The organism is Rhodovulum sp. PH10 (assembly GCF_000293785.1).
Lineage (GTDB): Bacteria > Pseudomonadota > Alphaproteobacteria > Rhizobiales > Xanthobacteraceae > Rhodoplanes.
Map to the genome: position 1 here is coordinate 1 of NZ_AKZI01000094.1, position 44,824 is coordinate 44,824.

The following is a 44,824-nucleotide window of genomic DNA, read 5'->3' on the forward strand; positions in this document are numbered from 1 at the left end:
CACCCAGCCCTGGATCACCGGCTTCGGCGGGCCACGGCCGGCCGCCTCCGAGCGGTCGAGCCGCACCAGCTCGGACGAGCCGCCGCCGATGTCGAACAGGATGGCGCCGCGTGAATCCGGATCCATCAAAGGCGTGCAGCCGGTCGCGGCGAGCTCCGCCTCGGTGCCGCGATCGACGATCTCGAGGTCCAGCCCGACCTCCTCGCGGATGCGCTGCTGGAACGCGACGCCGTTCTCGGCCGCCCGGCACGCCTCGGTGGCGATCAGCCGGGCACGCGACACGCCGCGGGCGCGCATCTTGTCCCGGCACACCGACAGCGCGCCGACCGCGCGGACGATCGCCGCCTCGCCGATCCGGCCGGTGCCGGCCACGCCCTCACCCAAGCGGATGATACGCGAGAAGGCGTCGACCACCCGGAAGCCGGTGGCGGTGGGCCGAGCCACCAGAAGGCGGCAATTGTTGGTGCCGAGATCGAGCGCGGCATAGGTCGGCCACGGCGCGCGGGTGGCGCGGCCGGCCGGGGCGTGTCTCGGCAGCACCGCCCGGACCAGGCCGGGCGGGTCCGACGCCGCTCCCCCACCCGCCCGCGCAGGATCGAGGAGGCCAGTCGTCCGGGCCTCGTAAGTCATTGATCGCCTTCGGGCCGGTTCCGTTGGGTGAACCGCCCGCCATCTCGTTCGTGTCGTATCGTCGACTCGAAGTGTAATCAGCCGGGTCCGGTGACGCAATCGACAAGCCTCGGAGAGACTTATCCACGGTTCCAGCGGGCCGCGCCGAGCTTGTTGCGAACCGAGGTTCACGCAACCGCGCGGCGTCGAGGCAGCCTCGGGGGATCAGGCATCGCCGCAAGTCGCTTCCGCTACCACCGGGATTCGTGCGAGCGTGGCCGCAGTCCCCCCGCCCGCCTGCCGCAGAGTGACGTCCGATGACCGAAGCCCCCCTCACGCTGGCCCCCGGCGCCCCGCGCGCCCCGCGCACGCACAGCGACACCACCATCATCGCGGCGGTGAGCTCGGCGCATTTCGTCGCCCACTACTGCCTGCTGGCGCTGCCGCCGCTCCTGGAGATCGTGCGCGCCGATTTCGGCGTGAGCTACACCGAGCTCGGCTTCGCGCTGGTCGCCTTCAACGTGCTGTGCGCCGCCTTCCAGACGCCGGCCGGCTTCCTGGTCGACCGGATCGGCGCGCGCAAGGTGTTGATCGCCGGCATGGTGCTCGGCGCGATGGCGCTGGCGGCGGCGGGGCTCGCGACCTCGTTCTGGCTGTTCGTCGCGCTGTTCGCGCTCGGCGGCCTCGGCAATGCGGTCTATCACCCGGCGGATTATGCGGTGCTGTCGACCCGGGTCGGCGAGGCCCGCGTCGGCCACGCCTATGCGATGCACCAGTTCGCCGGCATGCTCGGCGGCGCGGCGGCACCGGTGGCGATGCTGGCGATGCATCACGCGATCGGCTGGCGCGGCGCGTTCGTCGCCTCGGCGCTGCCGGGGCTCGCCGTGGCGGTGTGGTTCGTGCTGCTGGGCGAAAGCGCGATGGCGCGGCCCGCCGGCGCGCCGGCCGAGCGCGAGACGAAGAACGCCCGCGAGGGGACGGACGCCTCGGCCCCAGACGCCGCCGGAGGCGGCTCGATGCGCCTCCTGATGTCGCCGGTCATCCTCGCCAATTTCGTGTTCTTCATGCTGTTCGCGACGCTGCAGGCGGGCATGCAGAATTACGGCGCGGTGGCGCTGACCGGCGCCCAGGGCATGCCGCTGACCACCGCCAATGGCGGCCTCACCGGCTACCTCCTGGCGATCTCGATCGGCGTGCTGCTCGGCGGCGCGCCCGCCCGCTGGATCGGGCCGGCCCGGCTCACCACCATCACCATGCTGACGATCTCGGCGCTGAGCGTGGTGCTGGCGCTGGTCGATCTCGGCCCGGTCGGCGCGATCGCGGTGATGAGCGTGATCGGCCTCGTCGCCGGCGTCTCGATGCCCTCGCGCGACCTGATCGTGCGGGAGGTGACGCCGCCCGGCACCTTCGGCAAGGTGTTCGGCTTCGTCACCACCGGCTTCAACCTCGCCGGCATCCTCGCGCCCATCGTGTTCGGCCTCCTGCTCGACCACGGCCATGCGAGCGGCGTCTTCCTGGTGGTCGCCGGCGCGTGCCTCCTGGCGATCGCCACGGTCGCCACCGTCCGCAGCCGGAGCTGACCGGTGGAGGTTCGCGAGGCGGTGGAGCGGCGGCGGAGCTGCCGGGCCTTTCTCGACCGGCCGGTCGATCCGACGCTGGTGCGCGACATCGTGGTGCGGGCCGGCCGGGCGGCCTCGGGCGGCAATTTGCAGCCGTGGATCGTCCACGTGCTGACCGGCGAGCCGCTGGCGGCCCTGGTGAAGACCGTGCTGGAGGCGATCGGCGAGCGCGACCCGCGCGACCTCGCCGGCGACTATGCGATCTATCCCGAGCCCTTGTGGGAGCCGTTCGCCGCCCGCCGCCGCGCGGTCGGGCTGCAGCTCTATGCGGCGCTCGGCATCGGCCGGGCCGACGCGGAGGGGCGCCGCGCCCAGTTCCGGCACAATTTCGCGTTCTTCGGCGCGCCGGTCGGGATTCTCGTCGCGCTCGACCGGCGACACGGCCCGCCGCAATGGAGCGACCTTGGCGGATATGTGGCGACGCTGATGCTGCTCGCCGAGGAAGCGGGTCTCGCCACCTGCGCGCAGGAGGCGTGGACGCTCGCCCACGCAATCGTGCGAGACCATCTCGGCTTGCCGGAGAGCGAGATGCTGTTCTGCGGCATCGCGCTCGGCCACGGCGACCAAAACCACCCGGCGAATGCCTTTCGCACCGCCCGCGCGGCGCCGGACGACTGGTGCCGCTTCCACGGATTTGCCGCGGACACCTCCCGCGGCGCCTGACGGCCACGACGCTCAGGAGCGCGCCTGCTCGGCCGATTTGCGCGGGCGGAACACCACGAAGTGCGACATCGTGAAGTTCAGCACGAAGCTCACCAAAATGGCGCTCGCCTTGGCCACCCACACCGGCATCACCTGGGCGACCAGCACCAGCGTCGTGGTGTTGCCGATCGCGCCGAGCACGCCGGAGGCGACGAAGGTGCCGTAGTCGCGCAGCCGCAGCTTTCGGCCCGATTCCGCCGCGAAGGTGATGGTCGAGTTCATCAGGTACGAGCCGGTGACGCCCACCATCCAGCCCATCAGGTTGGCGACGATCAGCGCGAGATCGGCGCCCTCGCCGAAACCGAAGCGCGTCGCCATCGCCGAGAACAGGTCGAGCGCCGCCGGCGAGCCGGTCAGCATTCCGTAGGCGAGGAAGAACACGCTCGCATCGACCAGCGTGTTGACCACCCCGATCAAGGCGAAGCTCAGCGCCTTGCGCAGCATCGGCAGCCGCACGCCGAGCTTTTGGCGCAGCACGGGCGCAGCGCGGGCGAGCATCGTGTCCAAGGTGGTCTTCATTCGGGCTCGATAGCATCAGGGCGCGCCGTCGCCGAGCGCGGAATGCACCTTTCGGGCCGGCGACAGCGATTTCACGGTGCGCTATAAGCGCGCCCGCGAGCGAGGAGCAGGTCGATGGCGTCGGGTGAACCAGCAATGCGGCAGGAGGCGGGCGTCTCCCGGCCGGGCGCGGATCGCTCCGGCAAGACCGCAGCCGACCTCCCTTCCTCCGACACCGCCGCGAGCCGGGCAAAAGCCGGGCTGTCGCTCGTCGTCCCGGTCTACAACGAGGCGGAGGGGCTCGCGACCCTGCACGCCCGTCTCGCCGCGGTCGCCCGCACGCTGAAGGCGCGCTGGGGGCTCGCCTGCGAGGTCGTCTATGTCGACGACGGCAGCCGCGACGGCTCGCTGGCGATCGCCGAGAGCTTGCCGGCCGACGGGATCGACGTGCAGGTGGTCGGGCTGTCGCGCAATTTCGGCAAGGAGGCGGCGCTGCTCGCCGGGCTCGAGCACGCGCGGCGCGGCGCCGTGCTGTTCATGGACGCCGACGGCCAGCACCCGCCCTCGATGGTCGAGCGGCTGGTCGGCCACTGGCTCGACGACGGCTACGACGTGGTGTTCACGGCAAAGGCGCACCGCCGCAACGAGCCGGCGATGCGCCGCCTGAGCGGCCGGCTGTTCTACACGCTGGTGAACTGGGGTGCGCGCCACAAGATCCCGGAGGACGCCGGCGATTTCCGCCTGCTGTCGCCGCGCGCCGCGGGTGCCTTGCGGCGGATGCCGGAGCGCAACCGCTTCTTCAAGGGGCTCGCGAGCTGGATCGGCTTCCGCCAGCTGCGCATCGACTACGAGCCGGCGGAGCGCGAGCACGGGGTGACGAGCTGGAACGCGGCCGCGCTGATCGCGCTGTCGATCGAGGGGCTGACCTCCTTCTCGGTCGCGCCGCTGCGGATCGCCAGCCTGCTCGGCATCGCGCTCGCCGCCACCGCGCTCCTGTTCGGCCTGCAGATCCTGATCGAGGCGCTGTTCTTCCACATCGCGGTGCCGGGCTATCCCTCGCTGGTGGTCGGCCTGATGGTGCTGGGCGGCGTGCAGCTGATCATGATCGGGGTGATGGGCGAGTACATCGGAAAGATCCTCTCCGAGACCAAGGGGCGGCCGGTCTATTTCGTCGCCGAGCACGTGGTGCGGATCGCCGACGGCGAGCCGAAAAAAGCCGCCGGCGACGAGGCCGGGCAAAGCCGGGGGGCGGCATGACTGGAAGCGCTGCCGGGCCGGCGACGCCGGTCGCCCGCCGCATCGTGCTGTGCGCCGACGATTACGGCCTCGCACCCGGTGTCGACGCCGCGATCCGCGACCTGATCGCCCGCGGCCGGCTGAACGCCACCAGCGTGATGGTCTTGCCGCAAACGTTCTCGGCCGCCGAGGCGGCTCGGCTCGATGCGCTCAACGTGCCGAAGAAGCGCGCGGCGATCGGCCTGCACGTCACCCTCACGGCGCCGTTCCGCCCGCTCACCGGTTTTTCGCCGCTGGCGCCCGACGGCACGTTTCTGCCGATCGGAAAGATGCTGGTGCGCTCGCACCTGAAGCGGCCCGACCCGGCGGTGGTCGCGTGCGAGATCGACGCCCAGACGAAGGCGTTCGTCGCCGCCTTCGGCCGGCCGCCCGATTTCGTCGACGGCCACCAGCACGTGCACCTTCTCCCCGGCGTGCGCGAGGCGTTTCTGGACGTCGTGAAGCGTTCGGCGCCCGGCGCCTGGGTGCGCCAATGCGCCGGCCGGCGCGGCGCGCTGTTTCGCGCTGCGGGGGATCCGAAGGGCTTCGTGATCGACCGGCTCGGCCGTCGCTTTCGCCGAAAAGCCCGCCGCGCCGGCGTTGCGACCAACACCCTGTTCGCCGGCACCTACACGTTTCGCCCCGGCACCGACTACGCCGCCGTGTTTCCGCGTTTCCTGACGGGCTTTCGCGACGGTGGGCTGATCATGTGCCACCCCGGAACCGTCGACGACGAGCTGACCCGCCTCGATCCGCTGACCGGCCTGCGCGAGACCGAATACGCCTTTCTCGGCAGCGACGCCTTTTTCGAGATTCTGGCCCGCCACGGTTTTGCGCTGGCGGACGGCGGCCGGCTCGGCTGATTGTCTTCGACGGCGGCCAAGCGACCGACGTCACATTCGACGCGACGGAGCAACCGCCCGGGATGCACACATCGCCTCGGATGCATGCATCCGTCATGCGCGGGCTCCGACCCGCGCATCCATCGAGATAAAAAACGTTCTCGCATGTAGCGCGATGGATCGCCGGGTCACGGCCTTCGGCCGGCCCGGCGATGACGGCAGAGAACTCGGCGAGCTCGTGAGCAGATCGACCGGATCTCGTGTCACACCGCCGGCGTGAAAGAATCCGGCGCGGCGGGCGCCGGGTCGGGCTCGCCGAGCAGCCGGCGGCCTTCGGCGACGAGCCGCGCGGTCGCCGTCTCGATGTCGGTCTCCAGCCGCTTCATGAACACCTTCCGCGGCAGCCCCGACGGGATCGGGTCGAGCACCTCGACGACGATCGTGCCGGGCCGGCGCAGCCAGCTGCGGCGCGGCCAAAACAGCCCCGAATTGAGCGCGATCGGCAGGCACGGCACGCCGCCCTCGGTGTAGAGGAAGGCGATGCCCGGCTTGTAGTCCGGCGCGGCGCCGGGCGCCCGGCGGGTGCCTTCCGGAAAGATCACCACCTGCCGGCTCTCGGCGAATGCGTCCTTGGCGCGGCGCGCCACCGCCACCAGCGCGGCGCGGCCGGCGTCGCGGTCGACCGGGATCATCCCGGTCTTGCGCGTGTAGGGGCCGTAGAGCGGCAGCTTGGTCAGCTCCGCCTTGAGGACGAAGGTCGGGTCGTCGAACAGCGGGACGAGCGTGAAGGTCTCCCACGCCGACTGGTGCTTGGCGGCGACCAGCACCGCCCCGTGCGGGATTTTCTCGAGCCCCCGCCACTCGACCTTCAGGCCGCAGATCGCATCGAGCAGCCACACGGTGACGCGGCCGAACGTCTTGACGATGCCGAGCATCGGCCTGCGGCTCGGCAGCACCACGGTCGGCAGCGCCGCGATCAGATGGAGCACCAGGACGACATAGAAGACGACGGTGAAGAGGAGCGAGCGGAAAAGGGTCACGACGCGGGTTCGGGTTGAGGCGCGGGGTCGGCACGGCGGCGATGGGCGGCGAGCGCCAGATCGACCACCGGCTCGAGGCGCATGCGGGCGAGGACGGCGAGATATTTGACGTATTCGGTGGCGAGCAGCTTCGCGTTCTCGGCGCTCACCCACCAGGGCTCGGCGCGCTTCGGCGTCACCACCGGATACGGAACGAGCACGATGCCGGGCAGCCGGTGGCCGAGCTCGGCCATCGCGCGCGGCATGTGATAGCTCGAGGTCACGATCACCAGCGAGCGAAAGCCGCGGCTCTCGGTCCAGCGGCGGGTCTCCACCGCATTGCCGGTGGTGTCGCGGGCGGCGTGGTCGAGATCGATGCAGCACTCGAACAGCGCCTCGTATTCGGGCGCGGCGCGCTTCAGCTCGCCGAGGCTGGTCTGGCGGTTGACGCCGCTGATCAGCAGGCGCTTGCCGCGGCCGGAGGCGAGCAGCTCGATCGCGTCGAGCACCCGCGAGGCGCCGCCGGTGAGCGCGACGATGCCGTCGGCGCTGCCGGAGAGCGTCACCTCCTGGCGCGGCACCCGCCAGGCGAACCACACGAAGCCGGCCGCGAGCACCACCGCGCCGATGCCGCCGGCCACCACCGCGGCCAGCGCGATGCGCCGCCAGCCGAACATCCGCGTGCGCGCGGACAACCGGTCGCGCGGCTGATCCACCGCGAGATCGGGGCTCCTGTTTGCGTCGTCGGTCGGCTTGCGCGTCATGGTCCGGGAGGCAGCATATCGTCAATTTCGGCGGCGGGAAGGCGTCTTGCGCCATCCCGCGACCGTTCGGGCGGGGGCCGCGAGCGCGCGGGCGGACGACTGCGGACGAATCAGGCGACCGCCGCGAGGGTCGCCTTGACCACCCGGCGCGAGGTGAAGGCGGTGACCGCGGCGATCACCAGGATTTGGAGGAGCAGCAGCACGTAACCGCCGATGCCGAGCGAGAGCCCGCCGAACAGGGTGGCGAGGTCGGCCGCTCCGCCGCCGAGCAGGCGGCCGCCGGCCGCCCCCAGCACCAGGAAGACGACGATCGCCGCGCCGCCGCCGATCAGCCCGCCATGGAGGCCGAGCAGCAGGAAGTGGCGCATGAACTGGCCGGCGACATAGGCGTCCTTGGCGCCGATGAAGTGCAGCACCTCGACCGTCGTCCGGTTGGTCGCCATCGCGCCGCGGGTGGCGAAGCCGACCGACAGCACGGTCGCCGCCATCACCAGCAGGAGCACCGCGAGGCCCCCCATCATGGTGGTGTCGGCCATCGCCCGCAGCCGGCCGGTGAAGCCGCGATGGTCGTCGAGCGTCGCCCCCGGCACCTCGCTCGCCAGCGTCGCCCGGAGGCCGGCGAGGTCGGGCGGCCGGTCGGTCGCGATCTGCACCAGCACCAGCCGCGGCACCGGCAGGCTGTCGAGCGAGACGCCGCTGCCGAGCCACGGCTCCAGCAGGCGCGCCGATTCCTCGCGGGTCTGAGCCCGCACCGCGGTGACCCCCGGCGTGCCGCGGGCGATCGCCACCGCCCGCTCGACCGCCTGCTCGAGGTCCTGCCCGGCGACCGGGCGCACCTGGACGGTCACCTCGCGGCTGACGTCCGCCTGCCAGTCGGAGGCGGCCGACAGCACCAGCAGCACCGCCCCGGTGGTGAGCGAGGCGAGGAAGGTCATGATCGCCACCACCGCGGTGAGCGCGCGGCCGGAGATCGAGTTCTTCGGCACGATCGGCGCCTCGTGCGGCGGGTGGCCGAGCAGGTCGCGGACCCGGCCGGCGTGCGGCAGGCGCAGCCCATGGCGTTTCGGCGCGCGTTCGGACGGGGCGATCATGCGCTCGGCTCGGTCATGTCGGCTCAATCATAGACGTGGATCCGGCCCTCGTGCAGCACCAGGCGGCGGGCGTCGTACTGGTCCATCAGGCCGATGTCGTGGGTGGCGATCACCACCGAGGTGCCCGACTTGTTCAGCTCGATGAACAGACGCAGCAAGCGTTTGGCGAGATTGGGGTCGACATTGCCGGTCGGCTCGTCGGCCAGCAGCAGCTGCGGCCGGGCGATCACCGCGCGGGCGATCGCCGCGCGCTGCTTCTCGCCGCCCGAGAGCACCGGCGGCAGCGACGACATCCGCTCGCCGAGCCCGACCCAGTGCAGCAGCTCGCGCACCTCCTGGCGGTAGCTCCCCTCCTCCCGCCCGAGCACGCGCAGCGGCAGCGCGACGTTCTCGTAGGTGGTCATGTGGTCGAGCAGGCGAAAGTCCTGGAAGACGATGCCGATCCGCCGCCGCAGCACGGCGAGCGAATCCTTGTCGAGAGTGGCGACGTCGTGGTCGAAGATGGTGATCAGCCCGCGGGTCGGCTTGAGCGCGAGAAAAAGCAGCCGCAGGAGCGAGGTCTTGCCGGCGCCCGACGGCCCGGTGAGGAACTGGAAGGAATGCGGCTCGATCCGGAACGTGAGGTCGCGCAGCACCTCCGGTCCGAGCCCGTATCGCAATCCCACCTTCTCGAACCGAACCACGCCGCTCTCCGCCTGCGCCTTTTCGAACTGGCCTCCGCCGGTGCCCGTTCGGCCGCCCGACCCGCCGCCCAGTGGGCTCGCCGGCCGGCCGCCGCACCCGCGATCGCGGGCGATTCGGCCTTTTTTACAGGAACCAGGGCGCGCCGGCACGCCCACGGCCGAAGCACCCCACCACTGCGGTACTCACGGTGGTCCGCGCGTGGTTTCCGGATCATTAACGAAGCCCGAGGCATAATGGGCCGAACGGATCCCTTGTTCGCCGCCATGAAGATCGTATGTCCGCAATGTGACTCCTGGTACGAAGTGACCGCCGCGTCGCTGGGACGCGGGCGGACGGTGCGCTGTGCCAATTGCAAGACGGTGTGGACCGCGACGCCCGAATCGGCGGTGACCGCCGACGCGAGCGCCCCGGCCGCCGCGATGGCCGCCGCCGCACCCGGGGAGGCACGCGCCGAGGCGGCGCCGCGCCCGGTCCCGGCGGCTGCGGCGAGCCGGCTGGTGGAGGACGACGACGTTCCGTCCTGGGACGAGGCGCTGGCCGCCTCGCCCGCCTCCTCCCCCGGCAAGGCCGCGACCGACGTCGCCGATGCCCCCTCGACCGTGCCGGCCGCCGGCAGTGGCGGAAGCCGTGAGAGCGACCCCGACGACGACGAAGACGCGGACGAGAGCGAGAAGGACGACGGCGAGACAGAAACCGCCGATAACGGCGACGACGCCCCGCCCGACTGGGAGGCCGCCTTCGAGGCCGCCGAGGCGCGCCGACTCGCCCGCCAGAAGGCGGTCGCCAGGCCGCCGCGCAAGCGCGGCTTCCGGCCCGGCTGGGGAACCGCGGCGCTCGCGCTGTCGGTGGTGGTCGCGGCGATCCTCGCCTTCCGGGTCGAGCTGGTGCGGGCGATGCCGCAGACCGCCTCGCTGTTCGCCACCCTCGGCATGCCCGTCAACCTGCGCGGGATCGCCTTCGAAGACGTCAAGGTGCAGAAGGACTTGACCGAAGGGGTGCCGGTGTTGATCGTGTCCGGCACCATCGTCAACACCAGCAAGGTTCGGATCGAGATACCACGGCTTCGCTTCGCCTTCCGCAATGCCGCCGGCGCCGAGGTCTACGACTGGACGGCGCTGCCGCAGAAATCGTGGCTGGTGCCGGGGGAGGCCCAGCGATTCGTTTCCCGGCTCGCCTCGCCACCGGTCGGCGGGCACGACATCACGGTACGCTTCTTCACGCGCCAGGACCGCTGAGATCCGGCCGGCGCCAAACGGGGACGACGGTTCGGTGGCCCGCATTCTGATCGCCGAGGACGAGGACACGCTGCGCAACCTGGTGGTGCGTGCGCTCACCCAGGACGGGCACGACGTGGTGGAGGCCGCCGACGGCGCCGCCGCGCTCGACATCCTCGGCCGCCAGCGGGGGCAGTTCGACCTCCTGCTGACCGACATCCGCATGCCGCTGATGGACGGCATCGCGCTGGCGCTCTCCGCCGCGCGCGACTATCCCGACCTCGTGATCCTGCTGATGACCGCCTATGCCGACCAGCGCGAGCGCGCCCACGGGCTCGAGTCGCTGATCCACGACGTCATCACCAAGCCGTTCACGCTGGCCGAGATCAAGGTCGCGGTGCAGGAAGCGCTCGATTCCCGCAACAAGGCGTGACGCCTCGCCGGGGCCGGGGCCGGATTCCGTCGTCGCCCCCTCGCTTCCTCCACGACCCCGTTCTCCGTCCGAAACCGGAAAGACCGGCGCACCCCGGATGTCGACTCGTCGTGTGCCCGCGTTATAGAGGCGACGCGACGCGACGCGACACCACACCGGCCGGACGAGAGACGGGAGCCCCGATGGCACGCAAGCAGGTATTCGCGGCCGGCGGCATCGTCGTGTGGCCGGGCGACACGCCGCTGATCGCGATCGTCCAGCGCCGCAAGGACGGCAACTGGGTGCTGCCCAAGGGCAAGCTCGAGCCGAACGAGGACCCGATCGACGGCGCCCGGCGCGAGGTGATCGAGGAGACCGGCCACGACGTCACCGTGCACGAGTTTCTCGGCGTGGTGTCCTATCCGGTGCGCGGCGGGATCAAGCTCGCGCAGTTCTGGCGCATGCAGGCGCTCGACGGCCCGGCCCGCACGCCGATGCCCGACATCCGCGCGATGGACTGGCTGCCGCTGATCGATGCGGTGGAGCGGCTCGCCGTGCCGCACGAGCAGCTGTTTCTCGGTGGGCTGGCGCCGCATCTGGTCGGCCGGGCGTTCTTGCCGCACGGCAAGCGATCGCGAAAAGCCGGCGGCCGCAGCGCGCGCGTGGCGCCGCCGCCGCTGGTCGCCCCCGCCGCCGAGCCGCCGCCGGGCCTCCTGCGGCGGATCACCGAGCGCTGGCACGCGCGAGGGACGTGATCCACCGCTCGTGAGACGGGATGCGCGATGCCGGCCGCCCTACCGAAAGGACCGCCGAGCCGGCTCAGAACAGCGCGCCGACGGCGGAGGTCGGGCCGGACCCGTCGAGCATCTTCTGGATCGAGGCGATCAGCCGGTAATTCTCCAGCACCGTGTCGACGAAGTCGTCGCCGATGCCGAGCACCGAGCGCTCCTCCGGGCTCATCTCCGCATAGCGGTCGAGCAGCGCCGCGCTGCGGCCATAGGCGTCGGTGCCGCTGCCGGTGAGCGCGGAGAGCATCGCGCTGCGGCCGCGGCCGTTCAGCTCGGTGCGGGCGGCGCGCACCTCCTCGGCGGAGAAGAGGCCGTCCTGGTTCTGGGCGACGGCGGCGAGCTCGCGATTGTCGAACGCGCCGAGATCGACCATCCGGCCGGTCTTGCGGCCCGCGTCGAACACCAGCTCCTGGCCGGCGTCGCGTGCCGCGTTGGTCTGCGCGTCGAACCGCTTGCGCGCGTTCTCCGCGACCTTCGAGATGTCGGTATCGGCGTCGGTCGATCCGGTGTCGGCGGTGGTGGTGTGGTCGAGCAGCGCGCGCACCGGGTCGGCGGCGTCGCCGGTCGTCGGCGCCTTGCCGAAATTCGCCTTGGCGACGGCGAGCCCGGCGGCCACCGCCTTCGACTGCGCGACCCAGGTCGCGGTCGAGCGCTCCTCCGGCCCGGCCGCGTTCAGATAGTCCGCCGCCGCCTGATAGAGGCTCGCATAGTCGCCGCTGTGGCGGGCGAGCACCACGCGCGACTGCATCGCCGCGTCGAACCGCTGCTGCAGCACCGTCTCGGCCGCCTTCTGCTCGTCGGCGGTGAACAGATCGTCGGTGTTCGCCGCGACCGTGGCGAGCGCCGCCCGCTCCTGCGAGGAGAAGTCGACCGCCGGCTGGCCGTCGACCAGCGCCGAGGAGATGCCGAGCGTCTCGTACCGGCCGTCGAGCCACACCCGCATCGCGGCGGCCCGGTCGCTGGCGGAGACGGTGGAGGTGTCGGCCTTGGTCGACATCGCCGCGAGATAGGCCCGCGCCTCCGCCGACAGGGTCAGCGAGGTGGCGGCATCGCCGCCGGCCTGGCTCGACCCCGCCCCGCTCGACCCTTGGGCCGAAGCGGACGTGGTCGCACTCTGGGCAGAGGTCTTGGAACCGGCGGAACTCTGGGTGTAGGCGCCGGACCCGAAGCCCGAATACGCCGTGCTCGACCCGATCGCAGTCGACATCGCGAACCTCGAAAGAAGAGGTTAAGGATGTCGTAATTTTTAGGAGGGCATGGTTAACCGAACGTTAACGGGAATTCCGAGCCCCCGCCCTCACTCGCGGCGAGCGCGCAAAACCGCACCACCACACCGCCACGCACCACCCGATGCTACTCCCCGTCCGCCATATAGGGTCGCGGCAGCGGCGGCAAGCGCTTCTGCGGACGGCCGAAATCGGGCGTGTCGGAATCTTGGCCGATCTGCACGATGCCGCGGCGGATCGCCCGGGTGCGGGTGAACAGCTCGAACAGCGTGTCGCCGTCGCCACGGCGAATCGCCCGCGTCATCTTGGCGAGATCCTCGCCGAAGGTGCCGAGCATCTCGAGAACCGCGTCGCGGTTGCCGAGAAAGATGTCGCGCCACATGGTCGGGTCGGACGCGGCGATGCGGGTGAAGTCGCGAAACCCGCCGGCGGAGAATTTCAGCACCTCGGAGCGCGTCACCTGGGCGAGGTCGGCGGCGGTGCCGACGATCGTGTAGGCGATCAGGTGCGGCAGATGGCTGGTCACCGCCAGCACCAGATCGTGGTGCTCGGGCGACATGGTCTCGACGTTCGCGCCGATCGCGCTCCAGAAGGCGGCGAGCCGGTCGACCGCGCCGGGATCGGTGCCCTCGGGCGGCGTCAGAATCGTCCAGCGGTCGATGAACAGCTCGGAGAAGCCGGCGTCGGGACCGGAATTCTCGGTGCCGGCGACCGGGTGGCCGGGCACGAAATGCACGGTGTCCGGCAGATGCGGGGCGACGTCGCGCACCACCGCCTCCTTGACCGAGCCGACATCGGTGACGATCGCGCCGGGCGCGAGCCGCGGGGCGATCTCGGCCGCCACCTCGCCGCAACGCCCGACCGGGATGCACAGGATCACCAGATCGGCGCCGTCGACCGCGGCGGCGTTGGTGTCGACCACCTGATCGGCGAGCCCCAGCTCGGCGATCCGGGCGCGCGTCGCGCCCGAGCGTGCGGTCGCGACGATGCTGCGCACGATCCCCTGCTCGCGCGCGGCCCGCGCGATCGAGGAGCCGATCAGGCCGACGCCGATCAGCGCCATGCGGTTGAACAGAGGCTTCATCATCGTCGTTCCGGCCCTTTTTCTGTCCGGCCTCCCTCGAAGGCACCGTCGGCGGCGCAGCGCCGCTCGCACCGCATTCGTCGCGGCCTACCCTCCGCTCGTCCCCGCGAAAGCGGGGACCGAGATCGTCGTGAAGAGCCTGGATTCCCGCTTGCGCGGGAACGAGCGGAGATTGCGGGTGCGCCCGCTGCCCCCCACCCTCTCCCCGCTTCGCGGGGCGAGGGAGTCCGGGCGCCGAGCCGATGGCCCTGCCCGGACTGCGGCAGCGCGCTACGCCGCCTTCTCCATGAACGCGGCGAGCGAGGACACCACCAGCCGGTTCGCCTCCTCGGTGCCGACGCTCATGCGCAGCGCGTTCGGCAGGCCGTAGCTCGCGACCGCCCGCAGCACCAGCCCGCGCGCCGAGAGGAAGGCGTCGGCCGCCTGGGCGGTGTGACCGTCGGTGCCAGGGAAATGGATCAGGAAGAAGTTGCCGACGCTCGGCGTCACCTCGAGCCCGAGCTTGCCGATCTCGGCGGCGAGCCACGGCATCCAGCGGTCGTTGTGGGCGCGCGAGCGGGCGATGTGGTCGGCATCGGTGATCGCGGCGATGCCCGCGTCGATCGCCGGGGCGTTGACGTTGAACGGCCCGCGGATGCGGTTGACCACGTCGACGATGTGGGCCGGCCCGACCATCCAGCCGAGCCGCAGGGCGGCGAGCGCGTGGATCTTGGAAAACGTCCGGCACATCACGACGTTCTCGCTCTCGGCGACCAGCTCGAAGCCGGCCGCGTAGTCGTTGCGCGAGACGTAGTCGGCATAGGCGGCGTCGAGCACCAGGAGCACGTTGCCGGGCAGCCCGCGATGCAGCCGCTTGACCGCCTCGTAGGGCAGATAGGTGCCGGTCGGGTTGTTCGGGTTGGCGAGGAAGACCACCTTGGTGCGCGGCGTGACGCAGCCGAGAATGGCGTCGACGTCGGTGGTGAGGTCGGTCTCGGGCGCCATCACCGCCTTGGCGCCGGTCGCCATGGTGGCGATCGGGTACACCAGAAAGCCGTATTGCGAATAGATCGCCTCGTCGCCGTCGGCCAGATAGGCCTGCGCGAGCAGGTGGAGGATGTCGTCGGAGCCGGCCCCGCAGACGATACGGTCGGGGTCGAGCCCGTAGACGCCGGCGATCGCCTCGCGCAGCCGGGTGGCGGCACCGTCGGGATAATCCTCGAGATGCTTGCCGACCGAGTTGTAGGCCTCGATCGCCTTCGCGCTCGGCCCGAGCGGCGACTCGTTCGACGACAGCTTGAACACCTTGGCGACGCCCGGCGCGCCGCTCTTGCCGGGCACATAGGGCGAAATGGAGAGCACGCCGGGACGCGGCTGCGGACGGGAACCTGTCATTGTTTTCAATCTCGGACGCGTGGAGACGCCGTCCCGTGCCGGAACCGGCGCGGGCGGCCGAGGTCAGTGCCCGGTCGGAACCAGAGCGCCTTCGGCCGACACGGTATAGCGGGTCGCGTGGCCGCCGACGAGTGCCTGTGAGCGAACCGAGACCCCCGCCGACGTCAGGGCCGCCAGCACCGCCTCGATCGTGCGGCCGTTCGGAACGGAAACCAGCAGCGCCGCCCCGTCGAACGCGCCGTCCGGCACCGCCACCACCTCCGCGAGCATGCCGGCCGCGCGCGCCGCCTCGAGGCTCCAGCCCGACACCCGCACGCTGTGGACCATGACCTCGCGGACAATGGCGTCCGGGTGCGGACGGGCGAGCGCGAACACCGGCAGCCCGGCCGGATGGTCGGCCCGCTCGACGAACGGCAGCCGCGCGATGATCTTCGGCGCATCCGGCGCTTCCAGCGCCGACCACCAGGCGCCGCCGGCGATGGTCGCGGCAGGCACCAGCCCGAGATCGCTCGGCGCCGGATCGAGCGCCGCCAACACCCCCCCCGCGCCGAGATGACCGAGGAACGGCACGGTGAAGCCGAAATGGAACCGGGCGCTGTCGCGCATCGCCGCCTCACCGGTGGAGAGGTCGGCATGCACCCGGTAGGGTGCCTGGACATAGGTGAAGGTGGCGATGATCACCCGCAGGATGCTCTCCGCGGTGTCGAGCGGCAGGATGCCGTGATGCCGCTCGACCAGCCGGCGCATCATCTCGGCCTCGCGCGCGGGGCGGAAGGCGGAGCCGGTCTCGGCGGTGCGCTTCACCTCGATCAGCCGGGCGATGATCTCGCCGCGCTCCATCAGGAGGCCGTGCATCTCGGCATCGATCCGATCGATCTCGGACCGCAGATCGGCGAGAGAGGGGGTCGCAGCCATGTCGCAAACTCCGTCGAACCGCCCGGGGTGGCGGCCATCCCACGGAACCGCTTGATAATTTGTCGCTGGTCCGGAGGCAAAGAAAAGATTGACTGCGGCCGGCCCGGACCTATGTAACCTCCGCTCCCCCGGCCGTTCGACCGGACGTGCAGACCTGCCCCTCACTTCGGGTATACTCGGAAGGCACGATCCCCGCCCCCGAGTTCGCCCCGGACGCTTCGATGAGCACACCCCCTGCGGCCGAGAAGAAGCTGCCGGTCCTGGTCCGTGAGGCGGACCACCCGCGCTCGCAGCTGGCGTCCTTCGGCGCCGACCGCCCGCTCCGGCTGGAGGCGGGCCTCGACCTCTCGCCATTCCAGATCGCCTACCAGACCTATGGCGAGTTGAACGCCGCGAAGAGCAACGCCATTCTGGTGTGCCACGCGCTGACCGGTGACCAGCACGTCGCCAACACTCATCCGGTCACCGGCAAGGGCGGCTGGTGGGACATCATGGTCGGGCCGGGCCGGCCGATCGACACCGACCGCTATTTCGTCATCTGCTCGAACGTGGTCGGCGGCTGCATGGGCTCGACCGGCCCGTCCTCCACCAATCCGCTGACCGCCGCGCCCTGGGGACTCGATTTCCCGGTCATCACCGTCCGCGACATGGTGCGCGCCCAGACCATGCTGATCGACCATCTCGGCATCGACACGCTGTTCTCGGTCGCCGGCGGCTCGATGGGCGGCATGCAGGTGCTCGAATGGTGCGCGAGCTTTTCCGAGCGCGTCTTCTCGGCGCTGCCGATCGCCACCGCGCCGCGCCACTCGGCCCAGAACATCGCCTTCCACGAGGTCGGCCGCCAGGCGGTGATGGCCGATCCGGAATGGCGCGGCGGCCGCTACTTCGTCGAGGGCACCAGCCCGCGGCGCGGCCTGTCGGTCGCCCGCATGGGCGCCCACATCACCTATCTGTCGGACACCGCGCTGCACCGGAAGTTCGGCCGGAAATTCCAGGACCGCGACAACCCGACCTTCTCGTTCGACGCCGATTTCGAGGTGGAGAGCTATCTGCGTCACCAGGGCTCGACCTTCGTCGAGCGGTTCGACGCCAACAGCTATCTCTATCTCACGCGCGCGATGGACTATTTCGACCTCGCCGCCGACCACGGCGGGGTGTTGGCGAAGGCCTTCACCGGCACCCGCACGCGCTATTGCGTGATCTCCTTCACCAGCGACTGGTTGTTTCCGACCACGGAGTCGCGCGCGGTGGTGCATGCGCTCAATGCCGGCGGCGCCAGGGTGTCGTTCGCCGAGATCGAGACCGACAAGGGCCACGACGCCTTCCTGCTGGACGAGCCGGAGTTGCACGGCATCGTGCGCGGCTTTCTCGACTCGGCCGCCCGCACCCGCGGGCTGAAGCCGTGAGGCGCGCGAGGTCGGGACGCGAGGTGAGGTGATGCTGGCACGAGTTCCCCGCGATCTGACGATGGCCGAGACGGTGCGTGGCCCGGGCGGCGCGCGCGTCGACCTCTTGCTGGTCTCGCAGATGGTCGAGCCCGGCTCGCGGGTGCTCGACGTCGGCTGCGGCGACGGCGAGCTGTTGCATCTGCTCGAGGCGCGCGGCGTCGACGGGCGCGGCATCGAGCTGTCGCGCGAGGGCGTCAACGAGTGCGTCGCCAAGGGCCTCGCGGTGGTGCAGGGCGACGCCGACACCGACCTCTCCTTCTATCCGGACGACGCGTTCGACTACGTGATCCTGTCGCAGACGCTGCAGGCGACGCGATGCCCGCGCGACGTGGTCGAGCACATGCTGCGGATCGGCCGGCACGCGATCGTCTCGTTCCCGAATTTCGGCCACTGGCGCATCCGCCTGCAGCTGATGTTCTACGGCCGCATGCCGCGCACCGCGAACCTGCCGGAGACGTGGTACGAGACGCCGAACATCCATTTTTGCACGATCAAGGACTTTTCCGAGATGTGCGCGCTGGTCGGCGCCCGCATGGAAAAGGCCGTCGCGCTCGACCCGTGGGGCCGCGCGCTGAAGATCGACGCGCCGTGGTGGTTCTGGAATCTGTTCGGCGAGCAGGCGGTCTTTTTGCTCAACCGGAAGTGACGTCGACCGCAAGTGCCGAGCCGACGAGGCTCCCTCGCCTCGCCCCGCGCAGCGGGGAGAGGTCGCGAGCGAAGCGAGCGGGTGAGGGACTTCGGCGCGCCCGGTCGGGTCACACGAGGCGTTGCGTCGAAGACCTCGCCTCGTTCAGCTGCGGCTGCCGCGGGTGACCGGCGGCTTCGGCGCGACATGGGGCGGCGCGGACGAGGCGGCGGCGGGCGGCGGCTCGATCGAGCCGCAGTTCTTGTCGACCGCGGTCTGGCGCAACATTTTCATGTCGGCGCGCACCTGTGCGAGGTCGGCCGAATAGGCCGCCATGCTCACCGCGCCACCCGCCGGATCCTGGTTCGCCCGCGCCGTGAGATCGAGCAGCTGCTGCTCGCGCGCCACCTGGCCGGCCAGCCGCGGCGGCAGATCCTGGCAGCGCAGATAGTCGTACTTGCCGGGCGCGGCATAGAGAATCCCGAGATCGAGATTTTGCGCGCAGGCGCCGAGCAGCGGCAGCGCCGCGACCAGCGCGATTGTCGCGAGCCGCGCTGCGGGACGCCGCGCTCCGGCGTGCCGCGAGACGGCCGGAGCCGGGCCCCGTTCCCTCTCGACGCGTTCCGTCGTGGTGCGCTTCCTCGTCACGCCGTCACCCGCCCGATCGTTCGTTCGCCGCTCGCTCGACAGAGGCCGTCCGAACCCCCATCTGTTTCCCGGTACGGTCTAGCACAAGTTCGCGGCTCGAAAAAATCCGCGCCCTCGCGCCCCGTCGGCCGCCGGAACGGAAGAATGGCCTGCTCCCGAAGTCTCGAACCCTCTCGGCGGCGCCCCGCGGGGCCGCTGCGGCGGCCCCGCTCGCCCGTCCGGCTGCCGCTTCGGCGCCACATTGCTCTTTCGTCGCGGCCGTGTAAGGTCGCGCCACCTTCGCCTACCGGGATGCTCCATGGCTCGTGACGTGATCGACATGACGCCGCTTCAATCGCGCGACGCGCTCGTCGCCTGGTTCGAGGCGGGTGAAAAACCGCGCGAAAATTTCCGGATCGGCACCGAGCACGAGAAGTTTCCCTTCACCACCCGGCACGAGCCGCTGCCCTACGAGGGCACCCGCTCGATCCGTGCGCTGCTCGAGGGCATGCAGACCATGCTCGGCTGGGAGCCGATCATGGAGGGCGAGGCGATCATCGGGCTGGTCGACGTCACCCACGGCGGCGCGATCTCGCTCGAGCCCGGCGGCCAGTTCGAGCTGTCCGGCGCGCCGGTCGACAACATGCACCAGACCTGCGCCGAGCTGCAGGCGCATCTCGCGCAGCTGCGCGAGGTGGCGGCGCCGCTCGGCATCGGCTTTCTCGGCCTCGGCATGGCGCCGACCTGGACGCGCTCGGAAATGCCGGTGATGCCCAAGGGCCGCTACCGCATCATGACGGGTTACATGCCGAAGGTCGGCACGCTCGGCCTCGACATGATGTACCGAACCTGCACGGTGCAGACCAATCTCGACTTCTGCTCGGAGGCCGACATGGTGCGCAAGCTGCGCGCCTCGGTGGCTCTGCAGCCGGTGGCAACCGCCCTGTTCGCCAACTCGCCGTTCACCGAAGGCAAGCCGAACGGCTTCCTCTCGTTCCGCTCGGAGATCTGGCGGCACACCGACGCCGACCGCTCCGGCATGATCCCGTGGGCGTTCGAGCCCGGCATGGGCTACGAGCGCTGGGTCGACTACGCGCTCGACGTGCCGATGTATTTCGTCAAGCGCGGCGACCGCTACATCGATGTCGCCGGCCAGTCGTTCCGCGACCTGATGAACGGCACGCTGCCCGGTTTGCCGGGCGAGCGGGCGACGCTGTCGGACTGGGCGAACCACGTCTCGACGATCTTTCCCGAGGTGCGGCTCAAGCGCTACCTCGAGATGCGCGGCACCGACGCCGTGCCGTGGCGCAGCCTGCCGTCGCTGCCGGCCTTCTGGGTCGGCCTGATGTACGACGAGACCTGCCTCGACGCCGCCTGGGATCTCGTGAAGGACTGGACCGCCGAGGAGCGCCAAAGCCTGCGCGACGCGGTGCCGAAGCTCGGGCTGAAGGCGACCATCGCCGGCCGCACCGTGCTCGAGCTCGCCAAGGAGTGCCTGGCGATCGCCCGGACGGGGCTCGAGCGGCGCGCCCGCCAGGACTGGATGGGCCGCGACGAGACCCGCTATCTCTCCCCCCTCGACGACATCGTGGCGCGCGCGCAAACGCCGGCCGAGGAGCTTTTGGCGAAATATCACGGCGCCTGGGGCGGCTCGGTCGACCCGGTGTTTTCCGAGTACGCCTACTGAGGGTTCGGCGGGCGGAGACAGCGACGGGACACGCACCATGGCCAAGGGCACCCCGGCGACGATGGCGCTGCAGAAGGCGGGCATCGCCTTCTCGCTGCGCGAGTACGACTACGATCCGGACGCCCAGCACATCGGGCTACAGGCCGCCGAGGCGATGGGCGTCTCGCCCGACCGGGTGCTCAAGACGCTGATGGCGCGGGCCGGCCGCGAGACGGTGTGCGTGCTGGTGCCCTCCAATCGCGAGGTCTCCTTGAAGAAGCTCGCCCATGCGGCGGGCGCCAAGGACGCCGCCATGCTGCCGCCGGCCGAGGCCGAGCGCATCACCGGCTATCATGTCGGCGGCATCTCGCCGTTCGGCCAGAAGAAGCGTGCGCGGGTCTTCGTCGAGGAGAGCGCCCTCGCGCACGAGACGGTGATTCTCAACGGCGGCCGCCGCGGCCTGCAGGTGGAGCTGTCGCCGCAAAACCTCGTTGCCGCGCTCGGCGCCACCGCCGCCCCCCTGCTCTGACCCGCCGATCCGGGCGCACGAAAAAAGCGGGTCTCGCCCGCGGATTCGGCGCGCCCGATTACCCTTCGTTAAGACCCGCCCTTCTACGCTGACGCCAGGAGCGAGCCATGTCGATTTCGTCGTTCAACTGGGTCTCGACGCCGACCGCGTTCCAGCAGGTCTCCAACTGGAACGAGAAGCAGAAGGCGTATCGGGCGAATGCAGAAGCGAACCTCGCCGCGATGAGCGATAGTTTCGCCAGCGCCACCTTGTCGCTGTCGAACGGACTCGCCGAGATCGCGGCAAATCAGCTCGCGGCACGCGTATCGAGCCAGCTCAACCAGAAGATCTCTCAAGCCCAGAACCAGCTGGATCTCTCCGTGTGAGGACCGCGCCCGCTCGCAGCGGGCCGACAGAAGCCGTCGAAACGGACGGTGAGAAACGAAACAACCGACAGGCAGGCAGGCAGATCATGGACACGTCTTCGATTGCGGCCGCATCGGTCGGCGCACAGTCGAGCCAAGCGCGGATGGACGTCGCGACCCAGGTCGTGAAGCAGGCGGCTCAGCAGGAGCAGGACGTCGCCAAGATGGTCGACGAGGCGGCGCAGAACGCCGAGCGGCTCGCCAACGTCAAAGCGGGCGTCGGCCGCGCCCTCGACATCTCGGTGTGACCGCACAGCGCACGCCCCTCTCGATCCACTGGTGCCGGGTCCATCGGTGACGGGCGCGCCCGATTGGCCGGCATCCTCGCGTATGCTATCGTCATACGCATGAGCGCCCCCTCGTCCACCACCGTCCTGAGCGTCCGGGTCAGCCCGGAGGAACGCGCCGTCCTCGAGGCAGCGGCGGCGCAGTCTCGCACCAGCCTGAGCGAGTTCGTCCGTCGAACGGCGGTCGAGGCCGCGGAGACCGAGGTGCTCGGCCGCTCCGTCGTGACCATTCCGGCGAAGGACTGGGAAGCATTCGAGCGCTGGGTCGAGCGCCCCGCCGAGCCGAGCCCGTCGCTCGCCGCACTCGCCCGCCGAAAACCCTCCTGGGAGGCGTGACCGTGGCGGCGGTGGCGCCGCCGCGCCCGCTCGCCGAGGAAGACGACCGGCTCTCGTTCGATTGCGGCCGGGAGTCGATGAACGCGTGGTTCCGCCGTCATGCCTGGGCGAACCATGCGGGCGGGATTTCGCGCGTCAACGTGCTGACCGAGATCGGGACCGGCCGAATCGTCGGCTACGTCACGCTGAGCGCCGCCCAGATCGAGCGCGCGTTTCTGCCGAAACCACAGCAGCGCAACCAGCCCGATCCGCTTCCCGCCACCCTGCTCGGCCAGCTCGCGGTCGACCGCGCACATCAGGGCCATGGGCACGCGGCCTCGCTGCTGCGGTTCGCCCTGGAGACCGCGTTGCGCGCCGCCGAGGTGGTCGGCAGCATCGGCGTGATCACCCATCCGCTCGACGACGGCGTCCGCGGCTTCTATGCGCGATCTGGCTTTTGCGACCTGCCGTTCGACCCGCGCCGCGCGATGATCGTCCGCATGCGCGACCTTCGGGTGTCCTTTCGGCCGGAGCCGTGATGCGGCACCACGTTCGGGGTCACTCCCCCATCGCCGCCTTGACCATCGCAATTCCATCCGGGGAGGACCAGGCGGCCGGGCCGGCGAGCGAGGCGACCACGCAGCCGTCCCCGTCGACCAGCCAGGTGCTCGGCAGGCCGAACACGTTCAGGCTGCGCAGCGCCTGCCCGCTCGGATCGGCATAGAAGGCGAGCCCCTCGATCCCGACCTCGTCCAGCCACTTCTTCGGCTTGTCGGGGTTGCGGGTGTCGGCGTTGACCGCCACCACCTCGAACTTCGGCCCGCCGAGCTGGCGCTCGAGCGCGTCGAGCGCCGGCATCTCCTCGCGGCACGGCACGCACCAGGTCGCCCACACATTGAGGAGCACGGTGCGACCCTTCCAGTCGGCGAGCGTGCGCTTCGCCCCGGTCCCGTCGATGAATTCGAGGTTTTTCAGCGAGCGCGCCTCTTCTGCGGGCACCACGGCAGCCACCTCGCCTTTGGCGAGCGGTGCCAGCGTGCGGGCGCGGGCGAGCGCGGCCGTGCAGGCCGGCGCATCCGCATTGCGTCGGAAACTCGTGAAGCCGTATATCGCGCCGGCTGCCACGGCGACGCCGAGGCCGAGCACGGCGATCGCCAAAATGCGCCGCCGGGGTGGGGTCGCGGGGTCGGTGGACGGTTCGGTCATCGGCGAAACACTGCAAGGACGAGAGAATGAGCAACACGATGTGGGGCGGACGCTTCGCCAGCGAACCCGCCGCCGTGATGGCCGAGATCAACGCCTCGATCGATTTCGACCGCCGCCTCTACCGCCAGGACGTCGCGGCGAGCAAGGCGCACGCCCAGATGCTCGCCAAACAGGGCATCATTTCGGCCGAGGACGCCGACCAGATCGGCCACGGGCTGGATGCCGTGCTGGCCGAGATCGAGGGCGGGACCTTCGAGTTCAGCCGCGCGCTCGAGGACATCCACATGAACGTGGAGTCGCGCCTCAAGGCGCTGATCGGCTCGGCCGCCGGCCGGCTGCACACCGCCCGCTCGCGCAACGACCAGGTGGCGACCGATTTCCGCCTCTATGTCCGCGACGCGATCGACGAGATCGAAAGCCAGCTCGTCGGCTATCAACGCGCGCTCGCCGAGACCGCGCTCGCCCATGCCGGCACGATCATGCCGGGCTTCACCCATCTGCAGACCGCCCAGCCGGTGACCTTCGGCCACCACCTGCTCGCCTATGTCGAGATGGCGGCGCGCGACCGCGGCCGCTTCGCCGATGCGAGAAAGCGCCTCAACGAGTGCCCGCTCGGCTCGGCGGCGCTCGCCGGCACGTCGTTTCCGATCGACCGGGCGATGACCGCGCGGGCGCTGCGCTTCGACCGGCCGACCGCGAACTCGCTCGACGCCGTGTCCGACCGCGATTTCGTGCTGGAGACCCTGTCGGCGGCGGCGATCGCCTCGATGCACCTGTCGCGGTTCGCCGAGGAGATCGTGATCTGGACCTCGCCGCTGGTCGGCTTCCTGAAGCTGTCGGACGCCTTCACCACCGGCTCGTCGATCATGCCGCAGAAGCGCAACCCCGACGCGGCCGAGCTGGTGCGGGCGAAGAGCGGGCGGGTGATCGGCGCGCTCGGCGCGCTCCTCATCGTGATGAAGGGCTTGCCGCTCGCCTATCAGAAGGACATGCAGGAGGACAAGGAAGGGGCGATGGACGCGCTCTCGGCGCTGTCGCTGTCGCTCGCCGCGATGACCGGCATGGTGCGCGACATGACGCCCGACACGGCAAAGATGCACGCCGCCGCCGGCCAGGGCTTTTCCACCGCGACCGACCTCGCCGACTGGCTGGTGCGGGTGCTGAAGATGCCGTTCCGCGACGCCCATCACGTCACCGGGCGGATCGTGCAGGTGGCGGACAAGGCCGGCCTCGACCTCGCGGCGCTGCCGCTCGACGCGCTTCAGGCGGTCGAGCCACGCATCACCGAGGCGGTCTACCAAGTGCTGTCGGTGGAGAACTCGGTCGGCAGCCGGAAAAGCCTCGGCGGCACCGCGCCGGGAAATGTCGAGGCGCAGGCGAAGCTTTGGCTGGATCGGCTCGGCAGCGGCCGGCCCTGAGAAGCCTGCGCGAAACAGTCTACGCGAAAAGGCCGGCGGCGCGATCGCGGGGGGAATCGCCGGCCGCCGGCCTTCGGTCCGTCGGAGCGCGCCACGACGTCAGTTGCCGAGCACGCCCTGCGGACCCGGCGCAGCGATGTCGTGGTCGCTGCGCCCGTCGTTCCAAAAAAACGTCACTCGCCGCCGATGGTGCCCTTCGGGCCCATGTTCTGCCGCTCGCTCGGCGGGGTGCCACCGCTCGGGCTCGCCCCGAGATTGCTCGGCGGAACGCTGGTGTTCGCCGCCGGACCGCTGCCGGCGTGCGGGGCCGGGGCCATCGTCGCGCCGCTTCCGGTGGTCGCGCCCGGGGCGGTCGCATCGTACGGACGGCCGCTGGTGCCGATATTGCCCTTCGGCGCGATGTTCTGCTGAATCTCGGCGCCTTGCGGCGTGTTCGGATTGCCGGTCTGGGCCATCGCCGGAACCGCGAGCGCGGTCAGGCCGAGCGAGAGAATTCCGGCGGAAAGAAGCTTGGTCGTCGACGTCATATCGCCTCCTCGAATTCTGCGTCCAACGGGAGGTCAACAGCCCGATCCGCATGGTGTTCCGGCGGTTTCGCCGATTGCGAGACGGCGGTAGCGGGATGCGAGGCACGCACGAGGCGGCGCGTCGCCGCCCGCCGCCCACCGCCCGCCGCCCCACTGCGGTCCCTTGGGCACGACGCCACGCACGGACGTGCAAACCGGCGCCGTTCTGCTAAAGTGGCTCGGCGGGGGATGTGAATCGATGCGTCGGAATATCGGGATCGTGCTTCGGACCGTGGTGATCGCGCTGGTCGGTGCCGTCGTGCTCGCCGGCTGCGGACGCAAGAGCGCGCTCGATCCGCCACCCGCAGCCCAAGCCGCTCCGCCGCCTCCGGCACAGCCCGGGCTGGTGCCGGGCCTCGCGACGAGCGCCCCGCCCCCCGCCCCGGCGGCCCCGCCGCCGCGCGAGCGAAAATTCATCCTCGATCCGCTGCTCGACTAGCGGTGCGGCCGTATCCCACGGTCGCCGCGCCCGAGCCCGAGACACCCCATGCACCATTTCTCCTACCGTGACGGCGTGATGCACGCCGAGGCGGTGAATCTCGCAAATCTCGCCGAGACGGTCGGCACCCCCTTCTACTGCTACTCGACGGCAACCCTGACCCGCCACTATCGCGTGTTCACGGACGCGTTCGCCGACGTGCCGGCGCTGATCTGCTACGCCATGAAGGCGAACTCCAATCAGGCGGTGATCCGCACGCTGGCAAAGCTCGGCGCCGGCGCCGACGTCGTCTCGGGGGGCGAGCTGCAGCGGGCGCTCGCCGCCGGCATCCCGCCCGAGCGGATCATGTTTTCCGGGGTCGGCAAGACCGCGGCGGAGCTTTCGCTCGCGATCGACACCGGCATTCTGTGCGTGAACGTGGAGTCCGAGCCCGAGCTCGAGCTTTTGTCGAGCATCGCCGCGGCGAAGGGCCGCGAGGCGCCGATCTCGCTGCGGGTGAACCCCGACGTCGATGCCGGAACCCACGCGAAGATCGCCACCGGCAAGGCGGAGAACAAGTTCGGCATCCCGCTCGCCAAGGCGCGCGGGGTCTATGCCCGTGCCGCGGCGCTGCCGGGCGTAAAGGTCACCGGCGTCGACATGCACATCGGCAGCCAGATCACCGCGCTGGCGCCGTTCTCGGCGGCCTTCGCCCTGCTAGCCGACTTCGTCCGCACGCTGCGCGAGGACGGCCACACGATCGATCACATCGATTTCGGCGGCGGGCTCGGCATCCCCTATCACGACGGCAACGAGCCCCCGCCCCACCCCGACGCCTATGCCGGCGTCGTCAAGGCGGCGGCAAAGACGCTCGGCTGCCGGCTGATGTTCGAGCCGGGCCGGCTTCTGGTCGGCAATGCCGGAATTCTGGTGACGCGCGTGCTCTACGTGAAGCGCGGCGAAGCCAAGACGTTCGTGATCGTCGACGCGGCGATGAACGATCTCGTCCGCCCCACCCTCTACGAGGCGTTTCACGCCCTCCAGCCGGTGGTGGAGCCGCCGCTCGACGGGCCGCGGCTCACGGCGGACGTGGTCGGCCCGGTGTGCGAATCGGGCGATTTTCTCGCGCTCGACCGCGAGATGCCGGAGCCCAAGGCTGGCGACCTGTTGGCGGTGATGTCGGCCGGCGCCTATGGCGCGGTGCAGGCCGGCACCTACAACACCCGCCCGCTGGTCCCCGAGGTCTTGGTCGACGGCGACCGCTTCGCCGTGGTGCGGCCCCGCCCCACCGTCGCCGACATCATCGCCCTCGACCGCATGCCGGAGTGGCTCTGACGCGGCTCACGAGCCGGCATTCGCCCGCTCGGCGAGCGTCGGAAGCTTGTCGACCGCCTCGCCGACCGCGGCGCGGGCGACCCGCAGCTCGTAGAGCGTCTGCAGGCCGAGCCAGAATTCCGGGCTGGTGCCGAACCAGTGGCCGAGCCGGAGCGCGGTGTCGGCGGTGATGCCGCGCTGGCCGTTGACGATCGCGGTGATCCGGTTGACCGGAACGTCGATCTGCCGCGCCAGCTCGGCGGCCGACAAGCCGAGGTCGCGAAGCTCGTCGGCGAGATGCTCGCCGGGATGGATGGGGGTGCGGGCCATGTCGCCTCCTGGTCGCCTCTAATGGTAGTCGACGATCTCGACATCGACGGGTCCGGGCGAGCCGGCCGGCCACCCGAAGCAGATCCGCCACTGGTCGTTGATGCGGATGCTGTACTGGCCGGCGCGATCGCCCTTCAGAGCTTCGAGGCGATTGCCGGGAAGTGCGGCGAGATCCTGCAGGCTGGCGGCGGCCTCCAGCCGGTCGAGCCGCTTCTCGGCCTGCCGGGCAAAGCCGGAGAACTCGCGGACGTGCTCGCCGTTCGCGAAACGCTCGGTCCGTCGATCGCGATAGCCGACGATCATCGCCACCGAGGCTATCAGCAATTACGCTTTACGTACAGCGTAACGAAAGCCCGCCCTCTCCTTCGCCGTCGGCCACCCGCCCCCCGCTGACATTGGCGTGATCGGACGCAATTCGGCCGCGGGGCCGTGCCAGCCTCGAAGACTCGCGTGTTATAGGCCTGGAGTGGACATTCCGGAGACCTTTGCGGAGACCTCGTTGCGGAGACCTCGTTGACCGAACAGCCCGCTACCGACAGGCCGACCGCCGCCGCTCCGGACCGGACGGCGGCCGCCCTCGCGCCGGCGCTCGCCCGTGCCCGCTGGGTCGTCTTCTGGGAGCGGCTGTGGCCCGCCCTCGCGCTGATCGCCACCCTGCTCGGCGCCTTCCTCGCCGCCTCCTGGCTCGGCCTGTGGCTGTCGCTGCCGCCGCTCGGCCGCATCGTCGGCTCGGTCGTCTTCGGCCTCCTGCTGCTCGCCGCACTGCTGCCGCTCGCCCGCCTGCGCTTTCCGTCGAAGGCCGCCGGCCTCGCCCGGCTCGACCGGTCGAGCGGCCTCGCCCACCGCCCGGCGACCGCGCTCGCCGACACCATCGCCTCGCCGTCCGACGACCCGTGGTCGCTCGCGCTCTGGCAGGCGCATGTCGAGCGCTCGCTCGCCGCCGTCCGCCGGCTGAAGGCCGGCATCCCCTCGCCCGGCCTCGCGCTGCGCGACCCGGCCGCCGTGCGCATCCTGGTTCTGCTTCTGGTCGCGGTGTCGTTCGTCACCGCCGGGGGTGATCGCCTGCGGCGGATCGGCGCGGCGTTCGACTGGCAGGGCGTGGTGGCGCCCGCGAATTTCCGGCTCGACGCCTGGGTGTCGCCGCCGCTCTACACCGGCCGGCCGCCGATCATCCTGCCGGGGGTGCAGCCGGGCGAGACGACGAGAAGCGACGTCGCCACCGTCACCGTGCCGGCCGGCAGCGTGCTGGTCGTGCGCGGCAGCGGCGAGGCGACCTTCGAGGTGGACACCAAAGGCGGGCTGGTGCCGGCCGAGGACGATCCGGCGGCGAAGGCGCCGGCCGGCACGGCGGAGCGGCGCTTCACCGTGCAGACGCGCGGCACCGCGACGCTGAAGGGCCTCGTCGGCCACGAGCTGGTATGGGCGTTCGACGCGATCCCCGACAAGCCGCCGAGCATCGCGCTCGCCAAGGATCCGGCGCCGCAGGGGCGCGGCAGCCTGACGCTCTCCTACGCGCTCGAGGACGACTACGGGGTGATCGAGGCGCGCGCGCATTTTGCGGCGAAGCCCGACGCGGCCGGCACGAGCACCGGCCCTGGCACCGGCGCCGCCAATCCTGCCGCCACCCCGCGGCCGCTGTTCGATCCACCGGACTTCGCGCTCGGCCTGCCGCAGCTGCGCACCCGCAACGGGGTCGGCCAGACCACCAAGGACCTCACGGAAAATCCGTGGGCCGGCGCCGACGTGACGATGACGCTCACCGCCCGCGACGAGGCCGGCAATGTCGGCCACAGCGAGCCGCGCGACTTTCGCCTGCCGGAGCGGCTGTTCGTCAAGCCGCTCGCCCGCGCGCTGATCGAGCAGCGCCGCACCCTCGCGCTCGACGCCCAAAGCCGCGACACGGTGGCGATCGCGCTCGACGCGCTGGCGATCGAGCCGGAGCGCTTCATCCCCGATCTCGGCACCTTCATCGGCCTGCGCGCCGTCACCTGGCAGCTTCTCCGTGCAAATTCCGATCAGGACCTGCGCGAGGTGGTCGGCGAGTTGTGGGCGCTGGCGACCCAGATCGAGGACGGCAACGTTTCCGACGCCGAGGCCCGCCTGCGCGCCGCCCAGGACGCGCTGCGCCAGGCGCTGGAGCGCGGCGCCAGCGACGAGGAAATCCAGAAGCTGATGCAGGAGCTGCGCGCGGCGCTCGACCAATACATGCGCGCGCTCGCCGAGGAGCTGCGAAAAAACCCGCAGATGGCCCGCCCGCTCGCCCCCAATGCGCGCGAGCTGCGCTCGCAGGACTTGCGCAGCATGCTCGACCGGATGGAGGAGCTCGCCCGCTCCGGCGCCCGCGACGCCGCCCGCGCGATGCTCGACCAGCTCCAGTCGATGCTGGAGAACCTGCAGATGGCCCGCCCCGGCCAGGGCGGCGACGACATGATGCAAACGCTCGACCAGCTCGGCGAGATGATCCACCGCCAGCAGCAGCTGCGCGACAAGACGTTTCGCCAGGGCCAGGACCAGCGCGGGCAGCGCGGCGAGCAGGGCGAAGGCCAGCCGAACCCGAACGAGTTCGGCGAGCTTCAGCAGGGCCAGCAGGCGCTCCGCGACCAGCTCGGCAAGCTGATGGAGGAGCTGAAGAAGCGCGGCCTCACGCCGAACGGCAAAGGCGAAGGCGACGCGCTCGGTCGGGCCGGCCGGGAGATGGGCGACGCCGCCGGCCGGCTCGGCCAGGGCAATGCCGACGGCGCGGTGGACAGCCAGGGCCGCGCGCTCGAGGCGCTTCGCAAGGGCGCGCAGGGGCTCGCCCAGCAGATGCAGGAGCAGGCCGGCCAAGGTCCAGGGCCGGGACGGCCCGGCCGGTTCGGCCCGCCGCGCGCCGAGCAGGACACCGACCCGCTCGGCCGCCCGTTGCGCGGCCGCAATTTCGGCGACGACACCACCGTCAAGGTGCCCGGCGAGATCGACGTGCAGCGCGCGCGCCGCATCCTCGAGGAGCTGCGCCGCCGGTTCGGCGAGGCCGGCCGGCCACAGCTCGAGCTCGACTACATCGAGCGGCTTCTGAAGGACTACTGATCAGGACTACTGATTGGAACGGCGACAGAGTTCGACCTCGTCCAGAGGAGCACTCCGCAGGAGTGCGTCTCGAAGGACGAGGGCACGGTGCGGGCCTCATCCTTCGAGACGGCCGCTTCGCGGCCCCTCAGGATGAGGTCATAGTCTCTCGCCGTTGGTATGAGACCCGGGCCTCATCCTTCGAGACGCTGGCGGAGCCTGCCTTCGGGCCGCGCGAACTTGGGAGCGGCCCTCGGGATGAGATCATGATCTCCCGCCGTCTTTCTGTATGATCGGAGGCGCGTTCTTCGATCGGCCGAAAAAGCGCGGCGGCTCCGGCACCGGAGCCGCCGTGCAGTCGGCGCCAACGTGGTTCCCCGGCTGTCGTGCCTCAGCCGTGCACGCGAAGCTGCGGCTTTCCCGGCACCGGCCGCGCTATTCCCTCAGCCGGCGGCGCGCCGAGATCACCGTCGGCATTCGCGCCGATCTCGCTCCGCCACGGCCGCCAGCGCTCCAGCCCGACCAGCACCACGGCGAGCACCACCGCCAGCCCCAGCGCCCCCTGCCAATAGGGAATGCCGGCGAGATCGGCGAAGGACAGCTTGCCGTCGCCCGCCGCGAACACGGTGCCCGACAGCCACGGCTGCAGATAGGAAAAGGCCACCGCGCCGGCGAGCCCGCCCAGAAGCGTGAAGATCGCATCGCGATAGCCGACGCCGATCTGCGCGAGCGTGGTGCCGGGGCAGGCGCCGGCGAGCGCGATGCCGACGCCGAGCAACAGTCCACCGACGATGTCGGCGGCATAGAGCGCCGGCTTGAGGTGGAGCGACACCAGGCCGAGCCCGTTCAACACCGCGAGCACCACCGCGCCGGTCGCGACCGCGGTGAGAAACACCTTCAGCATGATGAAGCTGCGCAGCTGCATCTGGCCGACGATGATGCCGGGCTCGAACACCCGCGACTTCTCGAGGAAGAAGCCGAAGGCGATGCCCATCAGAATTCCGACCGTGACGGCGAACGTGACCGACATGAGGAAGCCTCCCTCGGCTCAGATGCGGCGGAGCAGCAGCACCGCGGTGGCGATGCCGCCGACGAACATCGCGGCGACCGCGACGGTGGAGCCGACCGCGAGCTGGGCGACGCCCGACAGCCCGTGCCCGCTGGTGCAGCCATCGGCGAGCCGCGCGCCGAACAGCATGAGGAAGCCGGCGACGAAGGCGACCGCGTAGCGCGCCGGCTTCGACGGCGTGCCGAGCGCACGCGCCCAGATCGGCGACACGCCGCGCCGCAGCGAGCGCGACATCAGCGCCGACAGGAAGGCGCCGACCGCAACCCCGCCGACCAGCGCCACCTGCCACCAGTTCTTGCCGGTCATGGCGACGTGCTTCGCCACATAGTCGATCTCGAGGATCGAGGGATCGGCAAGGCCGAACAGCCCGCCGCCCACCGTGACGAAGGACGACGACGCGCCGAGCGCCGTCGCGATCAGCAGGAAGGCGGGGATTTGCAGAAGGCCGATCAGCACGCCGGCCACATAGGGCGACCACGCCTTGTCTGTCAGGGCGACCATCGGCGTCTCCTCGCTCGGTTCCGTCGTCCGGTTCCGTTGTTCGATCGCAGGTTCGGTGGTCCGCCGCGGCGGCTCACTGGCGCCGTCACCGGATCACCCGATCATACGCATTCGCATGTTTGAATACAATGGCGACGACTCGGCCGGCCGCGCCCCTCTCGCACACCAAGCGGCGCCGAAACCGCTTCGCTATCCGAACATGTCGGTGGTCATGCCGCGATACCAGCCGACCGCCTCGCGGGCCTGTTTTGCCCGCAGCTCGGGCGGCTCGTCACGCTGCGACGTGTAGGGATCGAGCATGGTGATCGTGCCGTCCTTCGGCACGTAGCGGGCGCCGTTCTTCACCGCGTCGTCGGGCGCGATCGTGCTCCAGCAATGATTGGTGAAGCGCACCGGCAGCAAACGCTCGCCGAGCAGCTCGTGGCGGATCACCATCGCGGCGTTCTTCGCCTCGTTGTTCGCGGCAAATCCCGATTTCGGAAAATCGCCGCCGATCGCCGCATCGCCGATCACGTGCACGTACGGGTCGATCAGCGATTTCATCGTGCCGGCATCGACCGGGCAAAAGCCGCTCGCATCGGTGAGGCCCGCCGCATGCCCGAGCTCGCCCGCCACCTGCGGCGGGATCACGTTGACCAGCGCGGCCTTTATCGTCTCGAGGTCGGTCGTCACCGTCATCGCCTTCGGGTCGACCGCTTTGATGCCGCCGTGGATCTCCGGCGGCTGCCACTCGACCATGCCGGTATAGTGCCGATCCCAGCCGTCCGAGAACAGCGGCTGCATGGCGAAATGATCCTTGGCGTCGAGGATCACGATGCGGGCGTTTTTCACGCCCCGCCGCTGCAGCGACAGCGCCATCATGCAGACCCGCTCGTAGGGCGCCGGTGGGCAGCGATAGGGATTGGGCGGCGCGAGCATCACGATGGTGCCGCCGTCCGGCACCGCGTCGAGCCGGCGTTTCAGAAGCGCCACCTGCGCGCCGCCGCGCCACGCGTGCGGCATCGTCTCGGCCGCAGCCTGCGAATATCCGGGCACGGCGTCCCAGACGAAATCGATGCCGGGCGACAGCACCAGGCGGTCGTAACCGACCGCAGTGCCGTCGGCGAGCCACACTCGCCGCGCCGCGCGGTCGACCTCCGACACCGTGGCGAAGATCGGGCGAACGCCGCGCCCGATCAGATTGTCGTAGCCGTACTCCAGCGCCGCGTGAGGCTTCAGCCCGCCGAGATAGAGGTTCGAGGTGAACGGCGTGACATAAATGCGGTTCGCCTCGATCATCACCACGTCGAGGTCGGCGCCGTGCCGCAGCAGATATTTTGCCGCGGTGGCGCCGCCCGCTCCGCCGCCGACCACGACGACGCGCGGCCGCGCCTGGGCGATCGCCGGCGCCGCGAGGCCGGCCGCGAGCGAGGCCGCAGCCGCTCCCGCGCCACGGAAGAACGCCCGTCGGTCGATCGCGGCCCGCTCGGTCACGGCTGCCCCCTTTTCCTCCGATGCATCGGGACGACGAGCCGCCCCCACACTCCGCTCGTTCCCGCGAAAGCGGGAATCCAGATGCCCGTCGCGCAGCCGCTGGGTCCCCGCTTTCGCGAGGACGAACGAACGTGGAGATGTCGCCCGCCCGCGCTCACGAGAAGACGTCGGCGACGATGCCCTGATACCAGCCCATGTTCTCGTCGGTGGTCTGGCGGCGCAGCTCCGGGCTTTCCTTCAGCTTGGAGACGAAGCCCTCGACCTCGGCGATCTTGCCGTCCTTCGCCTCGTAGCGGCCGCCCACCTTCACCGTGTCCTCCGGCGCGATGATCGACCAGCAGGTGTTGGCGTAGCGCGCCGGAAAGGTGCGCGAGCCGGTCAGCTCGCCGCGCACCATCATCGCCACCACTTTTGCCTGGCTGTTGGCGGCGAACGCCGATTTCGGCATCGCCCCGGCGATCGCCGCGTCGCCCAGCACATAGATGTTCGGATCCTTCTTGGACTTCATGTCGGCGGCCTCGATCGGACAAAAGCCGGTCTCGTCGACCAGCCCGGCGTCGCGCGCGATTCTGCCGGCCATTTGCGCGGGAATCACGTTGACGAGTTTTGCCTGGATGGTCTCGAAATCGGTCGTCACCGTCATCGCATCGGGATCGACCTCCTTGACGCCGCCGTGCATCTGCGGGTCCTGCCACTCGACCATACCCGGATAGTGCGTCTGCCAGCCTTCCTGAAACAGCGCCTGCTTGGAGAACTTCTCCTTCGGGTCGATCACGACGATGCGCGACTTCTTGTGGCCCTTGCCCTTCAGCACGTGCGCCATGCACGAGACGCGCTCGTACGGCCCCGGCGGGCAGCGATACGGGTTCGGCGGCGCGATCATCACGATGGTTGCGCCGTCCTCCAGCGCGTCGAGCTGCTTCTTCAGGAGCTGCGTCTGCGGTCCGGGCTTCCAGGCGTGCGGCATCGCCTCGGCGGCCGCCTCCGACCAGCCGGGCACCGAGTCGAAGTTCAGATCGATGCCGGGCGCGACCACCAGCCGGTCGTAATCGAGCCTCGTGCCGTCGGCGAGCGCGACCTGCTTTTTCTCACGATCGATCGCCTTCGCCATCTGATGCACCTGCTTCACGCCGTATCGTTCCAGCGCGTAGTCGTGCCCGATCGAATCCCACGTCCGGTAGTCGCCGAGATAGAGGTTCGAGTGAAAGCAGGTGACGAATGTCTTCAACGGCTCGACCAGCGTGACGTCGATCGCACCCTTGGAATCCTTCGCCACGTACTTGGCGACCGTCGCGCCGGCCGGCCCGCCGCCGATCACCACCAGCCGCGGCTTGCCTTGCGCGCGCGAAATCGCCGGTATCGCAAGGGTTCCGGCGACCAGCGCCCCCACCGAAAACGTCCGTCGCGTCACCGCAATCATGATGTCCTCCCTCGTATTATTCGCCGTCTCGTGATCGTTCCTGCCACGTGATTTGTTTCGACCCTCACCGCGGGTGCAATTATCTGGTCTCGTCTCAATCGATCCGCGGGCGCAGGCTGCCGAAATAGGCGGCCAGCGCCGCGATCTCCTCATCGGTGAATTTCACCGCGATCGAGCGCATCACCGGGTTCTCCCGCTTCTTGGCGCGATACTCGCCGAGAATCTCTACGAACGTCTCCTCCGGCCAGCCGACGATCGGCGGAATGCCGTCGTAACGGCCACTCAGCTGGTGGCACGTCACGCATTCCGACGAGAGGTACTCGCCGAGCTCGCGGTCGCCGGCCGGCAACGCAGCGGGCGTCGCGCCGATGCCGGAGGTGGCGACCTCCTGTGCGCGCGCCGTCGCCGCCGGCATCGTCGTCACCAGCCCCACCGCCACCGTCGTGGCCACCACGGCCGACACGATGCCGACCACGGCGACCACGACGGCGATGGCGCGGCGCGGCGTCATTCGACCGTGGGTCCCGTCCCGTCTTCCGGCGTGACGTCGATCGCTCGCGCCCGGCCGGTCACCTTCGGCGCGCCGGCGGCGCAATTCGTCATGCACGGATCGGCCTTCCAGAACGATTTTTCCGACACCTCGCGATCGTCGTCGATGAAGTTGTCCTCATTGGCGAGCTTCACCTTGGGAAACGACTCGTTCGACAGCACCGCGTCCTGATCGAGCAGCACGTCGTTGAGATAAAGAAGATAGGCGACGATCGAATACACGTCGTCGTTCGACAGCGACTGCGCGTTGCCGAACGGCATCGCGCGCCGCACATAATCGAACACGGTGGAGGCATAGGGCCAGTAGGAGCCGATCGTCTTCACCGGGTCGTGGCTCGCGAGCGTACCGGCGCCGCCCGCCAGCACCGGCCAGCGCCCGGTGCTCTCGCCGAACTCGCCGTGGCAGGCCGAGCATTGCGCGATGAACAGCTCCTCGCCCTTGCGCGCCGTGCCCCTGCCGACCGGCAGCCCCTGCCCGTCCGGCCGCACGTCGATGTCCCAGCCGGCAATCTCCTCGGGCTTCGCCTCGCGCCCGAACCCGTAATGCACGCGCCCCGCCTCCGCCGCCGGCAGCGGCGCAGTCGCGACCTTGGTCGGCGTCGCAGCCGACGCGCCGGGCTTTGTCGACTCTGCATATGCGGTACCCGCAGCCGCCCCTGCGAGCAGCAGGAGCGCGCCGGCGGCCTCACGAAATCTCGACATTCTCCACCTCGCCCGCCGGCGACACGCGCCACGTCTGGATGCCGTTGTTGTGATAGACGGAGTTCAGCCCGCGCACCTTGCGCAGCTCGTCCTTTGTCGGCTGCACGTAGCCGGTCTCGTCCATCGCGCGCGATTGCAGAAAAAGCTCGCGCCCGTCCCAGTCGAACTCGGCATAGAAGCGCACCATCGACTTCTCGAGCACCGGCCCGTCGATTTTCGCGGTGCGCCAGTTGCGGCCGCCGTCGAGCGAGACGTCCACCCGCTTCACCTTGCCACGGCCCGACCAAGCGATACCGGAGATCACGGTAAAGCCCTTCTTGTGCGTCAGCGGCGCCTGCGGGCTCGGATTGGTGATCACCGACTTGGCGTCCATCACGTAGGTGAAGCGGCGCGCCTTGCCGTTCTCGAGCAGGTCGGTGTATTTCGACGTCTCCTCGCGGTGATGCCACGGCGCGTCGCCGACCTCGATGCGGCGCAGCCACTTGATCCACATGTTGGCTTCCCAGCCGGGCACCACGATGCGCACCGGGTAGCCGTTCTCGGGCCGCAGCATCTCGCCGTTCATGCGATAAGCGATCAGGCAGTCGTCGAGTGCTTTTGCCAGCGGCAACGAGCGGGTCATCGCCGCGGCGTCGGCGCCTTCCAACAGCAGCCATTTGGCATTGGGCTTCAGGCCGGCTTCCGCGAGCAGGATCTTCAGCGGGATGCCGGTGTACATCACGTTGTGGATCATGCCGTGGGTGAACTGGCAGGCGTTCATCTGCGCGCCGCGCCACTCCATGCCCGAGTTCGCCGCGCACTCCGCGAAATGGATGCGGTTGACGCGCGGGAAGCGCTTCAGATCCTCGAGCGTGAACATCAACGGCTTGTCGACCAGCCCGTGCAGCATCAGCCGGTAGTCGTGCGGATCGAGCTCGGCGATGCCGGAATGGTGGCGCTCGAAGCACAGGCCGTTCGGCGTGATGATGCCGTCGAGCTCGTGCAGCGGCGTGAACGAGACCGAGCTTTCGCGCGAGGCGGTGAGCCACTCGACGTCCCGACGGATCACGTCCGCCTCGTGCTTCGAAGGATGCCCGTACGGCCGCACCGCGACGCCGTCGCCCAACACCTTCGACCATTCGGGCACGTGCGGCGGCAGATTTGCAGGATTGCCCGCCTCCTCCGCGAGCGCGCGCGCGACCAGCCCGCCGCCGACTGTCGCTCCGCCCGCCGCCATGCCGACGCCCGCAGCGGCGAGCGCAGTCCCGCGCCCGAACAGCGCGCGTCGCGAAAGCCCCTTCGCCGTTCTGTCCGTCCGCATTCACGCTCTCCGCTCGGCCGTCGTGTCGTGCACCGGCCTGTGTGTGATCAGGCGCCGACGATCTTCACGTTGGCGGCCCCACGCGGCGCCACCGTCTTCGTCTGCGCGAGATGATCGAACACCACGTCCCAGATCGGCGGGCCTTCGGTGCCCTCGTTCACGCTCGCCCAGCCGGCGACCACGTACTCCTTGTCGGCCTCGAGCGACCTCCCGGTGCGGACGAGCGTGACGTCGGCGATGCGCGCGCCGATCGGCTTGCCGATGTCGATCGTGTAGGAGAGCCCGCCGAGCCGCACCATGTCGCCGCCCTGCTGGAGATACGGATCGGGATTGAAGATGTTGTCGGCGACGTCCTCGAGCACGTCCTTCAGCCGCGCGCCGGTCATCGTCGTGCGGTAGGCGGCCGGATAGGTCATCGCGGTCGCGTTGTAGACGTCCTCCCGGGTGATATCTTGGCCCGCGAGCAGCGTCGGCCCCCAGCGGAACCCCGGCGACAGCGCGATCTCGGCGTCACGTTGCGCGAGCAACGCGTCGCAGATCACGTCGTCGAGCGTGCCGTTGAAGTTGCCGCGGCGATAGAGCGTCGTCTCGGTGCGCCCGACCACCTCCGACAGCATTTTTTCGTGCGGCGCGCGGTGCGCGGCGATCGCCTTCGCCATTTGCGGGTGCGGCGTGATCACGTCCGAAATAATCGGGATCAGCTTGTAGCGATAGTCTTTCACCTCGCCGTCGCGCACGTCGAGGTCGAGCCGCGACGCGAACTTTCCGTGACTGCCGGACGCGATCAGCAAGGTCTTGCCGACCTTCACCGGCACGGGAAGCGCATCGTGGGTGTGGCCGGTGAGAATCACGTCGATGCCGGTCACGCGCGAGGCGAGTTTTCGGTCGACGTCGAAGCCGTTGTGAGAGAGAAGAACCACCAGGTCGGCGCCATCCGCCCGCACCTCCTCGACTTTTTGTTGCAGCTCCTTCTCGCGGATACCGAACGACCATTCGGGGATCATCCAACGGGGATTGGCGATCGGCGTGTAGGGCAGCGCCTGGCCGATCACCGCGATCTTGACGCCGCCGCGCTCGAACGTCGCCGCGCCCTGAAACACCTCGTCCTGAAACGCGCTCTCGCGCACGTTCTGGCAGAGGAACGGATAGTTCAGCTTCTCGACGATCTCGCGCACCCGCTCCTCGCCGAGCGTGAACTCCCAATGCGCGGTCATGGCGTCCGGCTTCAGCAGCGCCATGCAGTCGATCATGTCCTGGCCCTTGGTGGCGAGCGACGTCCAGGAGTTCTGGAAGGTGTCGCCGCCATCGAGCAGCAGCATATTTTTGTCGCGCTCGGCGCGGATCGCCTCGACCACCGTCGCCACGCTATCGAGCCCGCCGACCCGGCCATACGCCTTCGCCAACGCATCGAAGTCCTGGTCGGTCAGCGCGTACGCCATTGCGCTGTTCGGCGGAATGCCGAACGCTTCGAGATACTCGCGACCGGCGACGTGCGGCGGCACGCCCTTCGCCTCGCCGACGCCGAGATTGACGGTCGGCTCGCGGAAATACACCGGCACGAGCTGGGCGTGAATGTCGGTGACGTGCACCAGCGTGACATTACCGAGCGGCGTGAACCGTGTCAGCTCGTCCTGCGTCGGCCGCTGCTGTGCGAGCGCGCGTGCAAAACCCCCACTGCCGAGGCCGGCGCCGAGCGTGCCGGCGCCGAACAGCGCCGCCGTCGCCGCACCGAGCTGCAAGAGATCGCGTCGTGTCGTCATGGCACACGTCCTCCCGCACCGGGAGCGCCCCCCGGCGTCGAGCCGATTCCCTCGTCGAAAACGCCGTGCCGCGATGCGGCCGGCCGCGCCGTCAGCTCACCGAAATCTTCTCTTCGCCGACGATCTTGCTGCCGTCGTCGTCGTGCCAGGTGAGCACCACCGGGCCGGATTCGCTCGCCCGGAACTTGAACTGGAGATAGGGATTGGCCGAGATCGCCGGCTCGAGATCGACCGCGAACACCAGCTTGTCGTTCACCTCGCAGGTGAACCTGTTGATGATCTTTCGCGGAATGACCTTGCCGTCCTTGTCCTTGCGCTGGCCCGATTCCATGATGTGGGCCACCAGCGCCTTCACCTCGACGATCTCGCCCGTCTTCGCCTCTTTCTTGTCGAGCCGAATGCGCGGCCGCGGCGTGGGTGCCATGGTCGTTCTCTCCCTTGTCGTTGCTGGCGTGTCGCCTGTCGCGTCGCGTTCGGGTCAGCCGCCGCAGCCGCCGATCGTCACCTTCACCTGCTTGGTGTCCATGAACACCGCGCCGTCGTTCGTCTTGGCGATGGCGATCACGTTCTGCGTGCCGGCGAGGCGGATCCGGGTCGACGCCTCTGCGACGCCCGACGCCGGCGAGAAATGGAAGGTCGCGACGCCGCCGCGCGGATTGCCCTCGGCGACGATCAGCACATCGGTGACGTGATCGGCCTCGGTCATCGGGCTGTCGACGCTGAAAGCGAGCGGGACGGTGTTGCCGTTCTCGGCGATCTCCGGCAAATCGAGCGTGATCTTTCCGGTCGCCGGCTCCTTGCCACCGGTGAACGCTTTTATCAGCTCGGCGGAATCGTTCTTGGCGAAAGCCGGGCTCGCGCTGCCGATGGCGAACGCCACTGCGGCGACGCCGCCGAGAACGAGCGCATCGCGCCGGCTCACTGTCACTGTCATCGACGAGATCTCCTCCTGCTTCGCGGGTCGCCCGATGGCGGGGGCGGCAGACCCGCTTCATGGCGCGCGGCCGCACCGACGCAGCCACGGTCGTGATCGTCATGTGGTCGTGACGAAGCAATCTCGTTCCGGCGCCATCGGGCGCCCGAGCCGTCCTCCCTGCATACATTCATTGTTTTGCAGATCAGTACCTGCTCGCCGCACGCCTTGCAAGACCCGAAATGCAATCGCTGCAGTGCATTCTTTGCTGCATCGCACCGAAAATCCGCAACGTTTTGCTCTTTCCGGCCCATTCGGAAGAAAACGCTTTTCATTCGGTTTCGAGAATATACTCTGAATACGAGGTGGGTCTCGCGCTCGAGATCAGACCGGCGGCAAGCCGGCGTCACCGCATGGAAACGTGCTCGGAGGAACCATGGCACTGAAACCGACATGGCTCGTGGCGCTCGCTTTCGTCCTCGCGACGACCGGCGGCGCGCTTGCACAATCCCCCGCAACGACACCCGGCACCCAGGCGGCGGCCGATTCGGACGCCGACAAGATGCTGGAAAAGTATCGTGAGATGATCTCCGATCCGATGTCGAACCCCGGTTATCTCGCGGTCGATACCGGCGAGCTTCTGTGGGCGACCGCGCGCGGACCGAACAACGTGTCGCTCGAGACGTGCGATCTCGGCAAGGGGCCGGGCGTGGTGGACGGCGCCTATGCCGAGATGCCGCGCTGGTTCGCCGATGCGGGTCGCGTGATGGACGCCGAATCGCGCATCCTCTGGTGCATGGAGAACATCCAGGGCTTGGACACGACGGCGTTGCGCAAGAAGCCGTTCGCGTCGTCGGGCGGCAATCCGGCGACCGAGATCGAGGCGCTGGTCGCTTTTGTCGCCAACAAGTCGAGCGGCATGACCTACGAGGCGAAGATGGAGCATCCGGAGGAGCAGCGGATGGTGAAGCTCGGCGAAGCCTTGTTCTATCGCCGCTCGAGCATCAACGATTTCTCCTGCCAGACCTGCCACGGTCAGGCCGGTCAGCGCATCAGGCTTCAGAATCTGCCGTTCTTCGACGACCCCAAGGCGGCGCAGGCGACCATGGGCACGTGGCCGACCTACCGCGTGTCGCAGGCGTCGCTGCGCACCATGCAGCACCGCATCTACGACTGTTATTGGCAGATGCGCATGCCCACCGTCGGCTACGCCTCGGACGTCACGATCGCGCTCGCGGCCTATCTGACGAAGAAGGCCGAGGGCGGCACCATCGAAGTCCCCTCCATCAAGCGGTGAGGCTTTCCATGATCGTTCGTCTGCTCGCGGCCGCCGCCGCAGTGTTGATCGTGTCGCCCGCGCTCGCCGTCGATGCGAAGACCGGCAGCGTCGCAAAACCCGCGGCGTCCGATGTCACCGTGACGCCGGAGGAGGTGGAGAAGGCGGTCGCCGCCGCCTGGAAGAATTTGCCGGAGGATCTCGCCGCCCGCGTCGAGCAGGACGAGACGATGAAAGTCTGCTCGCTCACCCGCAACCAGCCGAGCGAGGCGCAGGCCGCCGCGATCATGGCGCGCGAGCGGAAGACCATCGTCCATCCCGAAGGCGGCTCGTTCATGGGCGACTGGAAGATGGGCGAAAAGCTGTCGCTGTCGGGTTACGGCGGCCGGATGGGCGACGATCCGAAGCGGGCCAATGGCGGCAATTGCTACGCCTGCCATCAGCTCGCGCCATCCGAGATCAGCTACGGCACGCTCGGACCGAGCCTGCTCGGCTACGGCAAGCTGAAGGGCCACGACCTCCCGGCGCAGAAGGAGGTCTACGAGCGCATCTACAACGCGCAGAGCGTCTATGCGTGCTCCAACATGCCGCGCTTCGGGCACAACGGCTTTCTCACGATCGATCAGATCAAGGACGCCGTCGCGTTTTTGCTCGATCCGGAGTCACCCGTGAACAAGTGACGGCTCTCTTTTCCGGGGCGCGGGCTTTTACAGCCCGCCCCCTCACAACGAACGATGAAGTCGATCACGCGCCCTTGGCGCGGAGAAAATCGCGCAGCGACTGCTTTTCATACGCCTTGTCGGAGACGAACTGGAAGAGCGCGAGAAAATGCTTCGGCTCGAGATAGCCCTGCGCGCGAGCGACCTCGCGCTCACGCGGCTTTTTGGCGGGGAGCCCGTCGGCGCGCTCGGGGAAGAACTGGAAGGTGGGCGTGAAGCGCACCCCGTATTTTTCCGCCAGCGCCTTCTCCGACAGCTCCTCGCCGTCGAAATCGACCACGGTGCGGTCACCGGTCACATTGAGCTGAAGCACCTCGAAATGCGTCTTGATGTAGTCGGCGATCGCCGGGTCGCCGAGATTCTTCAGGTGGGTCTCACGGCAATAGGGGCAGCCGCGCAGCTCCCACATCACGGCGAGACGCTTGCCGTTGCTTTGCGCGAGCGCGAGATCGTCGGGAAGCTCGAGCAGGCTCTGGAGGAACCAGTCCTGATGCGGCAGCCCGTTCTCGTCGAGTGTAAGCTCCTCGGCGAGGGCCGACGTGACGGGTGACACGAGCAGCGACACGGCCGAGAGTTTTACGGCGGCAGACAACAGCGCGCGGCGCGACGGCATGGACGTCTCCTCATGATTCATGCGTTTCTCTCGATGTTTTACGGGACGCTACGGCGCGACGCGGCCGGAGGCAAGCGCACGGTGGTCGCGGGACTCGTGGTCGCGGCGGCGGTTCTGATCACGATGCCGGCATTTGCCGAGCCGACCTCGCGACCGGATGATGGCGAAATCCTCGCTGCCTCCGAAACCGTGCTCGCCGACCGCCGACTCGCGGCGGGTTACCTGCGCACCGGCAATCTCGATCTCGCGGCGCTGGCGCTGGAGCGGCTGAAAATCTCTCTCGCCGGCACACCCGAGGCGGCGCTGGCGCAACACGCACTCGCCGCAACCGACGCCGGCGACGTCGCGCGCGCCGCCGCCCGCGTGGAAGATCTCGCGGTGGCGCTGGCAAATGCGCGGCGGGCAGCCGGGCGGCGCGTGCTCGCCGACTGCGTGCGCGAGGCGAGCGCGGTGTTTCATCGGCTCGATACTCGTCGCACGACGGCACCGGATCTCTCTGCTCCGGCGGTTCGAGAGGACATCGCAGAAGCGGCGGCGGAGGCCAACACGGCGTTTGCTCGCTGCGATGCGGAAGCGCCCGCCGCGGTGAAGAAGGATCCGGATTTTCGCCGGCTGATCGACCGTGCCAAAAGCTCGCTCGGCGAGGTGCCGGACGCTGCCCTTGCCGGTGATGCCGGGCTGCTGCATCGTTATCTGATCGAGCTGCGCGCGCTCGAGCAGCTTCTGCTGTTTCGCTTCGGCTGATCAGCCAATTGTTCCGAGCGAGGGAAACGTCTCGAGCAGGAAGCCGCCGATATCGGCCATCGATCCGGTGAAGATCAGCACGCCGGTGACGATCAGCAAGACACCGATCACCCGCTCGATCGCCCCGAGATGGCGACGAAAACGCGACAGGAAACCGAGGAACGGCCGCACGAAGACGGCGGCGAGCAGAAACGGCACGCCGATCCCGGCGGCATAGCCGGCGAGCAGCGCCGCCCCCTGCCAGACCGAATCCTCGGCGCCGGCGATCAGCAGAATCGAGGCGAGCACCGGGCCGACGCACGGCGTCCAGCCGAAGGCGAAGGCGAGCCCCATCACATAAGCGCCGAAAAGCCCGGCCGACTGTCCGCCGAGCCCGAAGCGCGCCTCGCGATAGAGCATCGGAATTTTCAAAAGCCCGACGAAATGCAGGCCGAGAATCACGATGATCACGCCGGCGATGCGCGACAGGAGCGCCATGTGATCGATCACCAGCTGGCCGACCAGCGAGGCCGACGCGCCGAGCGCGACGAACACCGTGGCAAAGCCGGCGACGAAGAACGAAGCGCGCACGAAGGCGCGCAGCGTCGTGCCGCGTGCGACCTTCTCTCCGGTCAGCTCGTCGAGCGAGGCGCCGGCGAGCCATGTGAGATAAGGCGGCACCAGCGGCAGCACGCACGGCGACAGGAACGACAGGAGCCCGGCGAGCAACGCGGCCCCGAGCCCGACCTCGAGCGTCATGGTTTCCCCCGTGGCGCGAGCTTTTCGACGCCCGCGCTCTCCTGTGCTAGGCTCACCTTCGGGCGCGCCCGTGCGCCGAGCAAACACGAAAACATGCAGACATGGAAGATCGTGCATCCGTGGTGCCACGCCGCACCGACCGGCAGGCAGGGACTTTCGGGAACGATCGGCTCACCCGCCGCGACGCGCTCGGTATTACCGTGGCGTCTTTGGTCGGCGTGCTGCCGTGCGGTATCGCGCCGGCGCGAGCAAAGGCGCCGGGCGCGGTCGCGCTGGTTTACGTCTGGCAGGCGGGCTGCTCCTATTGCCGCGACTGGGAGGCAAAAATCGGCGCGATCTACGACAAGACCGACGAGGCGAAACGCGCGCCGCTGCGGCCGATCGAGCGGCGAACGCTCGAGGCGGCCGGGCTCGTGCTGAAGCGGCCGGTGCGTTACACGCCGACGTTCGTTCTGGTCGCAGACGACGCCGAGCTCGGCCGTATCGAGGGCTTTCCGGGCGAGGACTTGTTCTGGTGGCGGCTCGGCATGCTGCTGAACGAGCTGCCGGCGGAGAAGCCGTGAAGCGCGTGGGTCGTGCTTTCCGGATGATCAGTTCGGGACCGTGATCCTGGCGCCGCCCTTCACCTCTCCCCACTGGGGAGAGGTCGGACCGCGAAGCGGTCCGGGTGAGGGGGAATTCGAACAAATCACCAGGGCAAACGCCCCCCCCCCCCCCCCCCCCCCCGCGCGCC

Annotated in this window: 50 protein-coding genes; 23 read left to right on the forward strand and 27 right to left on the reverse strand. The window is 69.5% G+C overall.

Annotation, left to right across the window (positions count from 1 at the left end; translation table 11 throughout):
• The coding region (locus A33M_RS15705) for a Ppx/GppA phosphatase family protein (protein ID WP_443213304.1) at positions 1 to 630 on the reverse strand (630 nt) is incomplete at its 3' end.
• A gap of 296 nt (positions 631 to 926) precedes the next feature.
• Between A33M_RS15705 and A33M_RS15710 the strand changes: the two genes are divergently transcribed.
• Entirely contained in the window at positions 927 to 2,189 is a 1,263-nt protein-coding gene (locus tag A33M_RS15710) for an MFS transporter (RefSeq protein WP_052027082.1), read from the forward strand.
• Between the two features lie 3 nt (positions 2,190 to 2,192).
• A complete protein-coding gene (locus A33M_RS15715) occupies positions 2,193 to 2,891 on the forward strand; it encodes a nitroreductase (RefSeq protein WP_008388984.1) in 699 nt (232 codons plus the stop codon).
• A gap of 12 nt (positions 2,892 to 2,903) precedes the next feature.
• Here A33M_RS15715 and A33M_RS15720 read toward each other — a convergent pair whose 3' ends face one another.
• Positions 2,904 to 3,449 carry a GtrA family protein gene (locus A33M_RS15720; protein ID WP_008388986.1) on the reverse strand — a complete coding sequence of 182 codons (546 nt, stop codon included), beginning with the start codon at positions 3,447 to 3,449 and terminating at the stop codon, positions 2,904 to 2,906.
• A gap of 114 nt (positions 3,450 to 3,563) precedes the next feature.
• On the opposite strand from A33M_RS15720, the gene A33M_RS15725 reads away from it, so the two are divergent.
• The gene (locus A33M_RS15725) at positions 3,564 to 4,685 is read left to right on the forward strand and encodes a glycosyltransferase family 2 protein (RefSeq protein WP_008388987.1); all 1,122 of its coding nucleotides are present in this window, start codon (positions 3,564 to 3,566) and stop codon (positions 4,683 to 4,685) included.
• Positions 4,682 to 5,566, forward strand: a complete 885-nt coding sequence (locus tag A33M_RS15730) for a ChbG/HpnK family deacetylase (protein WP_008388989.1) — start codon at positions 4,682 to 4,684, stop codon at positions 5,564 to 5,566. Before A33M_RS15725 ends, A33M_RS15730 begins: the two co-directional genes overlap by 4 nt.
• Before the next feature lie 242 nt (positions 5,567 to 5,808).
• Here A33M_RS15730 and A33M_RS23525 read toward each other — a convergent pair whose 3' ends face one another.
• The 4 genes from A33M_RS23525 to ftsE form a co-directional block, all read right to left on the reverse strand.
• The gene (locus A33M_RS23525; RefSeq protein ID WP_008388990.1) at positions 5,809 to 6,585 is read right to left on the reverse strand and encodes a lysophospholipid acyltransferase family protein; all 777 of its coding nucleotides are present in this window, start codon (positions 6,583 to 6,585) and stop codon (positions 5,809 to 5,811) included.
• Positions 6,582 to 7,328, reverse strand: a complete 747-nt coding sequence (locus tag A33M_RS23530) for a YdcF family protein (RefSeq protein WP_008388992.1) — start codon at positions 7,326 to 7,328, stop codon at positions 6,582 to 6,584. Before A33M_RS23530 ends, A33M_RS23525 begins: the two co-directional genes overlap by 4 nt.
• A gap of 110 nt (positions 7,329 to 7,438) precedes the next feature.
• Positions 7,439 to 8,419 (reverse strand): cell division protein FtsX, encoded by a 981-nt coding sequence (locus A33M_RS15745; protein ID WP_202801912.1) that lies wholly within the window; start codon positions 8,417 to 8,419, stop codon positions 7,439 to 7,441.
• Between the two features lie 23 nt (positions 8,420 to 8,442).
• Positions 8,443 to 9,102 (reverse strand): cell division ATP-binding protein FtsE, encoded by a 660-nt coding sequence (ftsE, locus tag A33M_RS15750; RefSeq protein WP_008388996.1) that lies wholly within the window; start codon positions 9,100 to 9,102, stop codon positions 8,443 to 8,445.
• A gap of 264 nt (positions 9,103 to 9,366) precedes the next feature.
• Between ftsE and A33M_RS15755 the strand changes: the two genes are divergently transcribed.
• From A33M_RS15755 to A33M_RS15765, 3 genes are all read left to right on the forward strand, one after another.
• Complete coding sequence (locus A33M_RS15755) at positions 9,367 to 10,338, forward strand: MJ0042-type zinc finger domain-containing protein (RefSeq protein ID WP_157223508.1); 972 nt, start codon at positions 9,367 to 9,369, stop codon at positions 10,336 to 10,338.
• A 34-nt stretch (positions 10,339 to 10,372) separates the two neighbouring features.
• Positions 10,373 to 10,750 (forward strand): response regulator, encoded by a 378-nt coding sequence (locus A33M_RS15760; protein ID WP_008388999.1) that lies wholly within the window; start codon positions 10,373 to 10,375, stop codon positions 10,748 to 10,750.
• A gap of 182 nt (positions 10,751 to 10,932) precedes the next feature.
• Positions 10,933 to 11,484: an NUDIX hydrolase gene (locus A33M_RS15765; protein WP_008389001.1), complete on the forward strand. Its 552-nt coding sequence runs from the start codon at positions 10,933 to 10,935 to the stop codon at positions 11,482 to 11,484.
• Positions 11,485 to 11,548: 64 nt separating this feature from the next.
• On the opposite strand, the gene A33M_RS15770 is transcribed toward A33M_RS15765, so the two are convergent.
• The 4 genes from A33M_RS15770 to A33M_RS15785 all read right to left on the reverse strand — a co-directional run bounded on the left by A33M_RS15770 (position 11,549) and on the right by A33M_RS15785 (position 16,116).
• Positions 11,549 to 12,724: a hypothetical protein gene (locus tag A33M_RS15770; protein WP_008389003.1), complete on the reverse strand. Its 1,176-nt coding sequence runs from the start codon at positions 12,722 to 12,724 to the stop codon at positions 11,549 to 11,551.
• Between the two features lie 146 nt (positions 12,725 to 12,870).
• The gene (locus tag A33M_RS15775) at positions 12,871 to 13,827 is read right to left on the reverse strand and encodes a prephenate/arogenate dehydrogenase family protein (protein ID WP_202801914.1); all 957 of its coding nucleotides are present in this window, start codon (positions 13,825 to 13,827) and stop codon (positions 12,871 to 12,873) included.
• Between the two features lie 270 nt (positions 13,828 to 14,097).
• Positions 14,098 to 15,201, reverse strand: coding sequence for a histidinol-phosphate transaminase (gene hisC / locus A33M_RS15780; RefSeq protein ID WP_008389006.1), 1,104 nt, complete (start codon positions 15,199 to 15,201; stop codon positions 14,098 to 14,100).
• A gap of 63 nt (positions 15,202 to 15,264) precedes the next feature.
• Entirely contained in the window at positions 15,265 to 16,116 is an 852-nt protein-coding gene (locus A33M_RS15785) for a chorismate mutase (protein WP_008389009.1), read from the reverse strand.
• 221 nt (positions 16,117 to 16,337) lie between these two features.
• On the opposite strand from A33M_RS15785, the gene metX reads away from it, so the two are divergent.
• Both metX and metW read left to right on the forward strand, forming a co-directional pair.
• Entirely contained in the window at positions 16,338 to 17,522 is a 1,185-nt protein-coding gene (metX, locus tag A33M_RS15790; protein WP_008389010.1) for a homoserine O-acetyltransferase MetX, read from the forward strand.
• Between the two features lie 31 nt (positions 17,523 to 17,553).
• Positions 17,554 to 18,210 (forward strand): methionine biosynthesis protein MetW, encoded by a 657-nt coding sequence (metW, locus tag A33M_RS15795; protein WP_083850503.1) that lies wholly within the window; start codon positions 17,554 to 17,556, stop codon positions 18,208 to 18,210.
• A 144-nt stretch (positions 18,211 to 18,354) separates the two neighbouring features.
• Here metW and A33M_RS15800 read toward each other — a convergent pair whose 3' ends face one another.
• Positions 18,355 to 18,837 carry a hypothetical protein gene (locus A33M_RS15800; RefSeq protein WP_008389014.1) on the reverse strand — a complete coding sequence of 161 codons (483 nt, stop codon included), beginning with the start codon at positions 18,835 to 18,837 and terminating at the stop codon, positions 18,355 to 18,357.
• Between the two features lie 298 nt (positions 18,838 to 19,135).
• Between A33M_RS15800 and A33M_RS15805 the strand changes: the two genes are divergently transcribed.
• The 6 genes from A33M_RS15805 (at position 19,136) to A33M_RS15825 (ending at position 22,556) form a co-directional block, all read left to right on the forward strand.
• Positions 19,136 to 20,503 carry a glutamate--cysteine ligase gene (locus tag A33M_RS15805; RefSeq protein ID WP_008389016.1) on the forward strand — a complete coding sequence of 456 codons (1,368 nt, stop codon included), beginning with the start codon at positions 19,136 to 19,138 and terminating at the stop codon, positions 20,501 to 20,503.
• A 37-nt stretch (positions 20,504 to 20,540) separates the two neighbouring features.
• On the forward strand, positions 20,541 to 21,011 hold the full coding sequence (ybaK, locus tag A33M_RS15810; protein ID WP_008389018.1) for a Cys-tRNA(Pro) deacylase: 471 nt from the start codon (positions 20,541 to 20,543) through the stop codon (positions 21,009 to 21,011).
• 107 nt (positions 21,012 to 21,118) lie between these two features.
• Positions 21,119 to 21,376: a hypothetical protein gene (locus A33M_RS15815; RefSeq protein ID WP_008389020.1), complete on the forward strand. Its 258-nt coding sequence runs from the start codon at positions 21,119 to 21,121 to the stop codon at positions 21,374 to 21,376.
• Between the two features lie 86 nt (positions 21,377 to 21,462).
• The gene (locus tag A33M_RS24085; RefSeq protein WP_157223509.1) at positions 21,463 to 21,663 is read left to right on the forward strand and encodes a hypothetical protein; all 201 of its coding nucleotides are present in this window, start codon (positions 21,463 to 21,465) and stop codon (positions 21,661 to 21,663) included.
• A 99-nt stretch (positions 21,664 to 21,762) separates the two neighbouring features.
• Positions 21,763 to 22,038: a type II toxin-antitoxin system TacA family antitoxin gene (locus A33M_RS15820; RefSeq protein WP_040620985.1), complete on the forward strand. Its 276-nt coding sequence runs from the start codon at positions 21,763 to 21,765 to the stop codon at positions 22,036 to 22,038.
• A 2-nt stretch (positions 22,039 to 22,040) separates the two neighbouring features.
• A complete protein-coding gene (locus A33M_RS15825; RefSeq protein WP_008389026.1) occupies positions 22,041 to 22,556 on the forward strand; it encodes a GNAT family N-acetyltransferase in 516 nt (171 codons plus the stop codon).
• Between the two features lie 19 nt (positions 22,557 to 22,575).
• On the opposite strand, the gene tlpA is transcribed toward A33M_RS15825, so the two are convergent.
• Positions 22,576 to 23,223: a thiol:disulfide interchange protein TlpA gene (gene tlpA / locus A33M_RS15830; RefSeq protein WP_008389029.1), complete on the reverse strand. Its 648-nt coding sequence runs from the start codon at positions 23,221 to 23,223 to the stop codon at positions 22,576 to 22,578.
• A 26-nt stretch (positions 23,224 to 23,249) separates the two neighbouring features.
• Between tlpA and argH the strand changes: the two genes are divergently transcribed.
• Entirely contained in the window at positions 23,250 to 24,641 is a 1,392-nt protein-coding gene (gene argH, locus A33M_RS15835; RefSeq protein ID WP_008389031.1) for an argininosuccinate lyase, read from the forward strand.
• Positions 24,642 to 24,814: 173 nt separating this feature from the next.
• On the opposite strand, the gene A33M_RS15840 is transcribed toward argH, so the two are convergent.
• Positions 24,815 to 25,168: a hypothetical protein gene (locus tag A33M_RS15840; protein WP_008389033.1), complete on the reverse strand. Its 354-nt coding sequence runs from the start codon at positions 25,166 to 25,168 to the stop codon at positions 24,815 to 24,817.
• A 238-nt stretch (positions 25,169 to 25,406) separates the two neighbouring features.
• Here A33M_RS15840 and lptM point away from each other — a divergent pair, with 238 nt between their 5' ends.
• Both lptM and lysA read left to right on the forward strand, forming a co-directional pair.
• A complete protein-coding gene (lptM, locus tag A33M_RS15845; protein WP_052027084.1) occupies positions 25,407 to 25,646 on the forward strand; it encodes an LPS translocon maturation chaperone LptM in 240 nt (79 codons plus the stop codon).
• Positions 25,647 to 25,694: 48 nt separating this feature from the next.
• Positions 25,695 to 26,960, forward strand: a complete 1,266-nt coding sequence (gene lysA, locus A33M_RS15850) for a diaminopimelate decarboxylase (RefSeq protein ID WP_008389036.1) — start codon at positions 25,695 to 25,697, stop codon at positions 26,958 to 26,960.
• A 6-nt stretch (positions 26,961 to 26,966) separates the two neighbouring features.
• Here lysA and A33M_RS15855 read toward each other — a convergent pair whose 3' ends face one another.
• On the reverse strand, positions 26,967 to 27,269 hold the full coding sequence (locus A33M_RS15855) for a HigA family addiction module antitoxin (protein WP_008389037.1): 303 nt from the start codon (positions 27,267 to 27,269) through the stop codon (positions 26,967 to 26,969).
• Positions 27,270 to 27,287: 18 nt separating this feature from the next.
• Positions 27,288 to 27,593: a type II toxin-antitoxin system RelE/ParE family toxin gene (locus A33M_RS15860; protein WP_272943330.1), complete on the reverse strand. Its 306-nt coding sequence runs from the start codon at positions 27,591 to 27,593 to the stop codon at positions 27,288 to 27,290.
• A 189-nt stretch (positions 27,594 to 27,782) separates the two neighbouring features.
• Between A33M_RS15860 and A33M_RS15865 the strand changes: the two genes are divergently transcribed.
• Complete coding sequence (locus A33M_RS15865; RefSeq protein WP_008389041.1) at positions 27,783 to 30,335, forward strand: TIGR02302 family protein; 2,553 nt, start codon at positions 27,783 to 27,785, stop codon at positions 30,333 to 30,335.
• Positions 30,336 to 30,705: 370 nt separating this feature from the next.
• Here the strand turns inward: A33M_RS15865 and A33M_RS15870 are convergent, their stop codons facing one another.
• The 10 genes from A33M_RS15870 to soxY form a co-directional block, all read right to left on the reverse strand.
• Entirely contained in the window at positions 30,706 to 31,344 is a 639-nt protein-coding gene (locus A33M_RS15870; RefSeq protein ID WP_008389045.1) for a YeeE/YedE thiosulfate transporter family protein, read from the reverse strand.
• 18 nt (positions 31,345 to 31,362) lie between these two features.
• The gene (locus tag A33M_RS15875) at positions 31,363 to 31,929 is read right to left on the reverse strand and encodes a YeeE/YedE thiosulfate transporter family protein (protein WP_272943331.1); all 567 of its coding nucleotides are present in this window, start codon (positions 31,927 to 31,929) and stop codon (positions 31,363 to 31,365) included.
• A 144-nt stretch (positions 31,930 to 32,073) separates the two neighbouring features.
• Complete coding sequence (locus A33M_RS15880) at positions 32,074 to 33,357, reverse strand: NAD(P)/FAD-dependent oxidoreductase (RefSeq protein WP_008389049.1); 1,284 nt, start codon at positions 33,355 to 33,357, stop codon at positions 32,074 to 32,076.
• A gap of 154 nt (positions 33,358 to 33,511) precedes the next feature.
• Entirely contained in the window at positions 33,512 to 34,777 is a 1,266-nt protein-coding gene (locus A33M_RS15885) for an NAD(P)/FAD-dependent oxidoreductase (protein ID WP_008389051.1), read from the reverse strand.
• Between the two features lie 94 nt (positions 34,778 to 34,871).
• Positions 34,872 to 35,288 carry a c-type cytochrome gene (locus tag A33M_RS15890; protein ID WP_202801913.1) on the reverse strand — a complete coding sequence of 139 codons (417 nt, stop codon included), beginning with the start codon at positions 35,286 to 35,288 and terminating at the stop codon, positions 34,872 to 34,874.
• The gene (locus tag A33M_RS15895) at positions 35,285 to 36,028 is read right to left on the reverse strand and encodes a c-type cytochrome (RefSeq protein ID WP_008389053.1); all 744 of its coding nucleotides are present in this window, start codon (positions 36,026 to 36,028) and stop codon (positions 35,285 to 35,287) included. Before A33M_RS15895 ends, A33M_RS15890 begins: the two co-directional genes overlap by 4 nt.
• The gene (soxC, locus tag A33M_RS15900) at positions 36,012 to 37,328 is read right to left on the reverse strand and encodes a sulfite dehydrogenase (RefSeq protein WP_008389054.1); all 1,317 of its coding nucleotides are present in this window, start codon (positions 37,326 to 37,328) and stop codon (positions 36,012 to 36,014) included. The genes A33M_RS15895 and soxC overlap by 17 nt, the downstream gene beginning before the upstream one ends.
• A gap of 47 nt (positions 37,329 to 37,375) precedes the next feature.
• Positions 37,376 to 39,088 carry a thiosulfohydrolase SoxB gene (soxB, locus tag A33M_RS15905; protein ID WP_008389056.1) on the reverse strand — a complete coding sequence of 571 codons (1,713 nt, stop codon included), beginning with the start codon at positions 39,086 to 39,088 and terminating at the stop codon, positions 37,376 to 37,378.
• A gap of 91 nt (positions 39,089 to 39,179) precedes the next feature.
• On the reverse strand, positions 39,180 to 39,512 hold the full coding sequence (gene soxZ / locus A33M_RS15910; RefSeq protein ID WP_008389058.1) for a thiosulfate oxidation carrier complex protein SoxZ: 333 nt from the start codon (positions 39,510 to 39,512) through the stop codon (positions 39,180 to 39,182).
• Between the two features lie 54 nt (positions 39,513 to 39,566).
• Positions 39,567 to 40,016, reverse strand: a complete 450-nt coding sequence (gene soxY / locus A33M_RS15915) for a thiosulfate oxidation carrier protein SoxY (protein ID WP_202801915.1) — start codon at positions 40,014 to 40,016, stop codon at positions 39,567 to 39,569.
• A gap of 421 nt (positions 40,017 to 40,437) precedes the next feature.
• Here soxY and soxA point away from each other — a divergent pair, with 421 nt between their 5' ends.
• Both soxA and soxX read left to right on the forward strand, forming a co-directional pair.
• A complete protein-coding gene (gene soxA, locus A33M_RS15920) occupies positions 40,438 to 41,298 on the forward strand; it encodes a sulfur oxidation c-type cytochrome SoxA (protein WP_008389063.1) in 861 nt (286 codons plus the stop codon).
• A gap of 8 nt (positions 41,299 to 41,306) precedes the next feature.
• Positions 41,307 to 41,957, forward strand: a complete 651-nt coding sequence (gene soxX / locus A33M_RS15925; RefSeq protein WP_008389065.1) for a sulfur oxidation c-type cytochrome SoxX — start codon at positions 41,307 to 41,309, stop codon at positions 41,955 to 41,957.
• A 64-nt stretch (positions 41,958 to 42,021) separates the two neighbouring features.
• Here the strand turns inward: soxX and A33M_RS15930 are convergent, their stop codons facing one another.
• A complete protein-coding gene (locus A33M_RS15930) occupies positions 42,022 to 42,609 on the reverse strand; it encodes a thioredoxin family protein (RefSeq protein ID WP_008389067.1) in 588 nt (195 codons plus the stop codon).
• A gap of 12 nt (positions 42,610 to 42,621) precedes the next feature.
• On the opposite strand from A33M_RS15930, the gene A33M_RS15935 reads away from it, so the two are divergent.
• On the forward strand, positions 42,622 to 43,353 hold the full coding sequence (locus tag A33M_RS15935) for a hypothetical protein (RefSeq protein ID WP_008389069.1): 732 nt from the start codon (positions 42,622 to 42,624) through the stop codon (positions 43,351 to 43,353).
• Here A33M_RS15935 and A33M_RS15940 read toward each other — a convergent pair whose 3' ends face one another.
• Positions 43,354 to 44,091 (reverse strand): cytochrome c biogenesis CcdA family protein, encoded by a 738-nt coding sequence (locus A33M_RS15940; RefSeq protein ID WP_008389071.1) that lies wholly within the window; start codon positions 44,089 to 44,091, stop codon positions 43,354 to 43,356.
• Between the two features lie 101 nt (positions 44,092 to 44,192).
• On the opposite strand from A33M_RS15940, the gene A33M_RS15945 reads away from it, so the two are divergent.
• Entirely contained in the window at positions 44,193 to 44,654 is a 462-nt protein-coding gene (locus tag A33M_RS15945; RefSeq protein WP_237718394.1) for a thioredoxin family protein, read from the forward strand.
• Positions 44,655 to 44,824: the final 170 nt, after the last annotated feature.

Excerpts from the sequence above, each read along its gene's own strand:
- A33M_RS23530 (WP_008388992.1), bottom strand. The coding sequence starts at position 7,328 with ATGACGCGCAAGCCGACCGACGACGCAAACAGGAGCCCCGATCTCGCG.
- A33M_RS15935 (WP_008389069.1), top strand. The coding sequence starts at position 42,622 with ATGATTCATGCGTTTCTCTCGATGTTTTACGGGACGCTACGGCGCGAC.
- soxA (WP_008389063.1), top strand. The coding sequence starts at position 40,438 with ATGGCACTGAAACCGACATGGCTCGTGGCGCTCGCTTTCGTCCTCGCG.
- A33M_RS15725 (WP_008388987.1), top strand. The coding sequence starts at position 3,564 with ATGGCGTCGGGTGAACCAGCAATGCGGCAGGAGGCGGGCGTCTCCCGG.
- lysA (WP_008389036.1), top strand. The coding sequence starts at position 25,695 with ATGCACCATTTCTCCTACCGTGACGGCGTGATGCACGCCGAGGCGGTG.
- soxC (WP_008389054.1), bottom strand. The coding sequence starts at position 37,328 with ATGCGGACGGACAGAACGGCGAAGGGGCTTTCGCGACGCGCGCTGTTC.
- hisC (WP_008389006.1), bottom strand. The coding sequence starts at position 15,201 with ATGACAGGTTCCCGTCCGCAGCCGCGTCCCGGCGTGCTCTCCATTTCG.
- lptM (WP_052027084.1), top strand. The coding sequence starts at position 25,407 with ATGCGTCGGAATATCGGGATCGTGCTTCGGACCGTGGTGATCGCGCTG.
- A33M_RS24085 (WP_157223509.1), top strand. The coding sequence starts at position 21,463 with ATGGACACGTCTTCGATTGCGGCCGCATCGGTCGGCGCACAGTCGAGC.
- A33M_RS15870 (WP_008389045.1), bottom strand. The coding sequence starts at position 31,344 with ATGTCGGTCACGTTCGCCGTCACGGTCGGAATTCTGATGGGCATCGCC.
- metW (WP_083850503.1), top strand. The coding sequence starts at position 17,554 with ATGCTGGCACGAGTTCCCCGCGATCTGACGATGGCCGAGACGGTGCGT.
- argH (WP_008389031.1), top strand. The coding sequence starts at position 23,250 with ATGAGCAACACGATGTGGGGCGGACGCTTCGCCAGCGAACCCGCCGCC.
- A33M_RS15720 (WP_008388986.1), bottom strand. The coding sequence starts at position 3,449 with ATGAAGACCACCTTGGACACGATGCTCGCCCGCGCTGCGCCCGTGCTG.
- A33M_RS15895 (WP_008389053.1), bottom strand. The coding sequence starts at position 36,028 with ATGTCGAGATTTCGTGAGGCCGCCGGCGCGCTCCTGCTGCTCGCAGGG.
- A33M_RS15730 (WP_008388989.1), top strand. The coding sequence starts at position 4,682 with ATGACTGGAAGCGCTGCCGGGCCGGCGACGCCGGTCGCCCGCCGCATC.
- A33M_RS15815 (WP_008389020.1), top strand. The coding sequence starts at position 21,119 with ATGTCGATTTCGTCGTTCAACTGGGTCTCGACGCCGACCGCGTTCCAG.
- tlpA (WP_008389029.1), bottom strand. The coding sequence starts at position 23,223 with ATGACCGAACCGTCCACCGACCCCGCGACCCCACCCCGGCGGCGCATT.
- A33M_RS15890 (WP_202801913.1), bottom strand. The coding sequence starts at position 35,288 with ATGACGCCGCGCCGCGCCATCGCCGTCGTGGTCGCCGTGGTCGGCATC.
- metX (WP_008389010.1), top strand. The coding sequence starts at position 16,338 with ATGAGCACACCCCCTGCGGCCGAGAAGAAGCTGCCGGTCCTGGTCCGT.
- A33M_RS15805 (WP_008389016.1), top strand. The coding sequence starts at position 19,136 with ATGGCTCGTGACGTGATCGACATGACGCCGCTTCAATCGCGCGACGCG.
- soxZ (WP_008389058.1), bottom strand. The coding sequence starts at position 39,512 with ATGGCACCCACGCCGCGGCCGCGCATTCGGCTCGACAAGAAAGAGGCG.
- A33M_RS15855 (WP_008389037.1), bottom strand. The coding sequence starts at position 27,269 with ATGGCCCGCACCCCCATCCATCCCGGCGAGCATCTCGCCGACGAGCTT.
- A33M_RS15940 (WP_008389071.1), bottom strand. The coding sequence starts at position 44,091 with ATGACGCTCGAGGTCGGGCTCGGGGCCGCGTTGCTCGCCGGGCTCCTG.
- A33M_RS15745 (WP_202801912.1), bottom strand. The coding sequence starts at position 8,419 with ATGATCGCCCCGTCCGAACGCGCGCCGAAACGCCATGGGCTGCGCCTG.
- A33M_RS15930 (WP_008389067.1), bottom strand. The coding sequence starts at position 42,609 with ATGCCGTCGCGCCGCGCGCTGTTGTCTGCCGCCGTAAAACTCTCGGCC.
- A33M_RS15885 (WP_008389051.1), bottom strand. The coding sequence starts at position 34,777 with ATGATTGCGGTGACGCGACGGACGTTTTCGGTGGGGGCGCTGGTCGCC.
- A33M_RS15710 (WP_052027082.1), top strand. The coding sequence starts at position 927 with ATGACCGAAGCCCCCCTCACGCTGGCCCCCGGCGCCCCGCGCGCCCCG.
- A33M_RS15775 (WP_202801914.1), bottom strand. The coding sequence starts at position 13,827 with ATGAAGCCTCTGTTCAACCGCATGGCGCTGATCGGCGTCGGCCTGATC.
- A33M_RS15765 (WP_008389001.1), top strand. The coding sequence starts at position 10,933 with ATGGCACGCAAGCAGGTATTCGCGGCCGGCGGCATCGTCGTGTGGCCG.
- A33M_RS15755 (WP_157223508.1), top strand. The coding sequence starts at position 9,367 with ATGAAGATCGTATGTCCGCAATGTGACTCCTGGTACGAAGTGACCGCC.
- A33M_RS15840 (WP_008389033.1), bottom strand. The coding sequence starts at position 25,168 with ATGACGTCGACGACCAAGCTTCTTTCCGCCGGAATTCTCTCGCTCGGC.
- ybaK (WP_008389018.1), top strand. The coding sequence starts at position 20,541 with ATGGCCAAGGGCACCCCGGCGACGATGGCGCTGCAGAAGGCGGGCATC.
- A33M_RS15770 (WP_008389003.1), bottom strand. The coding sequence starts at position 12,724 with ATGTCGACTGCGATCGGGTCGAGCACGGCGTATTCGGGCTTCGGGTCC.
- A33M_RS15820 (WP_040620985.1), top strand. The coding sequence starts at position 21,763 with ATGAGCGCCCCCTCGTCCACCACCGTCCTGAGCGTCCGGGTCAGCCCG.
- soxX (WP_008389065.1), top strand. The coding sequence starts at position 41,307 with ATGATCGTTCGTCTGCTCGCGGCCGCCGCCGCAGTGTTGATCGTGTCG.
- soxB (WP_008389056.1), bottom strand. The coding sequence starts at position 39,088 with ATGACGACACGACGCGATCTCTTGCAGCTCGGTGCGGCGACGGCGGCG.
- A33M_RS15785 (WP_008389009.1), bottom strand. The coding sequence starts at position 16,116 with ATGGCTGCGACCCCCTCTCTCGCCGATCTGCGGTCCGAGATCGATCGG.
- A33M_RS15945 (WP_237718394.1), top strand. The coding sequence starts at position 44,193 with ATGGAAGATCGTGCATCCGTGGTGCCACGCCGCACCGACCGGCAGGCA.